The organism is Nocardia higoensis NBRC 100133 (assembly GCF_000308595.1).
GTDB classification, from domain to species: Bacteria; Actinomycetota; Actinomycetes; order Mycobacteriales; family Mycobacteriaceae; genus Nocardia; species Nocardia higoensis.
The window spans coordinates 1-54781 of record NZ_BAGA01000059.1 but is presented as its reverse complement, the minus strand read 5'-3'; the positions used below and the strand labels follow the sequence as shown (position 1 = coordinate 54781).

General features: G+C 70.4%; 52 protein-coding genes. 33 read left to right on the top strand and 19 right to left on the bottom strand.

Annotated features, from left to right (window positions below; translation table 11 throughout):
- Positions 1-70: 70 nt before the first annotated feature.
- From ON26_RS08100 to ON26_RS08090, 3 genes are read left to right on the top strand one after another with little or no spacing between them, the layout of a single operon-like run.
- Complete coding sequence (locus tag ON26_RS08100; RefSeq protein ID WP_040795379.1) at positions 71-1453, top strand: NtaA/DmoA family FMN-dependent monooxygenase; 1383 nt, start codon at positions 71-73, stop codon at positions 1451-1453.
- Entirely contained in the window at positions 1450-2259 is an 810-nt protein-coding gene (locus tag ON26_RS08095; protein ID WP_040795378.1) for a DUF1684 domain-containing protein, read from the top strand. Before ON26_RS08100 ends, ON26_RS08095 begins: the two co-directional genes overlap by 4 nt.
- Positions 2256-3536 carry an LLM class flavin-dependent oxidoreductase gene (locus tag ON26_RS08090; RefSeq protein ID WP_040795377.1) on the top strand — a complete coding sequence of 427 codons (1281 nt, stop codon included), beginning with the start codon at positions 2256-2258 and terminating at the stop codon, positions 3534-3536. The genes ON26_RS08095 and ON26_RS08090 overlap by 4 nt, the downstream gene beginning before the upstream one ends.
- Before the next feature lie 197 nt (positions 3537-3733).
- Here the strand turns inward: ON26_RS08090 and ON26_RS08085 are convergent, their stop codons facing one another.
- Entirely contained in the window at positions 3734-4699 is a 966-nt protein-coding gene (locus ON26_RS08085; protein WP_083883894.1) for a methylenetetrahydrofolate reductase, read from the bottom strand.
- Between the two features lie 239 nt (positions 4700-4938).
- Between ON26_RS08085 and ON26_RS08080 the strand changes: the two genes are divergently transcribed.
- The 5 genes from ON26_RS08080 to ON26_RS08060 all read left to right on the top strand — a co-directional run bounded on the left by ON26_RS08080 (position 4939) and on the right by ON26_RS08060 (position 11135).
- A complete protein-coding gene (locus tag ON26_RS08080) occupies positions 4939-6084 on the top strand; it encodes a polyprenyl synthetase family protein (RefSeq protein ID WP_040795376.1) in 1146 nt (381 codons plus the stop codon).
- Entirely contained in the window at positions 6081-6299 is a 219-nt protein-coding gene (locus ON26_RS08075) for a hypothetical protein (protein WP_157171821.1), read from the top strand. The genes ON26_RS08080 and ON26_RS08075 overlap by 4 nt, the downstream gene beginning before the upstream one ends.
- Before the next feature lie 166 nt (positions 6300-6465).
- Complete coding sequence (crtI, locus tag ON26_RS08070) at positions 6466-8007, top strand: phytoene desaturase family protein (protein ID WP_040795374.1); 1542 nt, start codon at positions 6466-6468, stop codon at positions 8005-8007.
- A 108-nt stretch (positions 8008-8115) separates the two neighbouring features.
- Positions 8116-9822 (top strand): alpha-(1->6)-mannopyranosyltransferase A, encoded by a 1707-nt coding sequence (locus ON26_RS08065; protein ID WP_051026814.1) that lies wholly within the window; start codon positions 8116-8118, stop codon positions 9820-9822.
- 257 nt (positions 9823-10079) lie between these two features.
- Positions 10080-11135 (top strand): phytoene/squalene synthase family protein, encoded by a 1056-nt coding sequence (locus tag ON26_RS08060; protein WP_051026813.1) that lies wholly within the window; start codon positions 10080-10082, stop codon positions 11133-11135.
- 25 nt (positions 11136-11160) lie between these two features.
- Here ON26_RS08060 and ON26_RS08055 read toward each other — a convergent pair whose 3' ends face one another.
- Entirely contained in the window at positions 11161-11529 is a 369-nt protein-coding gene (locus tag ON26_RS08055; RefSeq protein ID WP_040795373.1) for an Rv2175c family DNA-binding protein, read from the bottom strand.
- A gap of 99 nt (positions 11530-11628) precedes the next feature.
- Between ON26_RS08055 and pknB the strand changes: the two genes are divergently transcribed.
- Positions 11629-13629: a Stk1 family PASTA domain-containing Ser/Thr kinase gene (gene pknB / locus ON26_RS08050; protein WP_040795372.1), complete on the top strand. Its 2001-nt coding sequence runs from the start codon at positions 11629-11631 to the stop codon at positions 13627-13629.
- Between the two features lie 55 nt (positions 13630-13684).
- On the opposite strand, the gene ON26_RS08045 is transcribed toward pknB, so the two are convergent.
- Entirely contained in the window at positions 13685-15073 is a 1389-nt protein-coding gene (locus tag ON26_RS08045) for a class II 3-deoxy-7-phosphoheptulonate synthase (protein ID WP_040795371.1), read from the bottom strand.
- A gap of 185 nt (positions 15074-15258) precedes the next feature.
- Here ON26_RS08045 and ON26_RS08040 point away from each other — a divergent pair, with 185 nt between their 5' ends.
- Positions 15259-15747 (top strand): polyadenylate-specific 3'-exoribonuclease AS, encoded by a 489-nt coding sequence (locus ON26_RS08040; RefSeq protein ID WP_040795393.1) that lies wholly within the window; start codon positions 15259-15261, stop codon positions 15745-15747.
- Positions 15748-15865: 118 nt separating this feature from the next.
- Here the strand turns inward: ON26_RS08040 and ON26_RS08035 are convergent, their stop codons facing one another.
- The 5 genes from ON26_RS08035 to ctaE all read right to left on the bottom strand — a co-directional run bounded on the left by ON26_RS08035 (position 15866) and on the right by ctaE (position 20602).
- Positions 15866-16060 carry an antitoxin gene (locus tag ON26_RS08035; protein WP_040795392.1) on the bottom strand — a complete coding sequence of 65 codons (195 nt, stop codon included), beginning with the start codon at positions 16058-16060 and terminating at the stop codon, positions 15866-15868.
- A 181-nt stretch (positions 16061-16241) separates the two neighbouring features.
- A complete protein-coding gene (gene qcrB / locus ON26_RS08030) occupies positions 16242-17864 on the bottom strand; it encodes a cytochrome bc1 complex cytochrome b subunit (protein WP_040795370.1) in 1623 nt (540 codons plus the stop codon).
- On the bottom strand, positions 17861-19045 hold the full coding sequence (qcrA, locus tag ON26_RS08025) for a cytochrome bc1 complex Rieske iron-sulfur subunit (RefSeq protein WP_085998967.1): 1185 nt from the start codon (positions 19043-19045) through the stop codon (positions 17861-17863). The genes qcrB and qcrA overlap by 4 nt, the downstream gene beginning before the upstream one ends.
- Positions 19042-19905, bottom strand: coding sequence for a cytochrome bc1 complex diheme cytochrome c subunit (gene qcrC, locus ON26_RS08020; protein WP_040795369.1), 864 nt, complete (start codon positions 19903-19905; stop codon positions 19042-19044). The genes qcrA and qcrC overlap by 4 nt, the downstream gene beginning before the upstream one ends.
- Positions 19906-19990: 85 nt before the next feature.
- Complete coding sequence (gene ctaE, locus ON26_RS08015) at positions 19991-20602, bottom strand: aa3-type cytochrome oxidase subunit III (protein WP_040795368.1); 612 nt, start codon at positions 20600-20602, stop codon at positions 19991-19993.
- 188 nt (positions 20603-20790) lie between these two features.
- On the opposite strand from ctaE, the gene ON26_RS08010 reads away from it, so the two are divergent.
- The gene (locus ON26_RS08010; RefSeq protein WP_040795367.1) at positions 20791-21222 is read left to right on the top strand and encodes a hypothetical protein; all 432 of its coding nucleotides are present in this window, start codon (positions 20791-20793) and stop codon (positions 21220-21222) included.
- A 421-nt stretch (positions 21223-21643) separates the two neighbouring features.
- Positions 21644-22750 carry an anthranilate phosphoribosyltransferase gene (gene trpD / locus ON26_RS08005; RefSeq protein WP_051026818.1) on the top strand — a complete coding sequence of 369 codons (1107 nt, stop codon included), beginning with the start codon at positions 21644-21646 and terminating at the stop codon, positions 22748-22750.
- Positions 22751-22785: 35 nt separating this feature from the next.
- Here trpD and ON26_RS08000 read toward each other — a convergent pair whose 3' ends face one another.
- The gene (locus ON26_RS08000) at positions 22786-23061 is read right to left on the bottom strand and encodes an Lrp/AsnC family transcriptional regulator (RefSeq protein ID WP_040795366.1); all 276 of its coding nucleotides are present in this window, start codon (positions 23059-23061) and stop codon (positions 22786-22788) included.
- 127 nt (positions 23062-23188) lie between these two features.
- Positions 23189-25186: a DEDD exonuclease domain-containing protein gene (locus tag ON26_RS07995; RefSeq protein ID WP_051026811.1), complete on the bottom strand. Its 1998-nt coding sequence runs from the start codon at positions 25184-25186 to the stop codon at positions 23189-23191.
- A gap of 596 nt (positions 25187-25782) precedes the next feature.
- On the opposite strand from ON26_RS07995, the gene ON26_RS07990 reads away from it, so the two are divergent.
- The 12 genes from ON26_RS07990 (at position 25783) to ON26_RS07935 (ending at position 36993) form a co-directional block, all read left to right on the top strand.
- On the top strand, positions 25783-26364 hold the full coding sequence (locus tag ON26_RS07990; protein WP_040795365.1) for a C40 family peptidase: 582 nt from the start codon (positions 25783-25785) through the stop codon (positions 26362-26364).
- 175 nt (positions 26365-26539) lie between these two features.
- Complete coding sequence (locus ON26_RS07985) at positions 26540-27604, top strand: NlpC/P60 family protein (protein ID WP_040795388.1); 1065 nt, start codon at positions 26540-26542, stop codon at positions 27602-27604.
- A 7-nt stretch (positions 27605-27611) separates the two neighbouring features.
- A complete protein-coding gene (locus ON26_RS07980; protein WP_040795364.1) occupies positions 27612-28619 on the top strand; it encodes a hypothetical protein in 1008 nt (335 codons plus the stop codon).
- A 159-nt stretch (positions 28620-28778) separates the two neighbouring features.
- A complete protein-coding gene (locus ON26_RS07975; protein ID WP_040795363.1) occupies positions 28779-29906 on the top strand; it encodes a glycosyltransferase family 4 protein in 1128 nt (375 codons plus the stop codon).
- A 67-nt stretch (positions 29907-29973) separates the two neighbouring features.
- Entirely contained in the window at positions 29974-30357 is a 384-nt protein-coding gene (locus tag ON26_RS07970; protein ID WP_040795362.1) for an SRPBCC family protein, read from the top strand.
- A 55-nt stretch (positions 30358-30412) separates the two neighbouring features.
- Positions 30413-30850 carry an SRPBCC family protein gene (locus ON26_RS07965; RefSeq protein ID WP_040795361.1) on the top strand — a complete coding sequence of 146 codons (438 nt, stop codon included), beginning with the start codon at positions 30413-30415 and terminating at the stop codon, positions 30848-30850.
- Between the two features lie 38 nt (positions 30851-30888).
- Positions 30889-32217, top strand: a complete 1329-nt coding sequence (locus ON26_RS07960; protein ID WP_051026817.1) for an ArsA family ATPase — start codon at positions 30889-30891, stop codon at positions 32215-32217.
- A 1-nt stretch (position 32218) separates the two neighbouring features.
- A complete protein-coding gene (locus tag ON26_RS34465; protein ID WP_245545766.1) occupies positions 32219-32854 on the top strand; it encodes a hypothetical protein in 636 nt (211 codons plus the stop codon).
- A gap of 1 nt (position 32855) precedes the next feature.
- The gene (locus tag ON26_RS07950; RefSeq protein ID WP_040795360.1) at positions 32856-33830 is read left to right on the top strand and encodes an ROK family protein; all 975 of its coding nucleotides are present in this window, start codon (positions 32856-32858) and stop codon (positions 33828-33830) included.
- Positions 33831-34027: 197 nt separating this feature from the next.
- Positions 34028-34750 (top strand): lysophospholipid acyltransferase family protein, encoded by a 723-nt coding sequence (locus ON26_RS07945; RefSeq protein ID WP_040795359.1) that lies wholly within the window; start codon positions 34028-34030, stop codon positions 34748-34750.
- A gap of 143 nt (positions 34751-34893) precedes the next feature.
- Positions 34894-35658, top strand: coding sequence for a sporulation protein (locus ON26_RS07940; RefSeq protein ID WP_040795385.1), 765 nt, complete (start codon positions 34894-34896; stop codon positions 35656-35658).
- Positions 35659-35715: 57 nt separating this feature from the next.
- Positions 35716-36993, top strand: a complete 1278-nt coding sequence (locus ON26_RS07935) for an FAD-binding oxidoreductase (protein ID WP_040795358.1) — start codon at positions 35716-35718, stop codon at positions 36991-36993.
- 208 nt (positions 36994-37201) lie between these two features.
- Here the strand turns inward: ON26_RS07935 and ON26_RS07930 are convergent, their stop codons facing one another.
- Positions 37202-37618: a cytochrome c oxidase subunit 4 gene (locus ON26_RS07930; protein ID WP_040795357.1), complete on the bottom strand. Its 417-nt coding sequence runs from the start codon at positions 37616-37618 to the stop codon at positions 37202-37204.
- Between the two features lie 14 nt (positions 37619-37632).
- Positions 37633-38619: an aa3-type cytochrome oxidase subunit II gene (ctaC, locus tag ON26_RS07925; protein WP_373280929.1), complete on the bottom strand. Its 987-nt coding sequence runs from the start codon at positions 38617-38619 to the stop codon at positions 37633-37635.
- A 447-nt stretch (positions 38620-39066) separates the two neighbouring features.
- On the opposite strand from ctaC, the gene asnB reads away from it, so the two are divergent.
- On the top strand, positions 39067-41010 hold the full coding sequence (asnB, locus tag ON26_RS07920; RefSeq protein ID WP_040795356.1) for an asparagine synthase (glutamine-hydrolyzing): 1944 nt from the start codon (positions 39067-39069) through the stop codon (positions 41008-41010).
- A gap of 78 nt (positions 41011-41088) precedes the next feature.
- Here the strand turns inward: asnB and ON26_RS07915 are convergent, their stop codons facing one another.
- Positions 41089-42057, bottom strand: a complete 969-nt coding sequence (locus tag ON26_RS07915; RefSeq protein ID WP_040795355.1) for a carbohydrate kinase family protein — start codon at positions 42055-42057, stop codon at positions 41089-41091.
- A gap of 138 nt (positions 42058-42195) precedes the next feature.
- The gene (locus ON26_RS07910; RefSeq protein ID WP_040795354.1) at positions 42196-42546 is read right to left on the bottom strand and encodes a HesB/IscA family protein; all 351 of its coding nucleotides are present in this window, start codon (positions 42544-42546) and stop codon (positions 42196-42198) included.
- 173 nt (positions 42547-42719) lie between these two features.
- On the opposite strand from ON26_RS07910, the gene ON26_RS07905 reads away from it, so the two are divergent.
- Positions 42720-43400, top strand: coding sequence for a DUF3043 domain-containing protein (locus ON26_RS07905; protein WP_051026810.1), 681 nt, complete (start codon positions 42720-42722; stop codon positions 43398-43400).
- 154 nt (positions 43401-43554) lie between these two features.
- Here ON26_RS07905 and ON26_RS33210 read toward each other — a convergent pair whose 3' ends face one another.
- Positions 43555-43713 (bottom strand): hypothetical protein, encoded by a 159-nt coding sequence (locus ON26_RS33210; RefSeq protein WP_157171820.1) that lies wholly within the window; start codon positions 43711-43713, stop codon positions 43555-43557.
- 86 nt (positions 43714-43799) lie between these two features.
- On the opposite strand from ON26_RS33210, the gene ON26_RS07900 reads away from it, so the two are divergent.
- The 4 genes from ON26_RS07900 (at position 43800) to ON26_RS07885 (ending at position 47686) form a co-directional block, all read left to right on the top strand.
- On the top strand, positions 43800-44771 hold the full coding sequence (locus ON26_RS07900; RefSeq protein WP_040795353.1) for a helix-turn-helix domain-containing protein: 972 nt from the start codon (positions 43800-43802) through the stop codon (positions 44769-44771).
- A 244-nt stretch (positions 44772-45015) separates the two neighbouring features.
- Complete coding sequence (gene cobT / locus ON26_RS07895) at positions 45016-46089, top strand: nicotinate-nucleotide--dimethylbenzimidazole phosphoribosyltransferase (RefSeq protein WP_040795352.1); 1074 nt, start codon at positions 45016-45018, stop codon at positions 46087-46089.
- Positions 46086-46862, top strand: a complete 777-nt coding sequence (locus tag ON26_RS07890) for an adenosylcobinamide-GDP ribazoletransferase (RefSeq protein ID WP_051026809.1) — start codon at positions 46086-46088, stop codon at positions 46860-46862. Before cobT ends, ON26_RS07890 begins: the two co-directional genes overlap by 4 nt.
- Positions 46863-46972: 110 nt before the next feature.
- A complete protein-coding gene (locus ON26_RS07885) occupies positions 46973-47686 on the top strand; it encodes an MBL fold metallo-hydrolase (RefSeq protein WP_040795351.1) in 714 nt (237 codons plus the stop codon).
- 80 nt (positions 47687-47766) lie between these two features.
- On the opposite strand, the gene ON26_RS07880 is transcribed toward ON26_RS07885, so the two are convergent.
- The 3 genes from ON26_RS07880 to ON26_RS07870 are packed head-to-tail and all read right to left on the bottom strand — an operon-like array spanning position 47767 to position 50656.
- A complete protein-coding gene (locus tag ON26_RS07880) occupies positions 47767-48867 on the bottom strand; it encodes a branched-chain amino acid aminotransferase (protein ID WP_040795350.1) in 1101 nt (366 codons plus the stop codon).
- A 57-nt stretch (positions 48868-48924) separates the two neighbouring features.
- The gene (gcvT, locus tag ON26_RS07875; protein WP_040795349.1) at positions 48925-50019 is read right to left on the bottom strand and encodes a glycine cleavage system aminomethyltransferase GcvT; all 1095 of its coding nucleotides are present in this window, start codon (positions 50017-50019) and stop codon (positions 48925-48927) included.
- Positions 50020-50029: 10 nt separating this feature from the next.
- A complete protein-coding gene (locus tag ON26_RS07870; RefSeq protein ID WP_245545765.1) occupies positions 50030-50656 on the bottom strand; it encodes a GNAT family N-acetyltransferase in 627 nt (208 codons plus the stop codon).
- Between the two features lie 102 nt (positions 50657-50758).
- Here ON26_RS07870 and ON26_RS07865 point away from each other — a divergent pair, with 102 nt between their 5' ends.
- Positions 50759-51673 (top strand): TetR/AcrR family transcriptional regulator, encoded by a 915-nt coding sequence (locus ON26_RS07865; protein ID WP_083883890.1) that lies wholly within the window; start codon positions 50759-50761, stop codon positions 51671-51673.
- Positions 51674-51682: 9 nt separating this feature from the next.
- A complete protein-coding gene (locus ON26_RS07860; protein WP_040795348.1) occupies positions 51683-53209 on the top strand; it encodes a leucyl aminopeptidase in 1527 nt (508 codons plus the stop codon).
- 60 nt (positions 53210-53269) lie between these two features.
- Here ON26_RS07860 and ON26_RS07855 read toward each other — a convergent pair whose 3' ends face one another.
- Entirely contained in the window at positions 53270-53620 is a 351-nt protein-coding gene (locus ON26_RS07855; protein WP_040795347.1) for a hypothetical protein, read from the bottom strand.
- Positions 53621-53881: 261 nt separating this feature from the next.
- Here ON26_RS07855 and sucB point away from each other — a divergent pair.
- Positions 53882-54781 (top strand): 2-oxoglutarate dehydrogenase, E2 component, dihydrolipoamide succinyltransferase (gene sucB, locus ON26_RS07850; protein WP_040795346.1); only part of this gene is annotated, 900 nt, incomplete at its 3' end.

Genomic DNA, 54781 nt, shown 5'->3' with positions numbered 1-54781 from the left:
CGCTGCGCGACCGGCTGGGTCTGCCCCGCCCTGTCAGCCGTTACGCGGCCCTCACGGAAGGAGTGCCGTCGTGACCCGGCAGCGTCCTCGCAAACAGGTTCACCTGGCCGCGCACTTCCCCGGCGTGAACAACACGACGGTGTGGAGCGATCCGGCCTCGGGCAGTCAGATCGATTTCGCCTCGTTCGAGCATCTGGCGCGCACCGCCGAGCGGGGCCTGTTCGACTTCTTCTTCCTCGCCGAGGGGCTGCGCCTGCGCGAGCATCGCGGGCGCATCCACGATCTCGACGTGGTCGGCAGGCCCGACACCTTCACCGTGCTCAACGCGCTGGCCGGGGTGACCGACAAGCTGGGTCTGGCGGGCACCATCAACTCCACCTACAACGAGCCGTTCGAGCTGGCCAGGCAGTTCGCCGGTCTGGACCATCTCTCCGGCGGGCGCGCGGCCTGGAATGTGGTCACCTCCTCGGACGCCTTCACCGGCGAGAACTTCCGTCGCGGAGGCTATCTCGATCATGCGGACCGGTATCGCAGGGCCGCCGAGGTGGTCGAGCTCAGCCGGGCGCTGTGGGACAGCTGGCCTGCCGATTCGCTGGTGGTCGACCGCGAGGCCGGGGTGTTCGCCCGGGAAGTGCCGGTCACCGAGTTCCGGTCCACGCAGTTCGACATCGCGGCGCCGTTCACGCTGCCGCCGAGTCCGCAGGGGCATCCGGTGCTGTTGCAGGCGGGCGATTCCGACGAGGGCCGCGAATTCGGCGCGTCGGCCGCCGATGCCATCTTCACCGTGCACGGCACGCTGGCGGCCGGGCGCGTCTTCTACGCCGATGTGAAGAGCAGGCTGGCGAAGTACGGGCGAGACCCCGATCACCTGAAGATCTTTCCGGCCGCCACCTTCGTGCTGGGCGACACCGCCGAGGAAGCCCGCGACCGCGCCGCGCACATCCGCCGCCAGCAGGTCGGCCCGCAGACCGCGATCGCCTTCCTCGAACAGATCTGGGGCCGCGACCTTTCCGGCTACGACCCCGACGGGCCGCTGCCCGAGGAGGATCCGACCGGCGATCCGGACATCACCAGGGGCCGGGTCCGGCACGCCCGCGATCCGCTCGCGGTCGCGAAGACCTGGCGGGAGAAGGCACGCGCGGAGCACCTGAGCATTCGCGAGCTGGTCATCGAGGTCACGGCGCGTCAGCAGTTCGTCGGCACCCCGGCGCAGGTCGCGGCCGAGATCGACGAATACGTGCAGACCGACGCCGCCGACGGGTTCATCCTCGTCCCGCACCTGACCCCGGCCGGGCTCGACGAGTTCGTCGAGCGGGTCGTGCCGGAACTGCAGGAACGCGGCAGCTTCCGCACCGAGTACCGGGGTGACACCTTGCGTGAGCATCTCGGACTGCCTCACCCGCACCACACGCACCAGCACAGCACCGCACACGAAGGAGCCCGAGCGTCATGACGACAAGCACCGTCACCAGTTTCGAAACCGAATGGGCCCGCTGGCACAGCACCCGCGAGGACAACTTGCGCGATCCGCTCGGCTTCCTGAGTCTCACCGGTCTGCACTGGCTCACCGACGAACCGAGTCGCCTGCCCGGCGTCCCCGGCACCTGGTGGGTGACCGACAACAAGGTGTTCATCACCGCCCAGCCGGGCGACCGCCTCGTCGCCGAGGGCAGCGACATCGCCGGCGTGCGGATCCTGGTCCCGGCCGAGGGCGCGCCGGGCGTGCAGGTGCGCCACGAGCGCCGCATCCTCGAGGTCATCCGGCGCACCGGCAGGCACGGGGTGCGGGTGCACGACCCGGACGCGCCGGCCCTGGCCCGCTTCACCGGCATCCCGGCCTACTCGCCCGATCCGCGCTGGGTGGTTCAGGGCCGGTTCACCGCCTACCCCGCGCCCCGCCCGGTCACCACCGGCGCGGTGATCGACGGGCTCGAGCACCGGCACAACGCGATCGGCGAGATCGAATTCGGCATCGGCCCGGCGACCGAGCGGGTCGTGGTGTTCCGCACCGGTGTGGAACTGCGGGTGTTGTTCACCGACGCCACCAGCGGGGTCACCACCTTCCCGACCGCGCGCTCGCTCACCCTGCCCACGCCCGACGCCGAGGGCGCGGTCACCCTCGACTTCAACCGGGCGGTCAACCTGCCCTGCGCTTTCACCGAATTCGCCACCTGCCCGGTCGCGCCCGAGCAGAACCGGCTGCGGGTGGCGATCGAAGCGGGCGAACAGGATCCGCGTCTGGACGGCGGCCTGCGATGAACGTGCCGCTGTCGGTGCTGGACCTGGCCCCGATCAGCGCGGGATCGACGCCGCAGCAGGCGCTGCGTAACACCATCGAGCTGGCCCAGCGCGCCGAACAATGGGGCTACCACCGGTTCTGGCTGGCCGAACACCATTTCGTGAAGGTCGCCAGTTCCAGCTCGATCACCCTGATCGGGCTCGTCGCGGCCGCCACCTCCCGCATCCGGGTGGGGTCGGGGGCGGTACAGGCAGGCCACCACACGGCGGCTTCGGTCGTCGAGGGATTCGGCACGATCGACGCGCTCTATCCGGGCAGGCTCGACCTGGGGCTCGGCCGTTCGGCGCACCGGCGTGCGAAGTTCGGGCAAGCCGCGCCGGGGGCGAACGGGAGCGCGGCGGGCGGGAGCGCAGCCGTTCCGCAGCCGACCACACGGGCAGTCGCCACGGGAGAGCCGACCGCCGGGAACCGCGCAGCGCCCGCGGCCGATGGAGGGGAGCGCGGGCCGAGCGGCGCCGACGCGGGCGGTTCGGCCGGTGCACCGGCTGCCGAAGTGCGGGTGCGCGACGGCGTCGTCGTTCCGCCCCCGTTCGATTTCAGTGCCCTGGCGGTCAAGGAGCGCTATCTCGCCGGGCTGCAGGCCCTGCAGCTGCCCGGAGCGCAGCCGATCGACTTCAGCGAGTACGTCGACCAGGTGCGGGCGCTGCTCGACGGCAGCTACCGCACGCCCGAGGGCGTGGAACTGCACGCGGTACCCGGCGAGCGTGCCCGGGTGCAGCTGTGGTTGTTCGGCACCAGCGCCGGTGAGAGCGCGGAACTGGCGGGCAGGCTCGGATTGCCGTTCGCGGTGGCCTATCACACCGTGCCCGCGACCGCGCTGGACGCGGTGCGGGCCTATCGCGCGGCATTCCGCCCGTCGGTGGAGCTCGCCGAACCGTATGTGGTGGTCTCTGCCGACGTGGTGGTCGCCGAGGACGACGCCACCGCCCGGCATCTGGCCTCCACCTACGGGCACTGGGTGCACAGCATCCGCGCCGAGGGCGGCGCGACCGAGGTGCTCGATCCCGCCACCGCGGCGCCGTTGTCGCCCGAGCAGTACCGCGTCGTGGAGGACCGCCTGCTGACCCAGTTCGTCGGCTCACCCTCGACCGTCGTCGGCCGGCTGGACGCGCTGCAACGCGCGACCGGGGCGAACGAACTGCTGATCACCAGCGTCACCCACGACCACGAGGCGCGGCTGGAATCGCACCGTCTGCTCGCCGAGGCCTGGGGTCTGCTCGAGGCCGCGGCCGCCTGACCCCGGTCACCCGTGGCCGCCCGTCGACCGGTCGGCCCGGATCCCGGCTGCCTGGCGGCGTGGACATCGACGCCGGTGACCGCGCGGCCGCGTGGTTCGGGCAGCACCGAGTTCACCACCTCCCTGGGCAAACTCACCCGACGAAGGGCTTCGAATCGCCCGCGGCCGACACGACGGCTGCGGGCGAGTGTCGAACCTCAGGCGCGGGCGGGCGCGGGGCTCACCCCGTAACCGAGGTTGGTGAGTACCTCGCTCGTCGCCTTGGCGAAGTTCAGCGTGATGAAGTGCAGGCAGGGCGCGCCCTCGTCGATGAGGCGCTGCGCCATCTCGGTGGCGATCTCGATGCCCGCCTCCCGCACGGCGGCCCGGTTCTCCTCCGGTCCGTCGCCCGCCGCCCGGCGCAGCCGCTCCAGCACCCCGGCCGGCAGCGGACGCCCGCACAGCTCCTCGGCGCGGGTGACCGTGCGCAGCGAGGTGATCGGCATCAGCTCGGGGATGATCGGCTTGGCGCCCTCGACGGGATCGAACGCGGCGATCCGGTCGCGCAGGCGCAGATAGTGGTCGACCTCGAAGAACATCTGGGTGATCGAATACTCCGCGCCCGCACGCAGTTTCGCGGCCAGGAAGGCGGTGTCGGAATCCAGGTCCGGCGAACGGTGATGGCCCTGTGGGAAGGAGGCGACGCCGACGTGGAAGTCGCCCAGGTCGCGAACGATGCGCACCAGTTCCTCGGCGTACTCCACGCCCTCGGGGTGGCGGTGCCATTCGCCGAGCGGATCGCCGGGCGGGTCGCCGCGCAGCACCAGGATGTTGCGGATGCCGGAGTCGGCGTAGGCGCCGACCAGCGACCGCAGCTCGGCCACGCTGTGCCCGACGGCGGTCAGGTGGGCCACCGGCAGCAGGGTGGTCTCCTGCGCCAGCTGGCCGGTGACGCGCACCGTCCTGTCCTTGGTCGACCCGCCCGCGCCGTAGGTCATGGACACGAACGCCGGATGCATGCGTTCGAACTCACGCACCGCCCGCCACAGCCGCGCCTCGCCCTCGGCATCGCGGGGCGGGTTGAACTCGACGGAGAACGGCACCGCACGGCCCTCGTGGGCACGCAGGCTCTGCACCACCGACGGCGTGCCGGAGATGGACGCGGGCGCGGGATCGAAAGTCACCGGTCCAGTGTAGTGAGAGCTCGTCGCACCGAGAGCCCGCTCGCGGGTTCCCGGCAGAATCGCAGGTAGAGGGATTTTTCCGAACCACAGGGAGCCCGCCGGACACACCCTGCGTACATGCGAGTATTCTTCGTGACGGCAGCATCGTGAACCCGCACACACGAGCGCGATCACGCCTGCCACGAAAACTCTGCCCTGAATACTGCCCGATACATCCGCGCAGCTACGACACCGTGACCATGGAGGTTCCTCTGTCCGCCGGACCCGGTACTCCGACACGAACCCCTGCCGCCGGGGCCCCCGCGCCGACCCTGGGGTCCGTGGAATTCGTCGCGTCCGTGGAAGCCGCGCTGGTCGCGTTCTTCGCCGACCGCCGTCCCTCGGTCGCCGCGCTCGGCCCGGTCTTCGAAGAAGCCGCCGACACCCTGGAATCGTTCGTCCTGCGCGGCGGCAAGCGCACCAGGCCTGCCTTCGCCTGGCACGGCTGGCTCGGCGCGGGCGGCGACGAGAACTCCGCCGAGGCGGGCCCGGTCCGCACGGCCTGCTCCGCGCTCGAACTCGTCCAGGCCTGTGCACTGGTCCACGACGACATCATCGATTCCTCGCGCACCCGGCGGCGCTTCCCGACCGTGCACGTCGACTTCGAACAGCGCCACCGCGAGCGCGGCTGGTCCGGCGACCCCGCCCACTTCGGCATCGGCGTCGCCATCCTGATCGGGGATCTCGCGCTGGCCTGGGCCGACGACATGGTGCACGCCGCCGGCCTGAGTGAAGCGGCGCTCGCCCGCTTCGCCCCGGTCTGGGCGCTCATGCGCACCGAGGTACTCGGCGGGCAGCTGCTCGACATCAACGGTGAAGCCGGCCGCGACGACTCGGTGGAGGCCGCGCTGCGGATCAACCGGTACAAGACCGCCGCCTACACCGTGGAGCGGCCGCTGCACCTCGGCGCCGCGCTCGCGGGCGCCGACGAGGGCCTGATCGCCGCCTACCGCACCTTCGGCACCGACATCGGCATCGCCTTCCAGCTGCGTGACGATCTGCTCGGCGTGTTCGGCGACCCGGAGGTGACCGGCAAGCCCTCCGGCGACGACCTGCGCGAGGGCAAGCGCACCGTACTGCTGGCCGAGGCGCTGCGCCGGGCCGACAACACAGACCACGCCGCGGCGGCACTGCTGCGGAACAGCATCGGCACCGATCTGGGTGCCGAGGACGTGGAACGCCTACGCGCCGTGCTCGTCGAGCTCGGCGCCGTCGACGATGTGGAACGCCGCATCGCCGATCTCACCGACCGCGGCCTGGCCGCATTGGAAACCAGTTCGGCCACACCCGCCGCGAAGCAGACCCTTCGCGGTATGGCGTTGGCCGCTACCAGGAGGACTGCATGAAAGCCGTTGTGTCGCCCGCCCATCGGGTGATCACCGTCGGGGCCGGGCCCGCCCCGCGCGGCACCGGCAAGCGCCGTGGCAAGGCCTTGGCCGCCCTCACCGAACGCCGGGTGATCCTCGGCGCCTCGCTGCCGACGCGGCGAGACTTCCCGGTTCCCCGGTCGTGTTCCGCGCTTCCCGAAGACGACGACTTCGAAGACGTGGACTTCCTCTAGGCCTGACCCCCGCTCCAGCATCTCCGGCCCGGTCTCGCCGGTTCGGGTGCCGAACGGTGCCCCGGTGCGCTGCGGGTAACCTCCGCACCGGGGTATTCGCATGCCCGGGACGCACGAACAGTCCGCGTCCGGTCAGGACTGCCAGCCAGTGACGAGGGAGTCGGAGATGAAAACCGTTGCGGGACCGGCGGATCGGATCGTCGTGATCGGCGCGGGCCTGTCCGGGCTGGCCGCGGCGCTGTATCTGGCCGGCTCCGGCAGGCAGGTCACCGTGCTCGAGCGCGCGGACCATCCCGGTGGCCGGGTCGGCCACTACACCGGCCCGGACTACCGGATCGACTCCGGCGCCACCGTGCTGACCCTGCCCGAGCTCATCGACGAGGCGCTGGCCGCCGTCGGGCACACCCGTGCCTCCGCACCGGTCCCGCTGGAGGTGCTCGCGCTCACGCCGAGCTATCACGCCCGCTTCGCCGACGGCTCCGACATCCGGGTCTTCGCCGACGCCGACCTGATGGCCGAGGAGGTCGCGCGCGCCTGCGGCCCGGACGAGGCCGTGCGCTACCGGCGACTGCGGGACTGGCTGGCCGCGATCTACCGCGCCGAGTTCACCGAGTTCATGGACACCGACTTCGACTCGCCGCTGGACATGGTGCGTAAACCGGCGAAACGGGCCGCGCTGCTCGACCTGGTCCGGCTCGGCGGCTTCGGCAGGCTCGGCGCCAGGATCGACCGCCTGCTCACCGACCGCCGGCTGTCGCGGCTGTTCACCTTCCAGGCCCTCTACGCGGGCACGGCCCCGGCCGACGCGCTGGCCGTCTACGCCGCGATCCCGCACATGGACACCTCGCTCGGCGTCTACTTCCCGCGCGGGGGCATGAGCGCGGTCGCCGAGACGATGGCCTCGGCACTCACCGACGCGGGCGGTGCGCTGAGACTGAACAGCGAGGTCGTCCGGATCGACTACACCGGCAAGCGCGCCACCCGGGTGCTGCTCGCCGACGGCGAATCCGTGCCGTGCGACGCGGTGGTGCTCACCGCCGACCTCGGGTCGATCGAGCGATTCGGCGGCCAGCGCAGACGCGGGTTGCGCGCCTCCCCCTCGGCCGTCGTCGCGCACGGCACCGTCCCCGCCGAGATCACCGCGCAGTGGCCGGTGCAGGCGCACCACACCATCGACTTCGGCGCGGCCTGGGAACAGACCTTCCGCGAGATCGCCACCCGCCGCGGCAAGGGCAGGCTCATGAGCGATCCCTCGCTGTTGCTGACCCGGCCCGCGCTGACCGATCCCGACCTGATGGTCACCCGCCCCGACGGCCGCCACGAACCGTTCTCGGTGCTGGCGCCCTGCCCGAACCTGGACAGCGCGCCGCTGGACTGGGACCGGCTGGCCCGGCCATACCTCGGTGAACTGCTGACACTGCTGGAAGAGCGCGGCTACCGCGGCATCGCCGAGCACTTCACCGTCGACCACCTCGACACTCCGTACACCTGGCGGGACAAAGGCATGCTGGCGGGCACCCCGTTCGCCGCCGCGCATCTGTTCCGGCAAACCGGGCCGTTCCGTACCCGCAACCTGCCCCGCTTCGCCGACAATGTGGTTCTCGCCGGTTGCGGAACCGTTCCCGGTATCGGGGTGCCGACCGTCCTGCTGTCGGGCAAACTCGCGGCACACCGGATCATCGGCGCCGCCGGACACACCGCGGGCTAACCGGCCCGGACCAGGGCGAGCGATCCCGCGAGCAAGCACTAAACTGACTGCCGACCATATCCACACGCGGTTACGACCGCCGATCTCGCCCGGGGGAACCGACACGACATGCATCCCCCCGACACGAGCACCGCAGCCCCCGCCCAGGCCGTGACCGGCGCCGTTCCCGGCGGAGGCCGCACTCGGATGCAGGCCTGGGCCGACTTCGCGCGCAGCCCGGAAGGCCACGCGGCGCTGCTCGGCTTCGTCGGCGCGGCGCTGATCACTTTCGGTGGATTCGGCGCGGGCAGTGTCCGCACCCGCGACCCACTGCTCGAGGCGCTGCACCTGTCCTGGCTGCGCTTCGGACACGGATACGCGCTGTCGACGATCCTGATCTGGGCAGGCGTGCTGGCCATGATCACCGCCTGGGTGCGCCTGGGCCGCAGCACGCTCGGCCTCGGCGGGCGGCCCGTGCACGTGACCCTGAACGAACTGCGGGCCATCGTCGGCATCTGGATCTTCCCGCTGCTGTTCGCGGTGCCCATGTTCAGCCGCGACGCCTATTCCTATCTCGCCCAGGGCGCGCTGCTGCGCGACGGCTTCGATCCCTACACGGTCGGACCGGTCGCCAATCCCGGTGTGCTGCTGGACAATGTCAGCCCGGTCTGGACCACCACCACCGCCCCATACGGCCCGGTATTCCTGCTGCTCGGTCGCGCCATCACCGCCATCACCGGAGACGACGTCGTCTCCGGGACCATCGCGCTGCGGCTGGTGATGCTGCCCGGCCTGGCGCTGATGATGTGGGCGGTGCCGTACCTGACCAAGCATCTCGGCGGCAGGCCCACCGTGGCGCTGTGGCTGGCGGTGCTCAATCCGCTGGTGCTCATCCACCTGATCGGCGGCGTGCACAACGAGATGCTGATGGTCGGGCTGATGTGCGCGGGCATCGCCCTGGTGCTCGAACGCCATCACGTGGCGGGCATCGTCGTCGTCGCCATCGGCGTGGCCATCAAGGCGACCGCCGGGGTGGCACTGCCGTTCCTGGTGTGGATCTGGATGCTGCACGAACGCGAACGCCGCGCGGCCGAACGCGCCGCTCTCGATCCGGACGCCGAGCGCGATCCCGCCTCGAGTGAGCAGTCCGGGCATCCCGACGCCGCCAAACCCGGCCCCGACATGCCCCACCCCGCGCTCACCTTCGCCAAGATCGCGGGCCTGGGCCTGAGCGTGTTCGCGGTGGTGTTCGTCATCGCCTCGGCCGTCGCCGGTGTCGGAATCGGCTGGCTCACCGCCCTTTCCGGCTCGAAGAAGATCATCAACTGGCTGTCGCTGCCGACCGTCATGGCGCACGCGACCACCTGGATCACCAACCTGCGCCTGGAGTCGGTACTCGGCGTCACCCGCACGCTCTGCGCGGTCGCGCTGGTGGTGGTGCTCGTGGCGACCTGGTGGCGGTTCCGCCACAGCGAGCGCGAAGCCGTGTTCGGCATCCTGATCGCGTTCGTCGCGATCGTGATCCTCTCCCCCGCCGCGCTGCCCTGGTACTACTCGTGGCCGCTGGCGCTGGCCGCAGGCTTCGCGCTCTCGACCACGACCCTGATGGTGCTGGTGGGCATCTGCACCTGGCTGATGCTGGTCTTCCAGCCCGACGGCTCCATCGGCCTGTACAACTTCTGGCACGTGGCCGCGGCGACCTTCGTGGCCGTGGTGGCCGCGTTGTCACTGCGGCACGTGGACCCGTTGCGGTTGAAAGCCTCCTCGTCGGATTCGCGTCGACCCGCGGCGGTCCCGCACCCCGCGGTGGAGCCCGCCACGATCGCCCGGGCGTGAGCGGTCCCGCCGCGGACGCGAACAGCGCGTCCACCCCACCCGATCCGGCCACACCTCGCCCGGCCCGACCAGCCGGCGAGGCGGCTCCGGGCGCCGCCGAGCCGGGTGCGGAGGCATCGGCCACCACGGCTCGGGCCGCAACGAAGTCGGCCACGGCGGGTAGCGCCGCGCCGGACCGAGCCACGCCCGACCCGGCCACGGCGGACCCGGCCACGCCCGACCCGGCCACGGCGGACCCGTCGACGGCCGACCAGGCCATGCCGAACCCGGCCAGGGTGGCCCCGGCGCGGGTGGACTTGGCGCAGGCCTATCGCCGCTGCCGTGACATCTCGGCGGCCCACGGACGGACCTATCACCTGGCGACCCGCTTACTGGGTGCGCACCAGCGCCCGGCGGTCCACGCGCTGTACGCCTTCGCCCGGGTGGTCGACGACATCGTCGATATCGCCGCGCTACCGGAGCCGGGTGCCCGCCCTGGAGGAGCCGGGAACGACGGCGAGGCACAGTCGCATGCCGGAGCGGCATCGCCCCGCCCCGGGGCCGTCGAACTGCTCGATCTCATCGACGCCCAGGTGCGGGCGGCGCTCGGCGAACCGTCCGGACCGCCACGCGACGCCGCGCGCGACGCCGAGGTCGCACAGGCGCTGCCGGAGGCGTGGCCCGCCGCGCTGGCCGCGCTGACCGACACCGTGCGCCGCTTCGACATCGCGCCGGAGCACTTCCGGACCTTCCTGGACTCCATGCGCATGGACGTCCCCGGCTCGCCGCTGTTCCGCGACCGGTACGCCGACCTGGCCGAACTGCGCGAGTACATGCGCGGCTCGGCCGCCGCCATCGGCCTGCAACTGCTGCCGGTGCTCGGCACGGTCGGACCGCGCGCCGAGGCCGAGCCCGCGGCGGCGGCACTGGGCGAGGCGTTCCAGCTCACCAACTTCCTGCGCGACGTGGCCGAGGATCTCGATCGCGGGCGCATCTACCTGCCCGCCGAGGACCTCGAAGCCTTCGGCGTCACCGAGGATCTGCTGGCGCACTGCCGCGCGACCGGGCACACCGACGTCCGGGTGCAGCGCGCGCTGGCCCACCTGATCGCCGTCGATCGCGACTACTACCGCCGCGCCGAACCGGGCATCGACCTGCTCACGCCGCGGGTGCGCCCGGCCATCCGGACCGCGAGCGTGCTGTACGCGGGCATCCTGGAGCGCATCGAGGATTCCGGCTACGCGGTGTTCCGGGAACGCGCCGTGGTGCCCCGGCGACGCAAGCTCGCCGTCGCGGCCGGGCAGCTCGTCAGGGCCGCGCTACCCGGCCGGTGACCGGGACGCGACCGCTGGACAACGATCAGAAGGGCTCGGCGGCGGCCCTGCGCACCACTTCCCGGGCGAGCGGGCCGTGCAGGGCGTCGACCGGCTTGCCGGGCAGGCTCGGGTCGTCGGTGAAGATCCACTCCAGGATCTCCTCGTCGGTGTACTTGGCATCCCGCATGACCGTGATGAGGCCGGGCAGCATCTTGACCACTTGGCCGGAGGCGTCGAAGAAGATCTCCGGAACACCGGGCACACCGTCGCGGCGCACCGCGAGGAGCTGGTGCTCACGCAACATCTGATGCACCCGGGTCACCACGATCCCGAGCCGTTCGGCGACCTCGGGAACCGACAACAGGGACACCGAGTCCGACAGCACGTCCTTGCTGCAGGGGAATGAGCTCACGGCAGACAACCGTAGTCGGTGTGCCCGGTCCACATCCAACGGCATGGTTACGATCAGGGGGTCGCAGAGCGCGGCCGCTGATTTCGGAGGACATCACTGGTGATCGGGCAGATGCTGGACGGCCGCTATCGGATCGACGCGCCGATCGCCCGCGGTGGAATGTCGACGGTCTTCCGTGGTGTGGACACCCGGCTCGACCGTCCGGTCGCCATCAAGGTGATGGACCCGAAATTCGCCGGCGACCCGCAGTTCCTCACCCGCTTCGAATTCGAGGCGCGCACCGTCGCCCGGCTCAATCATCCCGCCCTGGTGGCCGTGTACGACCAGGGCATCGACGGCGAACATCCGTTCCTGATCATGGAATTGGTGCAGGGCGGCACACTGCGCGAACTGCTGCGCGAACGCGGCCCGATGCCCCCGCACGCGGCGCGCGCCGTGGTCGAGCCGGTGCTCGCGGCGATCGGCGTCGCGCACAGCCAGGGCTTGGTGCACCGCGACATCAAGCCGGAGAACGTGCTGATCTCCGACGGCGGCGAAGTCAAGATCGCCGACTTCGGCCTGGTCCGCGCGGTCGCCGCGGCGAACACCACCGCCGCGGGCGTGATCCTCGGCACGGCCGCCTATCTGTCTCCCGAACAGGTCACCACCGGTCAGACCGACGCCCGCAGCGATGTCTACGCCTTCGGCATCCTCATCTTCGAACTGCTCACCGGCCAGGTGCCGTTCACCGGCGACAATTCGCTGGCTATCGCCCTGCAGCGAGTCGACAACGATGTGCCGAGCCCGAGCAGCTATATCGACGGCGTTCCGGTCGAGTTCGACGAGCTGGTCGCCAGGGCCACCGCCCGCGAGCCCGCGCACCGTTTCGCGAACGCCGACGAGATGCTCGCCGAACTGCGCCACATCGCCGCGGTGCTGAACCTGCCGCCCTACCGGGTACCGGCGCCGCAGGACTCCGCCGAGCACCTGAGCGCGCGTTACCGCGCCGCCGATCTCACCCCGGGCGCGTTCGCGCAGCCGCCCGCGCACACCCCGGTCTCGCCGCAGCACGTTCCGCAGCAACACCGGACCCGGGTGGTCACCGGTCCGCAGCCGCACGAGGACGACTACGACAGTCGTATGTACGGCCCCGGCGACTACGCCGGACACGGACAACTCCCCCCGCCGCACCACGAACCCCCGCACCAGGGCAGCCATCGGGCGCCGTACGGCCCCGACCCGTCGAGCGCGCGGCGCACCACGCTCATCTGGGTCGCGGTCGTCGTCGCACTCACCCTGCTGGTCGGCATCGGCGGCTGGTGGCTCGGCGTCGGCCGCTACAACGCGGTCCCGCCGATCGCCGGCCTGACCGCCGAGCAGGCGACCGCGGCCATCACCGAGGCCGGTTTCGTCGCCGCCACCGAGCCCAAGGCCTCCGACACCGTGCCCGTCGGCGGCGTGGTCGGCAGCGATCCGCCCGCCGGTTCCAAGATCACCAAGGGCTCCACCGTCTCGGTGCTGGTATCGAACGGCAAGCCCAAGGTGCCCGCCGTGCAACCCGGCGACGACATCGACTCCGTGATCGCGCGGATCCAGGACGCCGGGCTCACGCCGGTGCGCGCCGGGGAGACCGGCAGCACCGCTCCCGAGGGCACCCTGGCGAAGGTCGAACCCGAGCCCGGCACGATCCTGCCCCTGAACGGGCAGGTCAAGGTCTACACCAGCAACGGCTCGCGGCCGGTCCCGGTGCCCGACGTGCGCGGCAAGACCGTCGAGGAAGCCGAGGCGGCGCTGGCGGCCGTCGGGATCACCGTACGCAGCACCACCGAGAGCTACGACAAGACCATCGAAGCGGGCAGCGTGATCAGCACCGATCCGGCCGAGGGCACCACCATCGACCCCGGCAAGGGGGTGACGCTGGTGGTGTCCAATGCGGTGAAGATCCCCGGCGTGATCGGCAAGAGCATCGCCGACGCCCGCGAGATCCTCGAAGGTCTCGGCCTGCGGGTGCAGGTGCGTCAGCTGACCCCGCGCGACAGTTCGGTGGTCATCTCGCAGAGCCCGGGCATCTCGAACAAGGTGGAACCGGGTTCGACCGTCACTCTCGTCGCGCTGCCCTGAGCCGGACATGCGCCCGGAACATTCCGGGCGCACTCGGCAAGGGCTCAGCCGCGTATCAGCGCAGCATCTCCGCGACCAGGAAGGACAGCTCCAGCGACTGCTGGGTGTTCAGGCGCGGATCACAGGCGGTCTCGTAGCGGCCGCTCAGATCCAGATCCGAGATGTCCTGGGCGCCGCCGAGGCATTCGGTGACGTCCTCACCGGTCAGCTCGATGTGCAGGCCGCCGGGATGGGTGCCCAGCGCGCGGTGCACCTCGAAGAAGCCCTGCACCTCGTCGACGATGCGGTCGAAGTGCCTGGTCTTGAAGCCGGTGGAGGCCTCGTGGGTGTTGCCGTGCATGGGGTCGCACTGCCAGATCACCTGGTGGCCGGTGGCCTGCACCTTCTCGATGATCGGCGGCAGCGCCTCGCGCACCTTGCTGTTGCCCATCCGGGAGACGAGGGTCAGCCTGCCCGGCTCGTTCTTCGGGTCGAGCCGCTCGACGTACTCGACCGCCTGCTCGGGGGTCGTGGTCGGGCCGATCTTCAGGCCGATCGGGTTGGCCAGCAGCTCGGCGAAGGCGATGTGCGCGCCGTCGAGCTGGCGGGTGCGCTCGCCGATCCACAGGAAATGCGCCGACAGGTCGTAGAGCAACGGCTCCCCGGTCACCGGATGCTCGCTCAGGCGCAGCAGCGCGCGCTCGTAGTCGAGCACGAGCGCCTCGTGACTGGCGTAGATGCGCGCCGACTGCAGGCTCGGGTCGTTGACCCGGCAGGCGTTCATGAACTTCAGGCCGCGGTCGATCTCCTCGGCCAGCGCCTCGTAGCGCGCGCCCGCCGGGGACTGTGCCACGAAGTCGCGGTTCCAATCGTGCACCTTGTGCAGATCGGCCATGCCCGCGCTGGTCAGCGCGCGGACCAGGTTCATCGCGGCGCTGGCGTTGGCGTAGGCGCGCACCAGCCGGGAGGGATCGTGCTCACGCAACGCCGGATCGTCGATCAGCGAGTTCACCATGTCGCCGCGATAGGACTTCAAGCCCTTGGCGTCGACGTCCGAGGAGCGCGGCTTGGCGTATTGGCCGGCGATCCGGGCGACCTTGACCACCGGCAGGCTCGCGCCGTAGGTCAGCACCACGGCCATCTGCAGCAGGGTGCGAATGTTGCCGCGGATGTGCGGCTCGGTGTTGTCGGCAAAGGTTTCCGCGCAGTCGCCGCCCTGCATGAGGAAGGCCTCGCCACGGGCCACCTCGGCCAGCCGCTCCTTCAGTTCCTCGACTTCGGTGGGCAGGCAGATCGGCGGCACACTTTCCAGGACGGTGCGCATGTCCGCCGCCAGTTCGGCGTCCCACGACGGCTGCTGCAACGCGGGACGGGCCAGAGCGTCGTCCAGGCGCCTGCGCAACTCCACAGGCAGCGGGGGCAGTTCCGGCAAGCGATCGATGGGTACGTCGACGGTCCAGTTCACAGGTTCAGAATACGTACCGCCGGGTCCGCCGACATCGCGCGGGATGGGTGAAAATCCTCCTCGCGGGGGTGGACAGTTCCACTCCCGCGGGCCCTTGCGGCGGACCCGGGGGCCCGCCACATAGGGTGAGGCGTGCGCGGGCAACCCGGCCGGCACCAGGGGACAATCGAGGAAGGTCGATCGCGCTGCGGTATTTCTATGACTGCGAGTTCATCGAGGACGGTCGGACCATCGACCTGATCTCCATCGGGGTCGTCTGCGAGGACGGGCGCGAATACTACGCGGTGTCAACCGAATTCGATCCCGAGCGGGCCGGGCCGTGGGTGCGCAAGCATGTCCTGCCGCAGTTGCCCGCGCCGTCCTCGCCGCTGTGGCGCAGCCGGGACAGGATCCGCGACGATCTGTTCGCCTTCTTCGTTCCGCGCGCCACCGTGCAGCCGGAACTGTGGGCGTGGACCGGCGCCTACGACCATGTCGCGCTGGTGCAGCTGTGGGGCTCGATGACGGGCCTGCCGACCGCGCTGCCGCGCTACACCAACGAACTGCGCCAGCACTGGGAGGCACACGGTCGTCCTCCGCTGCCGCCGGTACCCCAGGACGCCCACGACGCGCTGGCCGACGCCAGGCACAACTTCGCCAAGTTCGAGGCCATAGAAGCCGCGCGCAGGCGCTAGGGACAGCCGCGCGCAGGCGCTGGGGACAGCCGCGCGCGGGCGCCGACGCACTCGACGCGGACACACGACAGGCCCCGCATCCGATCCGATGCGGGGCCCGTCGTCGATCGCGCGAGGATCAGGGCTGCGGCGGCGGGCTCTGCGGGTTCTGCCGGTCCAGGAAGTCCTTGGCCTGCTGCTGGCCCTTGTCCACGTGGCCGGCGTACTTGCCGCCGGTGCGCTGGTCGAACATGTCACCGGCCTTGTCGATGCCGCCCTTGACCTGATCGGGGTTCTTGCCTACCAACTCCTTGAGCTTATCGATGATCGACATGCGCTCCTCCTCGGTGTTCTCGGCGTGCACGGGCTCAGGGGGAAGTACCCGTGGTGTTCGCGTCGAACACTACGCGGCGCACAACCTGCGGACATGCGGTTCGGCTCCAGGTCTCCGGACAGGCCGAAGGCCCCGAGTCGATGGACTCGGGGCCTTCGTCGTGCGGTCCGCGCGAGGAGCGTCAGTGCGCGTGCGAGGAGCCCTTGGCTTCCTCCTGCACCTTCTCCAGTGCGGTGAGCTGGGCGTGTTCGGCCGCGTGCTCGAGTTCGAAGTTGCGGTCGGACTCTTCCTTCGGGTCCGCGCGCAGGAACGAGCCGGTGCCGGGCTTGCCCGCCAGGCCGAGCTTGTTCATCTTCTTCGGCACCGGGGCGCCCTGGTACTCCAGCGGGAGCGGGTGACCGTGGTCGTCGACCGGGCCGAGCGGCTGGTGCACCTCGATGTACTCACCGTGCGGCAGGCGCTTGATCACGCCGGTCTCGATGCCGTGCTCGAGCACCGCGCGGTCGCTGCGCTGCAGACCCAGGCAGAACCGGTAGGTGATGAAGTACGCCAGCGGCGGCACAACCAGCATGCCGATGCGGCCCATCCAGGTCGTCGCGTTCAGCGAGATGTCGAACTTCAACGCGAGGATGTCGTTGACGCACGACAGCGTCAGCACCACGTAGAACGCGATGGCCATCGCGCCGATCGCGGTGCGGACCGGCACGTCACGCGGACGCTGCAGCAGGTTGTGGTGCACATCGTCGCCGCCGACGAGCCGCTTCTCGATCCACGGGTAGGCCACCAGCACGGTGAACACCAGACCCATGATCAACGCGACCCAGAACGCCGCCGGGATCGTGTACCGGCCCAGGTAGAGCTCCCACGGCGGCATCAGGCGCGCCATGCCGTCGGTCCACATCATGTAGAAGTCGGGCTGCGAACCCGCCGAGACCTGGGAGGGGTTGTACGGGCCCAGATTCCAGATCGGGTTGATCTGCAGCACGCCGCCCATGATGCCGACGATGCCGAGGGTGAAGGCGAAGAACGCGCCCTGGTCGGCGGCGAACACCGGCACGATGCGCGCGCCCACCACGTTGTTCTCGGTGCGGCCGGGGCCGGGGAACTGGGTGTGCTTCTGGTACCAGACCAGCGCCACGTGGGCGGCGATCAGAGCCAGGATGATGCCGGGCAACAGCAGCACGTGCGCGATGTACAGGCGCGGGATGATGATGTCGCCGGGGAAGTCGCCGCCGAACATCAGCCAGTGCAGCCAGGTGCCGATCACCGGGACACCGATGGTGATGCCGGAGAAGGCGGCCCGCAGACCGGTGCCCGAGAGCAGGTCGTCGGGCAGCGAGTAGCCGAAGAAGCCTTCGAACATCGCCAGGATCAGCAGCAGCGAGCCGATGACCCAGTTGCCCTCACGCGGCTTGCGGAACGCGCCGGTGAAGAAGATGCGGAACAGGTGGATGATGATCGACGCCGCGAACAGCAGGGCTGCCCAGTGGTGGATCTGGCGCACGAACAGACCGCCGCGGACCTCGAAGGAGATCTGCAGGGCCGTCTCGTACGCACGGGACATGCCGACGCCGCGCAGCGGCTGGTAGGCGCCGTCGTAGGTGACGTGCGCCATCGACGGGTCGAAGTACAGGGTCAGGTAGATACCCGACAACAGCAGGATGATGAACGCGTAGAGCGCGATCTCACCGAGCAGGAACGACCAGTGGGTCGGGAAGACCTTGTTGATCGAACGCTTCACGAACGCGGCGGCGCGATACCGCTCGTCCACCCCATTGGCTTGGGCTGCGACTGAAGGGCTCATGAACGACGCTCCCAGAAGGCCGGTCCGAGCGGCTCGATGAAGTCGCCGTTGGCGACCAGGAAGCCCTCGGAGTTGACGGTGATCGGCAGCTGAGGCAGCGCACGAGCGGCGGGACCGAAGATCGGCTTACCCCACTCGATCGCCGAGAACTGCGACTGGTGGCAGGGGCACAGAATCCGGTTGGTCTGCTGCTCGTAGAGCGAGGTCGGGCAGCCGAGGTGGGTGCAGATCTTCGAGTAGGCGAAGTAGTCGCCGAAGTTGAAGCTCTCCTGGCCCTTGCGCTTGATCGCCTTCTCGGCGTCGGCGGTGCGCAACCGGATCAGCATGACGGCGTTGCGGATGCCACGCAGCGACTGCAGCGTCGCGTGTTCGTCGCCCCGCCAGGATTCCTTCCACGGGAACACGGTTTCCATGGAACCGGCGTCCAGATCCTCCGGACGCACCAACACGATGTCCTGCGGACGACCGGTGTCGCGACGCAGGTAGATGGTCTCGCCCTCGTAGTCGGGGGTCCAGCCGGACACCCACAGCGGCGACTTGTCGCCCTTGGCCCACGGGTTCTTGACCATGCCGCCGACGAAGACCAGCAGCGAGCCGATGCCGAGGATGCCGACGCCGGCGCCCGCGGTACGGGTGATCATCTTGCGGCGACCCAGCGTGGAGGTCTCGCCGGCGTCCTGCAGCTGCGCCGCCAGGGTCCGGCGCTCCACCTCGGGCGAGGGGCCGTCGTGACGTTCCTGGACCGAGATCTCGGCCGGGATGAACTTCTTGCGGATCAGCAGCACCGCGATGCCGATGACCAGCACCGAGATGCCGAAGGTCAGGCCGACCAACGGGGTGAACAGCGAGTAGGCGCCGTGGCCCTCCTCGTTGACGCCCTTGAATTCCCACGGCCAGAACAGGAACACGCCCACCAGCGCGGCGGCCGCGATGCCCGACACCGCGAACCAGAAAGTCACCTGGCGTTCGGCCCGCTTCTCGGCCCGGGTGCCCGGGACCGGGAAGCGCTCGGCGCGGTAGACGACCTCGACGCCGTCCCGCTTGGTGCCGAGCGCGACGAGTTCGTCGCGCGTCATCGCGTCCAGCTCGTCCTCGGTCGGGTCGGCCGGGGTGTTCACCGGCTCCTTCGACAGTTCTGGCCCCTCGTCCGGCCGGCTCACGTCTCGCTCCTGTTCGCTCATGATCGGGATCCGATCCACATCGCCGCACCCACGGTGAGCACGATGCCGACGATCCAGATGGTCAGGCCCTCGGTGGAAGGACCGAAGCCGCCGAGTCCGTAGCCACCCGGGGTGGCCTCTTCGGTCGCGTTCTTGATGTAGGCGACGATGTCGCGCTTCTCTTCCGGCGTCAGCTGACGGTCGGAGAATTTGGGCATGTTCTCCGGGCCGGTCAGCATGGCCGCGTAGATCTGCTGCTCGCTGGCGGGGGCCAGCGGCGGCGCGTACTTGCCGGAGGACAGCGCGCCGCCCTTGCCGGTGAAGTTGTGGCACGACGCGCAGTTCATCCGGAACAGCTCGGAACCGCGGCCGAGGTCGCCACCGCGCAGGGACTCCTGGGCGATCTCGCCGTTCGCGTCGCGCACGACGCTGGGGCCACCGCCGTTGGCGGCGATGTAGGCGCCGAGCGCGTCGATCTGGTTCGCGTCGAACTTCGGGGGCTTGCGCGTGGCCTGCGCCTGGTTGGCGGCCAGCGGCATACGCCCGGAGGACACCTGGAAGTAGACCGCGGCTTCGCCGACGCCGATGAGGCTCGGGCCGCGATCCTGCACGCCCTGCAGGTTGGCACCGTGGCAGGTGACGCAGGAGGTGTCGTAGAGCTGCTGTCCCTCGCGGATCAGCGCGGACTGGTCCTGATGCGCCGTGGCGACCTGAGGCTCAGGGGTCAACGCGGTAGCGAGGAAGCCGGCTCCGACCAGGCCCACCAGGAGCGCGAGCCCGCCCGCGACGCGACGACGAGTGCGGCGCTGCTTGCGGGTCTTGCTGGCCTGGCCGTTCCCGGGGCTGGCGGGCTCTGGCGCTGACGGGGGAGATGAACTCATCTGTGTCCCTTTGGAGTAGACGGAACCGACTTGTGCGAAGTGTGGAGTCCGGGCGTCGTACCGTCCGACGCCGGTCCCCGGCAACTCAGCGAACGAAGTAGATCGTGGCGAACAGACCGATCCAGACGATGTCGACGAAGTGCCAGTAGTACGACACGACGATCGCGGCGGTGGCCTGCGCCGGGGTGAACTTACTGACCTTGGTGCGGATCAGCAGGAAGACGAAGGCGATGAGACCGCCGATGACGTGCAGGCCGTGGAAGCCGGTGGTGATGTAGAACACCGAGCCGTAGGCGCTGCTGGAGATCGAGGTGCCCTCGTGGACCAGGTGGTAGTACTCGTACCCCTGACCGGCCACGAAGAACGCGCCCATCGCCAGCGTCAGCAGGTACCAGCGGCGCAGGCCGAACACGTCGCCCTTCTCGGCCGCGAACACGCCCATCTGGCAGGTGAACGACGACGCCACGAGCACGGCGGTGACCGGCACGGCGAGCCCGAGATTCAGCTCGGTCGGTTCCGGCGGCCAGTTGCCCTGTGCTTGCGCACGCGCCACGAAGTACATAGCGAACAGGCCGGCGAAGAACATCAACTCGCTCGACAGCCAGATGATGGTACCGACGCTGACCATGTTGGGCCGGTTCAGCGAATGCACACGCTGAGTAATGGCCGATCCTGGGGTCCCTACTGCGGTCGTCACAGGGGTAAGTATGACTCTTCGTAGTACGACGCGAGTACCGGGGTCGGAAAGTGGGCCCGACGTGTCGGAAAAGGCAGGCGGGGAGATCGTCTCGACCACGCGCGCCCCATCGGGGCCGACACCAGCATGACAGGCTGATATGTGGAAAACCTGAGACCGAGCGCAGAACTTCGACACGAGGAGTACACGTGGCCGGGCGATCACCGATCGGACGGATTTGGCGGCGGCTCGCCGGGCACGCCGCAGAGGAGATACTCGATCCCGGGCGCGCCGATCTCGTGGTGGTCGCCGAGAGTTTCGACGACGCCGAGGCGTGTTCGACCGCGCTCGACCGCGCCGACGGGCTCGACGCCGCGCGGCCCGCGTTGCTGCGCCACCATCTGCGTGTACCCGCCGACCGGGTGCAGCGGGTGTGCGAGATCGCCGCGCAGGACGGCTACGCCCCCGTCCCCGGCTCCCCCACGCCCGAGGGCGAGTGGATGCGGCTCGTGCTCTGGCGGGCCCAGCCGGTCGACGCGCTGCGCTGCTCGCAGGAGCGCTCGAGGATGGCCGGGCTGGCCCAGCGCAATGACGGGCACGCCGACGGATGGGACGTGATGCAGCCTCCGGGCCGGACGTGACGGCTCGCCCCGGCTCCGATGTGACGCGCCCCGGCCGGAGGCGACGCGCCCCGAACGGAGGCGACGCGCCCCGAACGGAGGTGAGGCGCTCCCCTGAGCGGATGCGGACGCCGCCTCGAGCGGATGGCAGGCGCTCCTGACCGGATGTGATGCGGCCGCGAGCGGATGTGGGGCACTCCTGACCCGATGCGATGCGGCATCGACCGGATCCGATGCGCACTCGGCCGTATGTGAGCGACATCGGGCGGGATGTGATGCGACATCGGGCGGCGGCGCGCTGATACTCGATCCCGTCCGGAACGCGCGCACACTAGGCTGCTCGACAGAACCGGCCTCCCCAGCGATCGGTTCACGTGTCGGATCTCGATGCGCACGCGATTCCGCGCCGATCGGCCCGGACGTGTGCCGGAAGGAACAGAAGATGAGCGGTCAGCTCCCGGAAGCGCAAGCCGAACGTGCCGAACGGGACCGCGCGCGCGACTGGCCGCAGGTCCTCGGTGCCCTCGCCGACGGGCGCGACCTGACCGCCGCCGACACCGCCTGGGTGATGGACGAGATCATGTCCGACAACGCCACCAGCGCCCAGATCGCCGCCTTCGGAGTCGCGATCAAGATCAAGGTGCCCACTCCCGCCGAACTCGACGGTCTGGCCAGGGGCATGTTCGAGCACGCGCGCCTGGTGAGCATCGACGGCGACGCGGTCGACATCGTCGGCACCGGCGGCGACCGGTCCGGCTCGGTGAACATCTCCACCATGTCCTCGATCGTGGTCGCCGCCGCCGGGGTGCCGGTGGTCAAGCACGGCAATCGCGCGGCCTCGTCCAAGAGCGGCGGCGCCGATGTGCTCGAGGCGCTCGGGGTGAAACTGAACCTCGGCCCGGACGCGGTGGCGCGTTGCGTGCGCGAGGTCGGCATCGGCTTCTGCTTCGCGCCCGTCTTCCATCCGGCGCTGCGCTTCGCGGGCGCGGCCCGCAGAGAGATCGGCATCCCCACCGTCTTCAATGTGCTCGGTCCGCTGACCAACCCGGCCCGGCCGCGCGCGGGGCTCATCGGCTGCGCCTTTCCCGAACTGCTCGAGGTGATCGCCGGGGTGTTCGCCGAGCGCGGCGCGGGCGCACTGGTGGTGCGCGGTGCCGACGGCCTCGACGAGATCACCATCTCCGATGTCACCGAGGCCTGGATCGTCGCGGGCGGGCGCAAGCGCAGTACCACCATCGACCCGACCCGCCTCGGCATCGCCCGGGTGGACCTCGACGCTCTGCGCGGCGGCGACGCGGAGGTCAACGCGGGCGTCGCGCGTTCGGTGCTGGCCGGGACCACCGGCGCGGTCCGCGACGCGGTGCTGGTGAACTCGGCGGCCGCGATCGTCGCCTACGACCTGTCCCGCGGCGCCGGCGATGTGGACATGGATGTGCACGAGGCGCTGGGCGCGGCGGTCGAACGGGCCGCGGCGGCCATCGACAGCGGCAAGGCGGCCGAACTGCTCGACCGCTGGGTGAAGCTGACCAATTCCCTCGGCGACGCGTAGGGCCCTCAGCTGCGTAGGGCCCTCGGCGGGCGGGCTCACTCCCCGATCGAGAACCCGTCCTCGGCGTCCGCGCGCGAGTAGGACTTGAAGGCGATGTGCGTGGTGGTGCGCTCGACACCGGGCACCTTGTCGATCCGCCCGGTGACCACCTCGGCGATCTGCTCGTGGTCACGCACCCGCACCATCGCGATCAGGTCCACGTCACCGGCGCAGGAGTAGACCTCGGTCACGCCCTCGGTATCGGCCACGGCCTGCGCGGTCTCCGGGATACGGGCGTTGTCGGCGTGGATCAGCACGATCGCGTTAATCATGGGCTCAGCCTAGTGCGCGCGGCATCGCACGCCCGGCCGCGCGCATGGCAGCGCTCGAACGATCGCGATCCGATCGCCGGTCGCTCGCCGAGGGCCGGGCGTCATCCGGCGTCCCCGGCCGAACCGTTCACCCGGTCTGCTCCATGTAGTCCGCGCCCTCGGGCCGCGCCCGCGCCGCGGCCTCGGCGGTCTCCGCCCAAGCCAGCAGCCGCCCCGCACCGCACCGGGGCTCGTGGTAGCCGTGCGTGGTCCGCACGATGCGCACCCCCGGCCGTTCCAGCCAGCGCGCCACCAGCCCGACCTCCTCCGGCGACGCGCCGAGCAGCGGCGGTCCCACCCACTCGACGACTTCCTCGGCGGGCACCCCGGCACCGGCAGCCGAGCCGACATGAGTAGGCATCGTGACATCGCTGGGCAGGCCGACAAAGGCCGGCATATCGACACCGGCAGGCCCGCGATCACCGGTCGGCACGGCAGTAGGTACCCCAGCGCCGGTCCGCACGCGATCACCGCCCGGTCCACCGGCGTGCTTCGGCATACCGACCGCCGTGCGGGGTAGGGCCGCTTGCGTCAGGAGAACGGGGCGTCCGTCGGGGACGACGGTCTCGGCGGCGGCGACGAGGTGGTCCACCACGGGCATCGGGGGTGTGCCGCGGCGGGCGACGCCCGCGGCGGCGAGCCTGCCATGGCGGATGACGGCGAATTCCCAGCCGCCCGCGCCGTCGGGGTGCGCGGCGATCAGTTCGGCGATGCGGGTGAGGGCGGCCAGGCGCTGGGTGCGGCGCAGGGCCCGGATGAGGGCGGCGGCCCGATCGCGCAGGCGTGCGGCGGTCTCGAAGCGTTCTGCGCGGGAATAGGATTCGATCAGGTCGAGCACGGCGGTGAGCAGGCTGTCGTCGCGGCCTGCGATCAGCTCCCGGACAGCCGCCACCCTCGGCGCGTATTGCCCGGCGGTGAGCGGCTTTTCGCGTGCGCGAGCGGCCGGGCATCCGCCGACCACGGCGGGCGGGCAGTCGTGGGTCGCCGCACGGGTGAGCCGGGTGGTGCACGTGCGCAGGCCGGCGTGCTCGGCCAGGGTGGCGGCGATGTCGGCGGCGTCGGTGCGGGAATTGAACGGGCCCAGCGCATCCGGCGCGGGTGTGCGGCCCACGGCGAAGCGCGGGAAGGCCTCCTCGGTCAGCGTGATCCACCAGGCGCGCTTGGGGAATTTGGAGCGCCGGTTGTACGGAGGCGCGTGCGCGGCGAGCAGCCGCAATTCCCGCACTCCGGCTTCGAGGCCGTGCGCGCACACCACGTGATCGACCCGGCCGGCGAGCGCGACCATCTCCTTCATCCGGCCGCGGGTCTCCGATCCGGTGAAGTACGTACGCACGCGGCGGCGCAGATTCACCGCCGTCCCTATATAGAGGACTTCGTCGGAGGGGCCGCGGAACAGATACACCCCCGGCTCGGCGGGCAGGCCGGTGGCGAACACCCGCTTGGCGCGCTGCCCCGAGGTGACATCGGGCAGGTAGTCGAGTAGTTCGGTCAGGCTGTGGACGCCCTGATTGCCGACCCGGCCGATGAGGGCGTGCAGCACGTCCACGGTGGCGCGGGCATCGTCGAGGGCACGGTGGGTCGGCCGGGTGCTCGCGCCGAGCAGATGGGCCAGGGCGGACAGCCGTACCGACGGGGCCTCGTCTCGGCCGAGCACCCGCCTGGCCAGCTTCACCGTGCACAGCACCGGGGCGCCGGGCCACGGCAGTTCGCTGCGAGCGGCGGCCGCGCGCAGGAAGGCGGTGTCGAAGCGGGCGTTGTGGGCGACAAGCACCGCCCCCGCCGCGAACTCGAGGAACGCGGGCAGCACCGCCTCGATGCGCGGCGCCGCGCAGACCAGGGCGGTGGTGATGCCGGTGATCCGCACGACCTCGGGTGGGATGGCACGACCGGGATCGACCAGCGTGGCGAACTCCCCCAGCACCTCGCCGCCGCGCACCTTGACCGCGCCGATCTCGGTGATGGCATCGCCTTCCGGGCTGGTGCCGGTGGTCTCCAGGTCGACGACGACGAAGGTGGTGTCGTAGAGCGGGGTGTCCAGCTCGTCGAAGGCCAACTGCCGGGCGGCGAGGGGTTCGGAGTCGGGCACGGCGGTCAGCGTAGGGCGAACCTCCGACAGAGATCATCCGACAACTGTCAGGACTACTGGACCGAGTAATAACACGACGTTTTTTCCGGGCCGGCACAGATAAATGATCTAGAAAAACAAAAAGTGGTGCAGCTCACAATCGACGGTGGAAACTATCAAAATCCGGGCGTGTCCGAGCCCGCCGAACTCGATCGAACCGACCGGCCGGACCGGTTCGGCACAGACTTGTACGCTTGTCCAGAACCGGCACCCGCAGCACGTCACCGATATCGCCTCGAGCTGGGGATATATCAGCTGTCCAACCGGTCCGAACCATCGCCTCCTCGGCATGTCGACCTGGCCGCAGCGAGGACGAATCGGGCGGTGAAACGTTCCCGTCATCGTTTCGTGATCGTTGTGAGATATGTCGCATGAAATTTCGCTTCCAAGATCGGTAATTGCGCGTTCGGCGGCCGGACGGCTTTACAAACTTCCGTGATCGGTTCGTAATCGTTCCGAGACCTCGCGGAGTTCGACGCACCGATCCGGTGCGTTCGTCGCAGTCCGCCGCACCACTCGGGTGTGGCGTCGTGGGGCAGATTGGAAGTAACCGCAACATGGCGACCAACACCGTCAAACGGCAGGCGCGGCGTGCCGTTGCCGCCGGAGCGATCGGCGCTGCCACCATCGGCGCGTTCCTCCTTCCGGCCACGGCCTCGGCCCAGCCGGTGAACATCCCCGGCGTCGGCGTCTTCGAGGTGCCGAACGAGATCCCGATCCCCTCGGGCATCCCCGGCATCGAGCCGGCAACACCCGCCGCGCCGTTCACGCCGCCGCCGTTCGTGGCGCCGCAGAAGACGCTGGGCGAGGTGGCGCTGGACGCCGCGCTGTCCAAGGTGGGCTCCCCCTACGTCTACGGCGCCGCGGGCCCGAACGCCTTCGACTGCTCCGGCCTGGTCCAGTGGGCCTACCGTCAGGCGGGCAAGGAACTCCCGCGCACCAGCGGCGCGCAGCTGGCCGCGGGCACGCCTGTCTCGATCGACGACCTGCGCCCCGGCGACATGGTCTCCTTCTACGGCGGCGGCCACTCCGGTCTGTACGCGGGCAACGGCAATGTCGTGCACGCGGCCACCGCGGGCACCCCGGTGAATGTCGCGCCGATCTCCTCCATGCCCTTCGCGGGGGCTCGCCGGTACTGATCCACCGGCAGCGATTCGCCCCCTACACGGCGAATCGACCGCTACGGCAGAGCGGCTCGTGTCCACCTGGACACGAGCCGCTGCCGTTTCGTAATCTAATCGAGACCGAACGGAGTGTGGACCGGTGACCTTCGCCGGATCCGAGCGCTTCGGCAACGAAGGAGCACGTCGGGCTGTGGCAGTCGATCAGCGCACCTATCGCACCAAGCGCCTGCTCTGCGGCGTATTCGCCGTCGGTGTTCTTGCCACCGGACTGTCCACCGGATCTCCCGCCCTGGCCGACCCGGTCGCGATGCCGAGCACCGCGAGCGAGGCGGTGCAGAGCATGATCGACCTGTCCCGCCAATCCGAGCAGCTCAATCAGCAGGCGCTCGGCGCGCAGGAGGATCTCGACGCCAAGCTCGCCGTCCAGCGGGCCGCCGACGCCGAACTCGCCGCACGCACCGCCGTGGTCGAGGCCGCGCGCGCGGAGGTCCGCGCCTTCCAGCCGGTCATCGATCGCACCGCCATCGCCGCCTACCAGGGCGTGCGCACCAATCGCATGTTCGCCGTGCTGGTGAGCGACTCACCACAGCAGATGCTGGACCGGATGTCCACGATGGACGTGCTCGCCGCCCAGACCACCGATGAACTCCGCCGGTTCAAGAAGGCGAACGACGCGGCGGTGGCCGCCGAGAACACCGCCCGTGCCGCCGCCGACGCCGCCCACGAGGCCGCGCGCAAGGCCGACGAGGTGCGCGCCGACCTCGAGCGCAAGCGCAGCGAACTCGCCGGCGCCATCGCCCAGGTCGTGCAGGCGTGGGGCGCGCTGTCGGCGTCGGATCGCTCGACACTGGCCGGCTCGCCCTTCCCGCCCGGCTTCGACCGCGACACGCTGCTGCAGGGCCTGGTCCCCGGCAGCGGCACCAGCGCGCTGGCCGCCGGTCTCACCCGGGTCGGCGACCCGTATGTCTGGGGCGCCACCGGCCCCGACCAGTTCGACTGCTCCGGCCTGGTGCAATGGGCGTTCAAGCAGGTCGGCAAGAACGTGCCGCGCACCAGTTCGGCCCAGGCGGCCTACGGCACCCCCGTGGACAAGGACGATCTGCAGCCCGGTGACGTCGTGTTCTTCTACTCCGACATCTCCCACGTCGGTATCTACGCCGGCAACGGAATGATGTTGCACGCCTCCACCTTCGGTGTGCCGGTGGCCGTGGCCCCGATGGGTTCCACGCCGTACCACTCCGCGCGGCGCTACTGATCCCGGCGTGACCGAACGCCACCACGCCGGTCCCCGAGCCGCTCGCGATCGTGCGCACTTCCTGCTCACGGTGGCGGCGATCGCCCTGCTGACCGTCTCCGGCTGCGCATTGGTCCGCCTGCTCCCGGAACCCGCGACATCGCTCCCGGCACCCGACAGCGCTCGGCTCGAGCCCGTGCGCCGGATCATGGCCCCGTTCGGCGAACTGCGCGAGATCCACCCACCGGATACCGGCGCCGTCGTCCTGGCCCATCCGGGGCACGACGAACTCGCCGGTCGACTGGCCGCCGAGCTGCCCGCCGCCCTGTCCGCCGTCGCCGGCTACTGGGACGCCGCCGACACCGCGTGGACCCGCCGCGCCGTGATCGCCGTCGCCGCCGATCGCACCGAGTTCGCCGCCCTCCTCCGCGCCCCCGCGCCCGACCCGGGCCCGGGCTCGGCGAACGACAGCGACAGCGACGCCGGGCCTGCCGCGACATCGTCCGAGATCGCCGCCGCCGCGTACTCCGACCCGTTCCGTTTCGGCACTCCCCCGACAGGTCAGCGGGTCGTCTTCGCACCGGACGCAGGCAGGCGACTGAACCCGGACCAGCTGCGCACCGTCCTGCGCCACGAACTCATCCACCTGGCCACCCGCGCGCACACCGCGGGGGCCGCTCCGCAGTGGCTGGTCGAGGGCTTCGCCGAGTACGTCGCCCACCGCGGCCTCGGCCACACCTTCGCCGAGATCGCGCCGACCGTGCGCGCGGCCGCACGTGCGGGCGAGCTGCCCGCCGATCTCCCGGACGACCCGGCGTTCACCGGTCGTGACGCAGTCGAGTCCTACGAGCAGGCGTGGACGATCTGCGCGTTCGTCGCCGGTGGCGGCGACGAGACCCAGCTGCTGCGCCTGTACCGCGCGCTCGCCGCGGGCACCCGGGCGGACGAGGATCACCTCCTGCGCGAAGTGCTCGGCACCGGCCGCGCGCGTTTCGTCGAGCAGTGGCGTTCCTGGGTCGCGGACCGCTCGCGCTAGCGCCGCGCGACGAACCCGAGCCGGATTCCGGGGCTCGGCGCGCGCGGCTCCGGTCCGCCGATCGTGTCGCGCAGTGGTCACCAGCTCGCCGCCGCGGTGGCTGTGCGCGACCGCGACCACGGCGGCGCGGGCGGGCGCGCGCCGAGTAGGTTGTCCGGTATGGCCCGAACCCTGCTGGTTACCAACGATTTCCCGCCTCGGCCGGGTGGTATCCAGTCGTATCTGCAGGCACTCGCCGGACAGCTGCCCCCCGAGGATCTGGTGGTCTACGCACCACGCTGGCGCGGTGACTCGCACGTGAAATTCGACGCGAATCAGAAGTTCCGGGTGGTCCGCCACCCCACCACGCTCATGCTTCCGACGCCCGCCGTCGCGCGCCGCGCCGCCCGGCTGTTGCGCGAGGAGAAGTGCGACACCGTGTGGTTCGGCGCCGCCGCGCCGCTGGCTCTGCTCACCCCCGGCCTACGCCGGGCCGGCGCCGAACGCGTGCTGGCCAGCACCCACGGTCACGAGGTCGGCTGGTCGATGCTGCCCGGCGCGCGCCAGGCCCTGCGGGCGATCGGCGAGAGCACCGACGTGGTCACCTACGTCAGCAAGTACACCCGTGGCCGGTTCGCCTCCGCGTTCGGTGCGAACGCCGCGCTCGAATACCTGCCGCCCGGCGTCGATCCCGAGGTGTTCCATCCCGATCCGGCCGCGCGTGCGGAACTGCGCGCCCGCTACGGACTCGGCGACCGGCCGACCATCCTGTGCCTGTCCCGGCTGGTGCCGCGCAAGGGGCAGGACGCACTGATCGTGGCCATGCACGCGATCCGCACCCGGGTCGACGGCGCGGTACTGGTGATCGCGGGCGGCGGCCCCTACGAGGACAGACTGCGCGGCCTCGCGCAGTCGCTCGGCCTGTCCGGCGATGTCGTGTTCACCGGCCGGGTGCCCTCGGCCGAACTGGCCGCCCACCACACCATCGCCGACGTGTTCGCCATGCCGGCCCGCACCAGGGGCGCGGGCCTGGACGTCGAAGGACTCGGCATCGTGTACCTGGAGGCCTCGGCCACCGGCGTCCCGGTCGTCGCGGGCCGTTCCGGTGGGGCGCCGGAGACCGTGCGCGAGGGCGAGACCGGACGCGTGGTCGACGGCAGGCGCGTGGAGGAGATCACCGACGCGGTCGTGTCGATCTTGTCCGACCGCGACGCCGCCGCCACGATGGGTGCGGCGGGCCGAGCCTGGGTCCAGGAGCACTGGCATTGGGACGCCATCGGCGCGCGGTTGCGCGAGCTCCTGCGCTGATCGTGCGGGCGCCCGCACACCGACATGCCCCGTCGGTGTGACGGAGGCATCCATTACGCTCAGCGGAGTGAGCAGCATTCAGGTCGCCGACCAGACCTTCGTCGTCGCCTCCGGCGCTGCCGTCGCCGAGGTGCTGGCCGATCGGAGCCGGTGGCGCCGGTGGTGGCCGGACCTCCAGCTCGAGGTGCGGGAAGACCGCGGCGACAAGGGCATTCGCTGGCTCGTGCGCGGTCCGCTGACCGGCACGATGGAAGTGTGGCTCGAGCCCTCGCTGGACGGGGTTATCCTGCACTACTTCCTGCACGGCGAACCCGAGCCACAGCAGGCCCGCGCGCCCCGCGCGCTCGCCGCCGCGAACCGGGCCAGGCGGATCGCGGGCAAGAAGATGTCGTTCGAGGTCAAGGCGCTGTTGGAGGCCGGACGCCCGGCCGGCGTCACTCCCGCCGCCTGACCACTCGTCACCCGGAACCACCCGCATCGTCGCCGGAAAGGAACCGCTGACCCCCATGGCCGACCGGACCCAGAGGTCGATCCTCATCGAGGCCCCCGCCGAGCAGGTGATGGCCGTCATCGCCGATCTGGAGTCCTATCCGGAGTGGGTGGCGGCGGCCAAATCCGTCGAGGTGCTCGACCTGGGCGCCGACGGACTGGCCCGCACCGCGCGCTTCGTGCTCGACGCGGGTGTCGTCAAGGACACCTACGTGTTGTCCTACGCCTGGCACCCCGATGCCCTCGCGGTGAGCTGGCGGCTGCTCGAGGGCGAGCTCCAGAAGGCCCAGGACGGCAGCTACCTGCTACGGGAGAGAGCCGGCGGAATCACCGAGGTCGTCTACGAGCTGACCGTCGATCTGAACATCCCCATGATCGGCATGTTCAAGCGCAAGGCCGAGAAGGTCATCACCGACACGGCCCTCAAGGAACTGAAGAAACGGGTCGAAGGCTGACGGCCGCACAGCACGGGCCGCGGCGCACCCGGCTCGAACTGTTCGTCGGCAAGGGCGGTGTCGGCAAGACCACCCTCGCCTGCGCGAGCGCGTTCTCCTACGCCCGCGCCGGTGAGGACGTGCTGCTGGCCTCGCTGGATCAGGCGCATTCGCTCGGCGATGCGCTGGGTTTCCGGTTCCCGCACGATCCGGGCACGGTCACCGGCATCGCCCGGATCGAGCCCGGCCTGGACGTGATCGAACTCGACTCCCTGGCCCTGCTCGAGGACCGGTTCACGGAAGTGACCGCGATGCTGTCCGCGGGCGGCTCGCACAGCCACGCCTACGGCATCGATCCCGCCGCACTGGATCCGGCCGAGCTGACCGGCCTGCCCGGCGTGCAGGAACTGCTCGCGCTCATCGAGCTGACGGAGTTCGCCGAGGACGCCGACTGGAGCGTGCTGGTCGTCGACTGCCCGCCCTCGGCCGACATGCTGCGCATCGTCACCGCCCCGCAGACGCTGCTCGACTATCTCGAGCGCCTCTGGCCCCCGCACGCGCGCGCCATGAGCATGACCGGCTTCGATCCCCGGCGCGCGGTGCTGGCGGCCACCGTCGAGCGAATCGTCACCGCGGTGACCCGGGTACGCGACCTGCTGGCCGATCACGAGCGCACCGGTCTGCGCCTGGTCACCGCGCCCGAGCGGGTCGCCGTCGCCGAGACCCGCCGGGTCCGGTCCGCCGCCGCCCTGCTCGGCCTGCGACTGGACGCGGTCGTGGTGAACAAGGTGCTGCCCGCGACGCCCGCTCCCGCGGGCCCGCTGGAGGCCGCCCACCCCGCCGTGCACTGGTACCTCAACCGGCGCGCCGATCAGCTGGCCGTCATCGACGAACTGCGCACCGAATTCGACGACGTCGCGCTCATGGTGGCCACGCACACGGGGCGGGAGCCGGTCGGCCCCGACGCGCTGACAGCGGTGACACCGGCATTCTGGCAGCCCGACACGCCGGCTACGGCCGTTGCCTACGAGGCGCGGGCCACCGATTCGATTGAAGGAGGCCCGATTCGGGAACCCGGACCCGACGACGCCCCGACGCGTGTCGACGTGCGTTCCGGTGAGCCGGTGGTTCGATGGGAGTCGGGCACCGGCGTGGACTCGGTGTACGCGTTGTGGATGCGGCTGCCCGTCGTCGATCCGGCGACGCTGCGCCTGGGACGAGTGGAGGACGATTTGATCGTGGGAGCGGACGGGGTGCGGCGCCGGGTGCGCCTGGCCCCGGTGTTGCGGCGGTGCACGGTCTCCGAGGCCGAGCTGGACACCGGCTGTCTGGTGGTGCGATTCCGCCCCGATCCGGCAGTGTGGCCGACGAGCACGGAAGGCCGCTGACGTGCCCCGACCTTCCGCACACGAACACCGCCCCGACGCTTTCACCGAATTCGCCGAAGAATTGCGCGTGCTCGCCGAGACCGTGCTGGAACGGGTCGAGCCCGCGTTGCGCGGCGCGGCGGAGGACCGGCCCGAGTGGTCGAGTTGCAGTTGGTGCCCGGTCTGCGCGACCGCCGCCCTGCTCCGCGGCGAGCACCACGACGTGCTGACCGCACTCGCCGATCACGGCACGGCCATCGTCACCGTCCTGCGCGAAGCCCTCGCCGGCGCCCCCGTCGAACCGGTCCTGCCGACCGAGGACGACACCCAGCGGCACCACCGCGGCTCGCCCACCGGCACCTCGCCGGAGCACGATGCGGCCCGGACGTCGAGCGGGAAGGCCGGGCCGAACCCGAACCCCGTCGGCCACCCGGACGACGGACCCGACTCCGCCGGTGATCCCGACGCTGCCGCTGACCTCGGGGCCGCGACAACCGCGACGTCGCATGCCACGCAGAAGACCGCGCGACGACCCGCCGACGACCGATCCGAAGGCCGACCCGGCGGCGTGGGCGATCCGTCCCGCTCCGCGCGGCGCGGGCCCCAGCCGCGCAAACGTTCCGGCTACACCGCCATCCCCGTGACGATCAGGACCTGACGTGACCGGCGCACCCCTCACCGTCGGCATCGATGTCGGCGGCACCAACATCCGCGCGTCCGTGGTCGACGCGGGCGGCGAGGTACTCGACACCGTGCAGTCCCCCACCCCGCACAGCGCCCGCGCGCTCGAGGACGCCCTCGACCGCGCCGTGCGGGAACTTCGCGCGCGACACCCCGTCGCCGCGGTCGGTCTCGCCGTCGCCGGTTTCGTCAACGAACACCGCCATACCGTCCGATTCGCCCCGCATCTGCCCTGGCGCGACGCCCCGGTCGCGAAGCAGCTCACCGAACGGCTCGGCCTGCCGGTCATCCTCGAGCACGACGCCAACGCCGCGGCCTGGGCCGAGTACCGGTTCGGCGCGGCGGCCGGTGGGCACAATGTCGTCCTGGTCGCGATCGGCACCGGGATCGGCGCGGCCCTGCTGATCGGCGGCACGCTCTATCGCGGAACCCACGGCGTGGCCCCCGAACTCGGTCATCTGCAGGTCGTCCCGAACGGCCGCTTCTGCGCCTGCGGCAAGCGCGGCTGCTGGGAGCGCTACTGCAGCGGCACCGCGCTCGCCGAGACCGCCATCGAGATGCTGGCCACCGACCCGTCCGAATCGACGCTGCTGGCCGCCGAGGTGGCCGCCGAACCCGGCGCGCTCACCGGCAGGCGGGTGGCGGGCGCGGCGCAGGACGGCGATCCGGTGGCGGAGGCGGCGGTCGCCGATTTCGGCCGCTGGCTCGGCCTCGGCCTGGCGTTCGTCAGCGACATCTTCGATCCGGATCTGATCGTCGTCGCGGGCGGGGTGAGCAGTTCGGCCCCGCTGTTCCTGGACGAGGCGCGCGAAGAATACGCCCGCTCGGTCACCGGCGCCGGACACCGTCCGCTGGCGCGCATCAGAACCACGCAATTGGGCGAGGCGGCCGGGGAGATCGGTGCCGCCGAACTCGCCCGGGCCGCAATATCGGAGACCGGTTCCGGTCGCTGAAACGGCTTCGCGGACAATATCCGGAACGCGCTCGCAACTCGCCGGTAACCGAAGTGTGACCAGACCGGGGCGACGCGGCGCGGCTGATCCCGACCACAGCAACCTCCGTGGTTGGATGAGTACTCCGACCAGCGGTAAAGTCGCACATGTCGCACGTCGGCCACCCATCGATCCCGGTCCCCTGGGGGAAGGATGTCATGTTCTACTGGCTTCTGAAATTCGTGCTGTTGGGGCCTTTCATCCATGTCTACAACCGCCCGACCGTCGAGGGGCTGGAGAATATTCCGGCCGACGGCCCGGCGATCATGGCGGGTAATCACCTTTCCTTCGCCGACTGGCTTTTCGCTCCCCTGATGAGCCCGCGCCGGATCAACTATCTGGCCAAGGCCGAGTACTTCACCACGCCGGGGATCAAGGGCCGTCTGCAGAAGTTCTTCTTCAGCGGCACCGGCCAGTACCCCATCGACCGCAGCGGCGCCGACGCCGCCGAGGACGCGCTCAACGCCGCCCGCAAGCTGCTCGACCGGGGCAGGCTGGTCGGCCTCTATCCGGAGGGCACCCGCTCGCCGGACGGCCGCCTGTACAAGGGCAAGACCGGCATGGCGCGGCTGGCGCTGGAGACCGGCGTGCCGGTGATCCCGGTGGCGGTCATCGGCACCGACAAGGTGTCCCCGCCCGGACCGTTCCGCTGGCGCAGGCACAAGGTGACCGTGAAATTCGGCGCCCCGATCGATTTCTCGCGTTACGAGGGCATGGGTGGCAACCGTTTCGTGGAGCGCGCCGTCACCGACGAGGTGATGTACGAATTGATGCGGATGAGCGGCCAGGAATACGTGGACGTCTACGCGCACAGCCTCAAGGGCGCCCCGTCCGGGTCCCGGCCGGAGGCGACCCGCATCCCCGACTCCGCGGCGAGCTGAGCGACTTTTCGGCGAAGGCTCCGGAACCCTCGTGGTTCCGGAGCCTTTCTCGTTTCGGAAGCATACCCGGCCCGAAATGACGTTGCTCACAACGTAAGCCGACCGCAAGATCTTCTTCAGGTCTGCACGCCATGCTTCCCGGCATGTTCAAGAAATTGCTTGCCGCCGTCGGTGTCGGCGGGGCCGAGGTCGAAACCGAATTGTTCACCCCGGGTGTGCAACCCGGCGGCGTGGTCGAGGGGACGATCCGGCTGCGCGGTGGCCGGGTCGCTCAGGACATCGACCACATCGGCGTCGAGTTCGTCACCCGTGTCGAGCAGGAATACGAAGACCATGAGGGGGTGAGCGATTTCGGCTTCGCCCCGACCGGGGTGACCGGCCCCTTCCATCTGCCGGCCGAGGCCGAACTGTCGTTCCCGTTCGCCGCGCGCGCGCCGATGGAAACCCCCATTACGTTCTACAACGGCAGGCACCTGCCCGGCACCGTGGTCTCGCTGCGCACCGGGGTCGGCATCAGGGACGCGGTCGACGCAGCCGACACCGACCCGATCGGCGTGGGCGCGCTCCCGGCCCAGCACATCGCGCTGGAGGCGGTGGAGCGTCTGGGCTTTCACCTGCGCAGCGCCGACGTCGAGCAGGGCCGGGTGCACAACACCCCGCAGACGCTGCCCTTCTACCAGGAGATCGAGTTCGCCGGCTCGCCGCACTACCCGGGCCTGAACCAGCTCGAGGTCACCTTCATCGCGACCGAGACCGGCATGAGCGTGGTCCTCGAGGCCGACAAGCGCGGCGGATTCTTCACCGAGGGCCGTGACGTCTTCGACGCGCTGTGGATGGAACACCACCGGCTCGACGGCATCGACTGGGCAGGCGAGTTCCACCACCGGATCGCCCGTCTGGCCTCCTGAGCGCAGTCCAGGATTCGAGTGCGCACAAGTGGCTCGGCTGTGGTTAAGTTTTGAGCCATGAGCACGTCGCAGTCTGTCTCCGCCGAAGAATATCTACCTCGTGACACCGCGGATGTCGTTCGTACCGTTCGGGATTCGCGGGTACGCGCCGAAGGTCTCACGGTCGTCGGCGGCGAGGTCCTCGACGAGGGACTGCAGGTGCCCGATCATCGCGCGGTGGTGTCGCTGCGCAGGATGAACGCGGTGCTCGATATCAACCTCGGCCGCAAGACGGTCCGGGTGCAGGCGGGTGCGAAGCTCTCCGAGATCGACCGCAGGCTCGGCGCGCACGGCCTCGGCCTGCCGATCGTCGGCGACCACCGCGACATCACCGCGGGCGGGTTCGCCTCGGTCGGCGGCGTGTCCAGCGCCTCGCACCGCCACGGCCTGTTCATCGACCAGGTCGTCGACCTCGAATACGTCGACCCGGACGGCCGCATCGGCACCTGCGGGCGCGACCACCACACCGAGCGGTTCCACCGCATCCTCGGCGCCGGCGGACGCGCGGGCATCATCACGGCGCTGACCCTCGACACCGTCGAGGTCGACAAGGAACACACCTGGCTCAGCACCGACGCCCACCGGTTCCTGGACTTCGATTCCTTCGTCGAGCACGCCCAGAACGAGATCTCCCACCCCGGCAATGCGGCGCTGCAGGTCGGGCGCTGGGTCGACACCCAGCCGCTGAAGGTCGCGCGCCCGGTCGGCACCGGGCACGTGCAGCTGGGCACGGTGCGCTTCGGCCAGTGGTCGAGCCTGTTCCCGACCGTGGCGACCCGTTCGCTCAAGGCCCGCCGCGATGTCGGCACCCGCGCCCGCAAGGGCCTGGGCGCCATCGCCTCGCATGCCAGCGGCCGCGCAGGCATGCCGGTGCGCAACGCCGCCGCGGGCGCGCTGATGTTCGCGCCGAAGGTGCTGACGCTGCGCGACGCGGAATACCTCGCCGACACCGTCATCAGCTCCTCCGAGCGCGGCCCGGCCTACCGCGTGGGCATCTTCGCCCCGATGTCGACCTACTCCTCGGTGTTCTACCGGCTGCACGACCTGTTCTCCGGGCATCGTGAGCGCACCGGTTGCTTCACCGTCATCTCCGCGATGACCTACGGCGTGCGCTCGAAGTATTTGCGTGCCGAGGCCGCCGCCCGCAACCTGCCGCGCGAGGACCACGGCCTGATCACCTTCACCTGCCGTCTGCGTCCCTCGGCGCTGCCCTCGGAGCTGCTGCGCGACATCATGGCGAGCATCGACGACATCTGCGCCTCCGAGCGCGCCCTGCGTTACGAATCGGCCCAGTAAGGGCGATTTCCGGATCCAAGGCCGGATGCGTCGGTGGACGCATCCGGCCTTCGCCGTCTCGTGGGTGCGCACGCGGACGCCGACGCCGCGTCATGCGGCGGGCACCGCACGGGTCGGCGCGACGGCCGTGGAAAACGAAGCAGCGCCCCACCGTGACGGTGGGGCGCTGCTTCGGGTGCTACAGGCTCGGTGGCCCGCCGGACTCGGCTCAGTGCTTCTCGGGGCCGAGGTGGTACTCGAACACCAGACCGGCGGCCGCGGCGACCACGGCCACGACGCCGACGCCGATCAGCCAGGGCTCGAAGAAGGCCAGGCCGAGGGCCGCGATCGAGCCGGCGCCGGCCAGCAGGATGGGCCAGAAGCTGCCCGGCGAGAAGAAGCCGAGGTCACCGGCGCCGTCGGCGATCTCCGCATCCTCGTAGTCCTCGGGACGCAGGTCCAGACGACGGGCGACGAAGCGGAAGTAGGTGCCGACGATCAGCGACAGACCCGCGGTCAGCACGATGGCGGTGGTGCCCGCCCACTCGATGCCGGTGCGCGACTGCCCGGTGAAGAAACCGTAGACGACGGCGACGATGATGAAGAACACCGTCAGCAGTTCGAAGATGCGCGCTTCGATCCTCATGTCAGATCAAATCCTCACTCGGACTCGCCGGACGCGCTCTTCACCGAGCGATCCGTGTTGAACGGGCTGGTAGAGGTCGCCACCGGGGACTCGCCGATCGCCAGCAGGGCCTCGGAGTTGGTCTTACCCGCGCGGCGCTCGTCCAGGTACCTGGTGAACTTCTCCGGCGAGACCGCGCGGACCTCGAAGTTCATCATCGAGTGGTAGGTGCCGCACATCTCGGCGCAACGGCCGACGAACGCGCCTTCCTTCTCGATCTCGGTGATCTGGAAGACGTTGTCGGAGTTGTTCTCCTTCGGGTTCGGCATCACGTCCCGCTTGAACAGGAACTCCGGCACCCAGAAGGAGTGGATCACGTCGGCGGCGGCCAGCTGGAACTCGATGACCTTGCCGGTCGGCAGGACCAGGACCGGGATCTCGCTGCTGGAGCCGACGGTCTCGACGGTGTCGTAGTGCAGGAACGACAGGTCGTTCTCCGGCTTGCCGTGCACCGGGCCCGGCTGGGGGTGGCCGTGCTCTTCGTCGACGCGCTCCTCGTAGGCCTTCAGCGCCTCGGCAGCGGCGTCCTCACGGGCGGTGTCGATGCCGTCGAAGCGGTAGCCGTCCTTGAAGTCGACCTCGCGATAGCCGAACTTCCAGTTCCACTGGAAGGCGGTGACGTCGACGGTGACGTCGGGGTCCTCCACCTTCTCGTGCACGTAGTTCTGCACCACGACGGTGAAGTAGAACAGCACCGCGATGATGACGAACGGGATCGCCGTGTAGGTCAGCTCCAGCGGCACGTTGTAGCCGGTCTGACGCGGGAACTCCGGGGAGTCCTTCTTCTTGCGGTGGAAGACCACGGTCCAGAACGTCAGGCCCCAGACCAGCACGCCCATCGCCAGCGCGGCGACGATCGACCAGGTCCACAGCTCCCGCATCCGGGTCGCCTGCGGCGTGACGCCCGAGGGCCAGCCGAACCGCAGCCAAACATTGTCGATCGAGCAGCCCGAGACGAGCATCGCGGTGATCCCCAAGGACACCGCCAGCCCGGCCCGCCGAAGGATGCGGCCCTGCCGACCTCGAACGGGTCGTGCCCCGATCTCTTCGCTCGCCTTGTGCGCCACGCTCACGCCTTCCTGGTCGCCACACATTCCGACAGTGCGCCGCCGGGGCCGCGATCCGCCCTGACGACACGATAAAGACACGTTCAGACCTTCCTCCGGACGGCGGCCATCGAGGACCCACCTGCCTGAGAACGACCTGAGTACTACGCAGCGTAGACCAAACGGGCGGCCTCTATGTCGCCGGGTCGCATTCGACACTCGCGTGACCCCCGTCCCGACCCGCGGCCGCCCCCGTCACCAGGGCATGCGGCGACTTTCCAGCCCGTGCGGCATACTCGGACACGATATTTCGCACCGCGCGCGACGCGGCGCCCCCCACCGGAGAAACGAGGTTGCCGACACGTGTGCGGACTGCTCGGATTCCTGACAGCTGACGCGGCGACTTCCGAGGTCGTGGACCAGGTCTACAACGCGTTGCACTGCATGCGGCATCGCGGACCCGACGAACGAGGCACCTGGCACGACGACCACCTCGTCTTCGGGTTCAACCGCCTGTCGATCATCGATATCGAGCACTCCCACCAGCCGCTGCGCTGGGGCCCGCCGGAGTCTCCCGAGCGCTACGCGCTGACCTTCAACGGCGAGATCTACAACTACCTGGAACTGCGCGAGGAACTGCGGGCCGCGCACGCCGCCGAGTTCGGCGACGAGCCGATGTTCCGCACCGAGGGCGATTCCGAGACCATTGTCGCCGCCTACCACTACTGGGGCGCGGAGGCCGTCGCCAAGCTGCGCGGCATGTTCGCCTTCGCGGTCTGGGACACCGAGCGCGACGAACTGTTCCTGGCGCGCGACCCGTTCGGCATCAAGCCGCTGTTCCTGGCCACCGGCCCCGGCGGCACGGCGTTCGGCAGCGAGAAGAAGAGCCTGCTCGACCTGCTGCCCGCGCTGAAACTGAGCGACGAGCTGGATCCGCGCGCCCTCGAGCACTACACGGTGCTGCAATACGTGCCGGAGCCGGAGACCCTGCACAAGGGCATCCGCCGGCTGGAGTCGGGCACCTACGCGGTGGTGCGTCCCGGCGCCGCGCCCGAGATCACCCGCTACTTCACCCCGCGCTTCACGGTGCGCCCGTTCACGCCCGGTTCCGAGCAGGCCCGCTACAACGAGATCGCCGCCGCGCTCGAGGACTCCGTCGCCAAGCACATGCGCGCGGACGTCACCGTGGGCTCGTTCCTGTCCGGCGGCATCGACTCGACCGCGGTCGCGGCGCTGGCCATGCGGCACAACCCGAACCTGATCACCTTCACCACCGGGTTCGAGCGCGAGGGTTACTCCGAGATCGATGTGGCCGCCGAGAGCGCCGCGGCCATCGGCGCGCGCCACGTCGTCAAGGTGGTCTCCCCCGCCGAGTTCGCCGCGGCCATCCCGGAGATCGTCTGGTACCTCGACGACCCGGTGGCCGACCCGGCGCTGGTGCCGCTGTACTTCGTGGCCAAGGAGGCGCGCAAGCACGTCAAGGTGGTGCTCTCCGGCGAGGGCGCCGACGAGCTGTTCGGCGGCTACACCATCTACCGGGAGCCGTTGTCGCTCAAGCCCTTCGAGTATCTGCCGAAGGGGCTGCGCAGGCTGGCGGGCAAGCTGTCGGAGCGCATCCCGGACGGCACCCGCGGCAAGAGCCTGCTGCACCGCGGCTCGCTGACGCTCGAGGAGCGCTACTACGGCAACGCCCGCAGCTTCAGCGATGCCCAGCTGCGCTCGGTGCTGCGCGAGTTCCGCCCGGAGTGGACCCATCGCGACGTCACCGCCCCGCTCTACGCGCAGTCGCGCGGCTGGGACCCGGTGGCGCGCATGCAGCACCTGGACCTGTTCACCTGGCTGCGCGGCGACATCCTGGTCAAGGCCGACAAGATGACCATGGCGAACTCGCTCGAACTGCGAGTCCCGTTCCTGGACACCGAGGTACGCAAGGTCGCCGAGCAGCTGCCCTACGATCAGAAGCTCACCAAGGAGACCACCAAGTACGCGCTGCGCCAGGCGCTGGAGGGCATCGTGCCCGCCCACGTGCTGCACCGCGCGAAGCTCGGTTTCCCGGTCCCGCTGCGGCACTGGCTGCGCGGCACCGAACTCTACGACTGGGCGCACACGCAGATCGCCGACTCGCAGACCGACCACCTGCTCGACAAGGCCGCGATCACCGCGATGCTGGTCGAGCACCGCGAGGGCCGCTCCGATCACAGCAGGCGGCTGTGGACACTACTGGTCTTCATGGTCTGGCACGGCATCTTCGTCGAGGACCGCATCAAGCCCGAGATCCAGGAGCCGGTATACCCGGTGAATCTCTGAGCGCCGCAGCCCAGGACACCCGACGCCCCCGGACCGAAAGATCCGGGGGCGTCGTGGTTTTCGCGTTCGAGCGGCAGGTCAGAGCAGCGGCTTGATCTCCGCCGCCGCCTCGGGGCCGTACGCCTCGGTGAGCCGGACGAGCGCGTCGTCCTTGTTCAGCGTCCACTCCTGGGTGCCGGTGGTCTCCAGGACGAGCACCGCCACCAGCGAACCCAGCTGCGCGGAGCGCTCCAGGCTCAGCCCGGCGCTGTGGCCGGTCAGGAAGCCGGCGCGGAAGGCGTCGCCGACGCCGGTCGGCTCCACCTTCTCCCGCTCGGGCACGACGCCGACGCGGATCTCGGTGCCGTCGGCATCGACGACCAGCACGCCCTCGGCGCCCAGGGTGGTCACCCGGATACCGACACGCTGGGCCACCTCGGCCTCGGTCAGGCCGGTCTTCTGCAGCAGCAGCGCCCACTCGTACTTGTTGGTGAACAGATAGGCGGCGCCGTCGATGAGGCGCACCGCCTGATCGCCGTCGAGGCGGGCCAGCTGCTGGGAGGGATCGGCGGCGAAGGCGATACCGAGCTCGCGGCACTCCTCGGTGTGGCGCAGCATGGCCTCGGGATCGTTGGCGCCGACCAGCACCAGGTCCAGCGTGTGGGTCTCGGCCAGCTCCGCGATGGAGATGTCGCGGGCCTCACTCATCGCGCCCGGGTAGAACGAGGCGATCTGCGCCATGTCGTCATCGGTGGTGCAGACGAAACGCGCGGTGTGCGCCCGGTCGGAGATGTGCACGGTCGAGCAGTCGACTCCGTGCTTCTCCAGCCACGCCCGGTACTCGGCGAAATCGGCGCCGACCGCACCGACCAGCAACGGGGTGCGATTGAGCACACCCATGGCGAAGGCGATGTTGCCCGCGACACCGCCGCGGCGGATCTGCAGGTCGTCGACCAGGAAACTCAGCGACACATTGGCCAGCTGATCGGCCAGCAGCACATCGGCGAACCGTCCGGGAAAACGCATGAGGTGGTCGGTCGCGATGGACGCGGACACGGCGATAGACACGAGGCGGGGCCCCTTCAACGGTAGGCGGCAGAGGGCGCGGGCCGGTGATACCGGTCCCCACCCTCACCGTATCAACACCGGCCCGCCGGAAGGAGTCACCTCGTGCGGGATCCCCCGTCGATACGGGGGATCTCGACGTCAGTTGAACGAATCGCCGCAGGCGCAGGAGCCGGTGGCGTTCGGGTTGTCGATGGTGAAACCCTGCTTCTCGATGGTGTCGACGAAATCGATCGAGGCGCCCTGGACGTACGGCGCGCTCATCCGGTCCACGGCCAGCTTCACGCCGCCGAAGTCGGCGGTCAGGTCGCCGTCGAGGGTGCGGTCGTCGAAGAAGAGCTGGTAACGCAGGCCCGCGCAACCGCCCGGCTGCACGGCGATCCGCAGCGCCAGGTCGTCGCGACCCTCCTGATCCAGCAGCGCCTTGGCCTTGCTCGCGGCGGCGTCGGTCAGGATCACGCCGTGTGTCGTGGTCTCGTTCTGCACAGTCATGAACGCTCCTAAAGGACAGCTGAGGTCAACCCGTTGCATCAACGCCGCTACGCGGGCTGGTATTCCCCTCTCGTATTCCCCATCTTGCCACCGCCGCGTCACCCGGTGCAGACGGCCTCACCGAAACCGACCGGGTTTCGGCGCGCGACACGCCATCGAATAGCCTGGTCGGCGTGAAGTTGTTCCGTCGCGACCAGGCCGGCCCCACCGACGCGACCGCCGAGTCCACGGCGGACGCACAGGACGGCGCGGCCGTCAGCATGACCAAGGCGGGCGCCGCCACCACCCCGGGCAAGGGCCGTCCCACCCCGAAGCGCCGTGAGGCAGAGGGCAGGAAGCGCGGCCCGGTCGCGCCCGCCCCGCTCACCGCCAAGGAGGCGCGGGAGCGCCGCAAGGCCGCCAAGGGACCGAAGGGCACCCGCGAGGAGCGCAAGGCCGCCGCGGCCGAACGCAAGATCGCCATGCAGGAGCGCCGCGCCAAGATGCTCGCCGGCGAGGACAAATATCTGCTGCCCCGGGATCAGGGCCCGGTGCGCGCCTTCGTGCGCGACATGGTCGACGCCAGGCGCAACCTGGCCGGCTTGTTCATGCCGATGGCGCTGGTGTTGATCCTGTCGATGTTCGCCGCACCCGGCCTGCAGACCATCGTGACCTTGGTCATGCTGGTGATGATGCTGTTCATGGCGATCGAGGGGTTCATCCTCGGCAAGCTGGTGAACAACCGGGTGATCGAGCGTTTCCCCGACACCACCGACACCGGCTTCAAGCTCGGCTGGTACGCCTTCGTGCGCGCCTCCCAGATCCGCCGGATGCGCGCGCCCAAGCCGCGTGTCAGCCCGGGTGACGCCGTCTGATCCCCGCCTCGGCTGTCCCGGCCGCTCGTCTTCCGGACGGGCGGCCGTTGTCGTTTCCAGGGCGGCCGCACTTCGAGCGTCGACCGAGACTTCGGCTCGGCGGGTCACCGCCCCGTCGGGCGAGGGCGTATCCGGGCACCGCGAGCGGGCGGGTTCACCGGTGGTCGGCACGTCCGGCGATGGCGGCGATTTCGGCGCGGGCCCGCTGGGCGTCGCGATCCACGACATCGGAGGACCCGGCCCAGCCGTAGCCGCGCGTCATGAACACCATCAGGATGCCGAGCCCGGCGAGGGTGAAGAACAAGGTAAGCATGGCAGTAATTTTGCGATCGGCAACTTTCAACCGAAAGTGGCTGTTCTGACATAGTTCGTCAATTTTCGGCCAGCTACACTCGGTGGATGTTGTCGAAGGTCGCCGTCGTGCTGTTCGAGAAGCTGGCCATGTTCGAATTCGGCGTCGTCTGCGAGGTTTTCGGCCTGGACCGCACCGCCGACGGACTGCCCGGCTTCGACTTCAAGGTGTGTGGCGCCGAGCCGGGCAGGCCGCTGGCCTCCACCACGCCGGGGGTGACCGTCACCCCCGCCTACGACCTGTCCGAACTCCGCCACGCCGATCTGGTTGCGGTTCCCGCGGCGCCCACCGAGGTGCTCACCGGCACGGTCGACCCCCGCCTGATCGAGGCGATCCGCGATGCCCACGACGCGGGCGCGACGGTGCTCACCGTCTGCTCCGGCGCGTTCCTCGCGGGCGAGGCCGGTCTGCTCGACGGGCGCAAGTGCACCACCCACTGGCGTTATGTCGACCAACTCGCGGCCCGCTATCCCGAGGCCACCGTCGACCCCGACGTACTGTTCGTCGACGAGGGCGATCTCGTCACCAGCGCGGGTACGGCGGCGGGCATCGACGCCTGCCTGCACCTGGTGCGCCGTGAGATCGGCAGCGCCGCGGCCAACGGCATCGCCCGCCGCATGGTGGTGCCCCCGCAGCGCGACGGCGGCCAGCGACAGTTCATCGAACGACCGGTCGCCGACTGCTCCTCCGACAGCCTCGGCGAGACGCTGCAATGGATGAACGAGCACCTCGATCTCGCGCACACCGTCGACGAACTGGCCGCCCGCGCGTCCATGTCCACCAGGACCTTCGCGCGCCGCTTCGCCGCCGAGACCGGGACCACCCCGGTGAAATGGCTCACCACCCAGCGCATCCTGCATGCCAAGCACCTGCTGGAGGACACCGGACTCGGCCTCGAGCAAATCGCCGCGCGCTGCGGTTTCGGCTCCGGCGCGCTGCTGCGCCACCACTTCCAACGCCATGTCGGCCTGGCGCCCACCGACTATCGACGCCGCTTCGGTCGCCTACCCGGCGACTGACCGCAACCGGTCGCAGCGATCGCCGGCGGCAGCGATCGGCCGCGTGAGGCGTCGTCGCTTCCGGAGAATCGTGATCGCCGCACCGGGCACCCCGCCCTGCCTCGGAAAGGCCGCGCCCCGGCCGCGCAGCGGTCCTCGACGGCCCGCTCGAGGGCGGCATTCGGTCCGCGCGGTGCGGCGGGGCAAGATTGGACGACGACCACCGCGGCGCGGACGCCGCTGCCCGACCCGAGAGGCTCGACCAGTGACACACGGATTCGGACCGGTTGCACCCCCCGACGCGGGAGTTCACGCGCAGGCCGAGGCGCGCCAGGCCCGGCTGATCAAGCCGGCCGGCTCGCTCGGCAGGCTCGAGCGACTCGGCAACTGGGTCGCCGCCTGCCAGGGCGTGTGCCCGCCGAAGCAGTTCGAACGGGCGCGGGTGGTGGTCTTCGCCGGAGACCACGGCGTCGCCACGAACGGCGTCTCGGCCTATCCCCGTGAGGTGACCGCACAGATGGTCGCCGGTTTCCTGGCGGGTGGCGCGGCGATCAACGCGCTGGCCGCGACGGCGGGCGCGACGGTCCGGATCGCCGACATCGCCGTCGACGGCGACACCGATCCGTCGATCAGCGAGCACAAGGTCCGCCGATCCAGCGGCAGCATCGACCGCGAGGACGCGCTGTCCCCGGAGGAGATCGACGCCGCGCTGGCCGCGGGCATCGCCATCGCCGACGAGGAGATCGACACGGGCGCCGATCTGCTCGTCGCCGGAGACATGGGCATCGGCAACACCACCCCGGCCACCGTGCTCATCGCCACCCTCACCAACTCCGAACCGGTCGTCGCGGTGGGCCGCGGCACCGGCATCGACGACGCGGGCTGGATACGCAAGGTGGCCGCCATCCGCGACGCCATGCGCCGGGCGCGGCCGGTGATGAAAGATCCGGTGGCGCTGCTGCGGGTGGCGTCGAGCGCCGACATCGCCGCCACCGCCGGCTTCCTGGCGCGTGCCGCCCAGCGCCGCACCCCGGTGATCCTCGACGGCGTGGTCGTCACCGCGGCCGCGCTGGTCGCCGAGGATCTCGCGGCGGGCGCGAGCGCGTGGTGGGTGGCCGGGCACCGGTCCACCGAGCCCGCGCACACCCTCGCGCTGAAGCAGCTGAACCTGGACCCGCTGATCGAGATGGAGATGCGCCTGGGCGAGGGTTCCGGCGCGGTGGCCGCCCTGCCGATCCTGCGCGGCGCGGTCGCCGCGCTCGCCGAGATGTCGACCTTCGACGAGGCGGGCGTGAGCACCCGCGACAGCGACGCCCCGGCCGTGCCGCTGACCAAATGACCACTCCGCGCCGGGTGTCCTGGCCGTCGGGAGCGCGGCTGGCGTTCTCGTGGCTGAGCGTGTTGCCCGTGCGGGGCCCCGACGAGGTGGATCGCCGTGGCGCCGCCCGCGCTATCGCCCTCGCCCCGCTCGTCGGGGCGGCGCTCGGCGCCCTCGCCGCCGCCCTCGCGTGGTCGTCGGCGCATCTCGGCGCGAGCGCTCCGTTGGCGGCGCTGCTCGCGGTCGGCGGGCTGGCCCTGGCCACCAGGGGCATGCATCTGGACGGACTCGCCGACACCGCCGACGGACTCGGCAGCTACGGCCCGCCCGAGCGCGCCCGCGCGATCATGAAAGGTGGCGATGTCGGACCGTTCGGCGTCGCCGCGATCGTGTTCGCGATCGCCGTGCAGTCCTTCGCGTTCGCCGCGCTGATCGACGAGGATCGTTGGCTCGCACTGGCTCTCGCGGTCGGGCTGGGCCGGGTCGCCGTCGTGCTCGCCTGCCACGGCGCACCGCCCGCCGCGGGCACCGGTTTCGGCGCACTGGTGGCAGGGACCCAGTCCCGCCTTTCCGGCGCGGCCTGGGCGCTCGTCGCGATGGTGTGCGCGATCTTCGCGGTGCCGGATCACCCCTGGCTCGGCCCGGTGGCCGCACTGGCCGCCCTCGCCGCCGCACTGCTGCTGGTCCGGCATTGCGTACGCCGTTTCGAGGGCCTGTCCGGTGACGTCCTCGGCGCGGCGATCGAGGTGACGGTCGCGGTCGCCGCGGTCGGCTTCTCCCTGGCAACCCCCTGATTCCAGGGGCGCGTCGCCGGAATCGTCGTCCACGTGCACACGAATCCAACCGACCGGTACTTCTCCTGCCGATGCGCGAGGGCAGCCACAGTACCCCTAGGCTGGGTTGCATGTCTTCCGACCGTCTGTACTTCCGGCAGCTGCTGGCCGGGCGCGATTTCGCCGTCGGCGACCCGATCGCGACCCAGATGCGAAATTTCGCCTACCTGATCGGTGACCGGGAGGCCGGTGAATGCGTGGTGGTCGACCCGGCCTATGCCGCCGGCGATCTGGTCGATATCGCCGAGAGCGACGGTCTGCGCCTGACCGGCGTGCTGGCCACCCATCACCATCCCGACCACGTCGGCGGAAGCATGCTCGGCTTCACGCTGCGTGGCGTGGCGGAACTGCTCGAGAAGAACCCCGTGCCCGTGCACGTGAACAGTCAGGAACTTTCCTGGGTCGCGAATGTCACCGGCATCTCCGCGAGCGAACTCACCGGACATCAGCACGGCGACATCCTCGAGGTCGGCGCGGTGCCCGTCCAGCTGCTGCACACTCCCGGCCACACCCCCGGCAGCCAATGCTTCCTGGTGGACAACCGCCTCGTCGCGGGCGACACCCTGTTCGTGGACGGCTGCGGCCGCACCGACTTCCCGGGTGGGGACAGCGACGAGATGTTCCGTAGCCTGCGCTATCTGGCCGGGCTGTCCGGCGATCCGGTGGTCTACCCCGGTCACTGGTACTCCGAGGAGCCGAGCGCCGCGCTGTCCTCCATCAAGGACAACAACTACGTGATGCGCCCGCAGACGCTCGAGCAGTGGCACATGCTGATGCCGGGCTGATCCGGCCGGACGGAATCACCGGACCGAGATCGCCCGGCGCAAGCAGGGAGGTGGTGGCGGAAGCGCTGCCACCACCTCGCTCAGGCCTTGCGCATCCAGCCGTGGACGTCGGCGAAGGTGCCGCGCTGGATACCGGTCAGGGTCTCGCGCAGCGCCATGGTCACCTCGCCGGGCTCACCGCCGCCGATGGTGAACTCGCCCTCGCCCGAACGCACCCAGCCGACCGGTGTGATGACCGCGGCGGTGCCGCAGGCGAAGACCTCGCTGATCTCGCCGGACGCCGCGCCCTTGCGCCATTCGTCCACGGTGATCTTGCGCTCCTCCACCTGGTAGCCGGCGTCGGCGGCCAAGGTCAGCAGCGAATCGCGGGTGATGCCGGGCAGCAGCGAGCCGGACAGCTCCGGGGTCACCAGACGGGCGTTCGAACCCTCGCCGAAGACGAAGAACAGGTTGTTGGTACCCATCTCCTCGACATAGCGACGCTCGCAGGCATCCAGCCACACGACCTGATCGCAGCCCTGCTCGGAGGCCTGGGCCTGGGCCAGCAGCGAAGCCGCGTAGTTGCCCGCGACCTTCGCCTCGCCGGTGCCGCCGGGCGCGGCGCGCACGTACTCGGTCGACAGCCACACCCGCACCGGCTTGACCCCGCGCGGGAAGTACGCGCCCGCGGGCGATCCGAGCAGCAGGTACTTGTAGGCCGACGCGGGCTTCACGCCGAGGCCGGCCTCGGTGGAGAACAGGAACGGGCGCAGATACAGCGATTCCTCGCCGCCCGCCGCGGGCACCCAGCGCTCGTCGACCTCGAGCAACTGATGCACCGACTCGATGAACAGTTCCTCGGGTAGCTCGGCCATCGCCATCCGGCGCGCGGAACGGCGGAACCGCGCCGCGTTGGCGTCGATGCGGAAGGTCGAAACGCTGCCGTCGGCCTGCCGGTAGGCCTTGAGACCCTCGAAGATGGCCTGGCCGTAGTGGAACACCATGGTGGCCGGGTCCATCGACAGCGGGCCGTAGGGTTCGACCTTCGCGTTGGTCCAGCCTTCGGCCTCGGTGTAGTCGATGGAGACCATGTGGTCGGTGAAGTACCGACCGAAACCGGGTGCCGCCAGGATCTCCGCTACCCGCTGGTCCGATTGCGGCGCGGGATGAGGAATACGGGCGAACTGTGCGGCAACGGTCATGCCGATGATCCTAATCTGTGCCCGGATTCCGGTCGCGCGCGTGTCGGCGCTCCCCGATCATGAGGTGCGTGGCGACAGGAACGGCGGCTTGACCACCTCGCAGCGCAGCGCGCGCCCGCGCACATCCACCTCGACCTCCGCGCCCGGCTCGATGCCGGCCGCGGTGTCGATCAACGCCAGCGCGATACCGATCTTCAAGGTCGGCGAGAACGTGCCCGAGGTCGTCTGCCCGATCCGCGCGCCCGCGCGCGAGACGGTCTGGCCCTGCCGCAGCACGCCACGGTCGAGGGCCCGCAACCCGAGCAGGACGCGCCGCGGGCCCGCGGCCTTCTCCTTCTCCAGCGCGTCCTTGCCCCAGAACTCCGGCTTGCGCCAGGCGACCGCCCACCCGACCCGCGCCTGCACCGGTGAGATGTCGAGGGACAGCTCGTGTCCGTGCAGCGGGTAGCCCATCTCGGTGCGCAGGGTGTCGCGCGCGCCCAGCCCGGCGAGTTGACCGCCCGCGGCCTTCACCTGCTCGGTCAGCGCCCGGAACACCACTTCCGCGTCGGCCCATCGGGGCAGCAGCTCGTAGCCGTGTTCGCCGGTGTAGCCGGTGCGGCAGACCCGGATCGGCCTGCCCTCCCACGCGGCATCGGTGAAGGCCATGTACTCCATCTCCGAGGGCAGGCCGAGCGCGTCGAGCACCGCCGCCGCACCAGGCCCCTGCACCGCGAACACCGCGTATTCGCGATGCTGATCGGTGACGGTCACGCCCTCCGGCGCGGCCGCCGCCAGCCGCTGCACCACCGTCGCGGTGTTCGCCGCGTTCGGCACCAGGAAGATCTCCTCGTCGCTCACGTAATAGGCGATGAGATCGTCGACCACGCCGCCGTCCTCGGCGCAGCACAGCGTGTACTGGGCCTTGCCCGGCCGGATACGACCGAGATCGTTGGTGAGCACGGCGTTCACGAATCGCGCCGCACCCGGGCCCGCCACCGTCGCCTTGCCGAGATGGCTGACGTCGAACAACCCGACCGCGGTGCGGGTGGCCTGATGCTCGCCCACCGTGCCCGCATAGGACACCGGCATCTGCCAGCCGCCGAACTCCGCGAAGGTCGCCCCGAGTTCGACGTGTACGTCGTGGACAGGTCCGCGCAACAGGTCGGTCATGCCGCCGAGCTTAGCCCGCGTCCGCACGCCCACCCGGCAGCGGCGAGCGCCCGCGGAACCACATGGGAACGAGCACCGGTCCGTCGTCGGGCAGCGGAAGTCCCGCACCGGACCGCACGAAACCGCAGCGTTCGTACAGCGCGGCGGAGCGTTCGGTGCTCGCTTCGAGATACACCGGGACCCCCGACGCGGGCAGCCTCGCCGCCAGGATCGCGGCGCCCGCGCCCCGGCTCCGGTACTCCGGCGCGGTCACGATGGATTGCAGGTAGCGATGGGGGAATTCGCGCGGATGCGTCCGGGCGACCAGCGCGGTCACCGCCGCCAGCCGGACGATCGGACGGATCTCGGGCGCGGCCGCGGCCATCTTCGCGTTCTCCCGCGCCTCGGCTTCGTAGCGGTCGATCGCGGTGACGTGATGCCACACCGACACCGACCACACCTCCCGCCCCGGACCCGCGATCCACACCTCGTCCTCGCGCACCGCCCGCTCGATCAGCTCCGGTGCCTGCTCGTCCCGGAAAGCCGCCGCGATATCCGGGTAGCCATCGGTGACCCACGCCGTCACCGCCTCGTCCTGCGCGCTCCGCGCGTACACCCGGCCGACCGTCTCGACATCGTCGAACCCGGCTCGTCTCACTCGCAACCGCTCCATGCCGCAACCTCCGGAGGTGAACACCGTTCCGACGCCAAGGTAGGGAGCTGTACAGCGATTCTCCACACTTTCGTCACACTCTTTCGTGTGTCGAAAAGCGACGACTCGCACCCCCGCAACGCGGCCGATCCGGCGGGCACGCGGACGACGCACTGCGCCGTCTGCCGCCGTCCTCTGGAGCGCGCGGACCGCGGCAGGCCCCGGCGCTATTGCTCACGTTCCTGCCGCGCCCGCGCCTATCGCGCCGGCCGCGACGGCCGCGCCCCCGAGGCTGCCGATCACCGCCCGCCCCGCCCCACCCGCCTCACCCGGGTGACGATCGCGCGAACTGCGGTCGCGCTGGCCGACCGTGACGGACTCGCCGGCCTGACCATGCGCCGACTGGCCGGCGAGCTCGGCGTCGCGACCGCCGCCCTCTATCGCCACTACCCCGATCGCGAGGCGCTGCTGTCGGCCATGACCGAACTTGTGCTTGCCGAGCACGCGTGTGACGAGCTCCCGGCCCCCGCCGAGCCGCGCGCCGCCCTGGCCGGTGAGGCGTCGCGGGAATGGCGCCTCTACCGCGACCACCCGTGGATGCTTCCGACGCTGGCCCGCCTGCGGCCGCCGCTGGGGCCGGCCCTGTTCGACACTCTCGAACGCAGCTTCGCCGTCCTCGACCGCCTCGATATTCCGGCCGGGGAGATGCTGACCACCTATCTGGCCCTGTCCGGCCTCGTCCAGGGCCTCGCGCTGCTGCGGATCTCCGAGCCCGGACAGCGCACCGCGGACGACACCGGCGCCCGCGACGATCCATCCCCGGAAGAACTCGCCGAACTCCTCGCACCGACGCTCCGCCCGGCGCTGCACCGAGCCCTCGCCGGCGTCGTCCCCGTACCCGCACCGGACCTCGACGAGCTGTTCACCGGTGCTGTCGACCTGCTCCTCGACGGCATCACGCACCGGCATGCCGCGCGCCGCACCGTCGGACGTGCGCTGCACGATGCGGAACCGACCGAATAGCCTGTGACCATGACCGCTGTTGCAGATCGCCCACTCGGACCCGAACTGGCGCGTACCGAATCACTGAGCCCGGACACCGACGTGCTCGTGATCGGACTGACGTCCTCGGAGAACGGTCCGTCCATCGTCCCCGACGACCTGTTCGGCGACGTGCTCACCGAACAGGTACGCACCGAGTTGCTCGACGCCCTCGGCGCGGTCGGCGCCAAGGGCAAGGCCGAGGAACTGACCCGGGTGCCCGCTCCGGCCGGGCTCGACGATGTCACCAGCGTGCTCGCGGTCGGCCTGGGCGCGGCCGAGAAGATCGACGCCGAGCAGATCCGTCGCAGCGCCGGCGTCGCCGCCCGCTCGCTCAGCGGCACCGCACTGGTCGCCACCACGCTGGGCGGGCTGGATCTCGGCGCGGCGGCCGAGGGCTTCTACCTCGGCGCCTACACCTTCACCCCGTTCCGTTCGGCCAAGTCCGCGCCCAAGGCGGACGAGGGCCCGCTGGCCCGCGTCGAATTCCTGGTCCCCACCGCCGATTTCGGTGAGGCGGAGCTGATCCGGGCCGCGCTCGTCGCCGAGGCCGTCGCCACCGCACGCGATTTCGTCAACACCCCGCCCAGCCACCTCTACCCCGCCGAGTTCGCCGCCCGCGCCGAGACGCTGGGCCGCGCCGCGGGCCTGGATGTCGAGGTGCTCGACGAGAAGGCTCTGGAAGAGCAGGGCTACGGCGGTGTCCTCGGCGTCGGCAAGGGTTCCTCGCGCCCGCCGCGGCTGGTGCGCCTGAGCTACAACGGCGGCGACAAGAAGGTCGCGCTGGTCGGCAAGGGCATCACCTTCGACACCGGCGGCATCTCCATCAAGCCCGCCGCGAACATGGAGAACATGACCTCGGACATGGCGGGCGCCGCCGCGGTCGTGGCCACCACCCTGCTCGCGGCCCGGCTCGGGCTGCCGATCACCGTCACCGCGACCGTGCCGATGGCCGAGAACATGCCCTCGGCCACCGCCCAGCGTCCCGGCGACGTGCTCACCCAGTACGGCGGCACCACCGTCGAGGTGCTCAACACCGACGCGGAGGGCAGGCTCATCCTGGCCGACGCGATCGTGCGCGCGAGCGAGGACGAGCCCGAATTCCTCATCGACGTGGCCACTCTGACCGGCGCCCAGATGGTCGCCCTCGGTACCCGCACCCCGGGCGTCATGGGCACCGACGATTTCCGCGACCGCGTCGCGCGGATCTCCCGTGAGGTCGGCGAACACGGTTGGCCGATGCCGCTGCCCGCCGAGCTGCGCCCGGATCTGAACTCCAAGATCGCCGATCTGGCCAATGTCGCGCCGCATCGCTGGGGCGGCATGCTCTCGGCAGGCCTGTTCCTCAAGGAGTTCGTGCCCGAGGGCGTCCAGTGGGCGCACGTCGATATCGCCGGACCGGCCTACAACACCGGCGGCCCGTTCGGCTACATCGGCAAGGGCGGCACCGGCGTTCCGGTCCGCACTCTCATCGCGGTCCTCGAGGACATCTCGGCCGAAGCGACCGCCGAGGAGTGACCGCCCCGCGGTGACACGACCGCACGGCGATCGCGGCTCGCGCGAATCGCCGTGCGGCACTCACAGATCGCGCAACTCGTCCTCGAACGCCCGGCGGCGCTCGATGCGTTTGCGTTCGTCGTGGTCGCGCATGCGCTGCGGGTAGCCCGTCTTCGCCACGTCGTAGACGGGAATCCGCAGGTCTCCGGCCAGCTTCCGGGCTCCGGCCGCGCCGACGATTCGTCGCGTCCACGCACCGTCGGAGGCGACGAGCACCACCGTCACATCGGTGACCGTGGTCTTGGGCTCGATGTAGCCCTCCACGCCGGTATGGGTGCGTACCCACTCGGCGAGATAGCGCGCGTCCGTGCCGGACACACCGGAGGCGCCACCCCGGCTCCTCGCACCACGCAGACGCCCCCACAAACCCATCAGCGCCGACCTCCTGCTCGCCCGGCGAAAATCCGCGTCGCCGTTGTTTCCATAGTGCCAGCAGGCGGAAAACTGACCGCCCTCTGCCACGCGCCACGACGTCGAGTGCAAGGATGGTCCGCGGTACAAAGAACCGCACCGATCTCCGGTACCGCGCAGAATATCGGCGCGGCTTCCGGGTTTTCGCCGCGACCGCGGTGAGCGCCCGGCGGAAGATCAACTGTTGTAGAACCCGTCGAGCAGTCAGAGGAGTCAACGGACATGGCCTTCTCCGTCCAGATGCCGGCTCTTGGTGAGAGCGTCACCGAGGGAACGGTGACAAGGTGGCTGAAGCAGGAAGGAGACACGGTCGAGGTCGACGAGCCGCTGCTCGAAGTCTCCACCGACAAGGTCGACACCGAGATCCCGTCCCCCGCGGCGGGCGTGCTGTCGAAGATCGTCGCCCAAGAGGACGACGTGGTCGAGATCGGCGGTGAGCTCGGTGTGATCTCCGACGCCGGCGAGGCCCCTGCCGCATCCGCTCCCGCGCCCGAGGCGCCGGCCGAGCAGGCCCCCGCCGAGGAGGCCGTGGCCGCCGAGCCCGAACCCGCACCCGCACCGGCCGAACCGGCCGCGCAGTCCTCCGGTCCCGCCGAGGGCACCCCGGTGAAGATGCCCGAGCTGGGCGAGTCGGTCACCGAGGGCACCGTCACCCGCTGGCTGAAGGCGGTCGGCGATCAGGTCGAGGTCGACGAGCCGCTGCTCGAGGTCTCCACCGACAAGGTCGACACCGAGATCCCGTCCCCGGTCGCGGGCACGTTGCTCGAGATCACCGCGCAGGAAGACGATGTCGTCGACGTAGGCGGCCAGCTCGGCATCATCGGCAGCGGCTCGCCCGCACCGAAGGCCGAGCAGCCCGAACCCGCGCCGAAGCCGGAACCCGCGCCTGCCCCTGCCCCTGCCCCCGCGCCGGAGCCGAAGCCCGAACCCGCGCCCGCCCCCGCGCCGAAGGCCGAGCAGCCCGCGCCCGCCCCGCAGGAGAAGCCGGCCGCGGCCGGCTCCGATGCCACCCCGTACGTGACCCCGCTGGTGCGCAAGCTCGCCGAGGAACACGGCGTCGATCTGACCGGCATCAAGGGCTCCGGCGTCGGCGGCCGCATCCGCAAGCAGGATGTGCTCGCC

What these genes read in the sequence shown, in the direction of transcription:
- ON26_RS07910 (WP_040795354.1), bottom strand. Translation starts at nt 42,546, where the DNA reads ATGACTGTGCAGAACGAGACCACGACACACGGCGTGATCCTGACCGAC.
- ON26_RS07945 (WP_040795359.1), top strand. Translation starts at nt 34,028, where the DNA reads ATGTTCTACTGGCTTCTGAAATTCGTGCTGTTGGGGCCTTTCATCCAT.
- ON26_RS07965 (WP_040795361.1), top strand. Translation starts at nt 30,413, where the DNA reads ATGGCCGACCGGACCCAGAGGTCGATCCTCATCGAGGCCCCCGCCGAG.
- ON26_RS07880 (WP_040795350.1), bottom strand. Translation starts at nt 48,867, where the DNA reads ATGACCGTTGCCGCACAGTTCGCCCGTATTCCTCATCCCGCGCCGCAA.
- ON26_RS07930 (WP_040795357.1), bottom strand. Translation starts at nt 37,618, where the DNA reads ATGAGGATCGAAGCGCGCATCTTCGAACTGCTGACGGTGTTCTTCATC.
- qcrB (WP_040795370.1), bottom strand. Translation starts at nt 17,864, where the DNA reads ATGAGCCCTTCAGTCGCAGCCCAAGCCAATGGGGTGGACGAGCGGTAT.
- ON26_RS07855 (WP_040795347.1), bottom strand. Translation starts at nt 53,620, where the DNA reads ATGGGTTTGTGGGGGCGTCTGCGTGGTGCGAGGAGCCGGGGTGGCGCC.
- ON26_RS08075 (WP_157171821.1), top strand. Translation starts at nt 6,081, where the DNA reads ATGAAAGCCGTTGTGTCGCCCGCCCATCGGGTGATCACCGTCGGGGCC.
- qcrA (WP_085998967.1), bottom strand. Translation starts at nt 19,045, where the DNA reads ATGAGCGAACAGGAGCGAGACGTGAGCCGGCCGGACGAGGGGCCAGAA.
- ON26_RS08000 (WP_040795366.1), bottom strand. Translation starts at nt 23,061, where the DNA reads ATGATTAACGCGATCGTGCTGATCCACGCCGACAACGCCCGTATCCCG.
- ON26_RS07935 (WP_040795358.1), top strand. Translation starts at nt 35,716, where the DNA reads ATGAGCACGTCGCAGTCTGTCTCCGCCGAAGAATATCTACCTCGTGAC.
- ON26_RS08065 (WP_051026814.1), top strand. Translation starts at nt 8,116, where the DNA reads ATGCATCCCCCCGACACGAGCACCGCAGCCCCCGCCCAGGCCGTGACC.
- ON26_RS07885 (WP_040795351.1), top strand. Translation starts at nt 46,973, where the DNA reads ATGTCTTCCGACCGTCTGTACTTCCGGCAGCTGCTGGCCGGGCGCGAT.
- ON26_RS07940 (WP_040795385.1), top strand. Translation starts at nt 34,894, where the DNA reads ATGTTCAAGAAATTGCTTGCCGCCGTCGGTGTCGGCGGGGCCGAGGTC.
- ctaC (WP_373280929.1), bottom strand. Translation starts at nt 38,619, where the DNA reads ATGCTCGTCTCGGGCTGCTCGATCGACAATGTTTGGCTGCGGTTCGGC.
- trpD (WP_051026818.1), top strand. Translation starts at nt 21,644, where the DNA reads ATGAGCGGTCAGCTCCCGGAAGCGCAAGCCGAACGTGCCGAACGGGAC.
- ON26_RS08090 (WP_040795377.1), top strand. Translation starts at nt 2,256, where the DNA reads ATGAACGTGCCGCTGTCGGTGCTGGACCTGGCCCCGATCAGCGCGGGA.
- qcrC (WP_040795369.1), bottom strand. Translation starts at nt 19,905, where the DNA reads ATGAGTTCATCTCCCCCGTCAGCGCCAGAGCCCGCCAGCCCCGGGAAC.
- ON26_RS07990 (WP_040795365.1), top strand. Translation starts at nt 25,783, where the DNA reads ATGGCGACCAACACCGTCAAACGGCAGGCGCGGCGTGCCGTTGCCGCC.
- ON26_RS07890 (WP_051026809.1), top strand. Translation starts at nt 46,086, where the DNA reads ATGACCACTCCGCGCCGGGTGTCCTGGCCGTCGGGAGCGCGGCTGGCG.
- ON26_RS08080 (WP_040795376.1), top strand. Translation starts at nt 4,939, where the DNA reads ATGGAGGTTCCTCTGTCCGCCGGACCCGGTACTCCGACACGAACCCCT.
- ON26_RS08095 (WP_040795378.1), top strand. Translation starts at nt 1,450, where the DNA reads ATGACGACAAGCACCGTCACCAGTTTCGAAACCGAATGGGCCCGCTGG.
- ON26_RS08035 (WP_040795392.1), bottom strand. Translation starts at nt 16,060, where the DNA reads ATGTCGATCATCGATAAGCTCAAGGAGTTGGTAGGCAAGAACCCCGAT.
- ON26_RS07860 (WP_040795348.1), top strand. Translation starts at nt 51,683, where the DNA reads ATGACCGCTGTTGCAGATCGCCCACTCGGACCCGAACTGGCGCGTACC.
- ON26_RS07975 (WP_040795363.1), top strand. Translation starts at nt 28,779, where the DNA reads ATGGCCCGAACCCTGCTGGTTACCAACGATTTCCCGCCTCGGCCGGGT.
- ON26_RS07900 (WP_040795353.1), top strand. Translation starts at nt 43,800, where the DNA reads ATGTTGTCGAAGGTCGCCGTCGTGCTGTTCGAGAAGCTGGCCATGTTC.
- ON26_RS33210 (WP_157171820.1), bottom strand. Translation starts at nt 43,713, where the DNA reads ATGCTTACCTTGTTCTTCACCCTCGCCGGGCTCGGCATCCTGATGGTG.
- crtI (WP_040795374.1), top strand. Translation starts at nt 6,466, where the DNA reads ATGAAAACCGTTGCGGGACCGGCGGATCGGATCGTCGTGATCGGCGCG.
- gcvT (WP_040795349.1), bottom strand. Translation starts at nt 50,019, where the DNA reads ATGACCGACCTGTTGCGCGGACCTGTCCACGACGTACACGTCGAACTC.
- ON26_RS08060 (WP_051026813.1), top strand. Translation starts at nt 10,080, where the DNA reads ATGCCGAACCCGGCCAGGGTGGCCCCGGCGCGGGTGGACTTGGCGCAG.